A 57,671-nucleotide genomic window follows, 5' to 3' on the forward strand; every position below is an offset into this window, starting at 1 on the left:
TGTGGCGACTGAAGGCGCGGTCTTAAGACGCGACGTTCACGAAAGAAGGCGCGTTGCTGCTGAAACGTTGCGTTGCTGCGTGGGCGGCCAGCCGGCTGACAAGTCGCCGTTTCCGGTATTGAACCGCGCCGCGCTTCACGGCAACGCGGCGCGCGCTCCCACAAAAGCCGCTGCGCCTCGCCCGGCCACCAGACCACTGGCAAAGCAGGCGGTCAACAGATAGCCGCCTGTCGGCGCCTCCCAATCGAGCATCTCGCCCGCGCAAAAAACGCCGGGCAGATGTTCGATCATCAAATGCTGATTCAGCGCCTCGAACGGAATGCCCCCGGCGCTGCTGATCGCTTCCGCAATCGGGCGGGCGCGCGAGAGCCGCACCGGCAGCGCCTTGATAGCCGGGGCGAGACGGGCGGCATCGGCGAAAACCTCTTTCGGCAAGATTTCGTGCAGCAACGCGAGTTTTACGCCGCTAATTCCGATTCTTCCGTTCAGGTGACTCGACATCGAACGGGAGCCGCGCGGTCTGGTGACTTCCGCGATCACCCGCTCCAAAGTCAAACCTGGCGCCAGATCCAGCGTGACGGTGACGTCGCCGTCAGCCATAATCCGCTCGCGAATCACCGCCGACAACGCATAAATCAGACTGCCTTCAAGGCCCGTTTCGGTCAGAAGTATTTCACCTTGTCGATTGTGGACTTTTTCGTCTATATCCGTGAGTGAAATGGCGATGGATTTCACCGGCTGACCGGCGAACCGCTCGCGCAGATAAGGGCTCCAGTCCGCGTCGAAGCCGCAGTTCGCGGGTTGCAGCGCGCGGACCGGCACGTCGCGCGAAGCCATCAGCGGGACCCAGGCCGCGTCCGATCCTAAGCGCGGCCAGCTTGCGCCGCCGAGCGCGAACACGACGGCGTCATAGGTGAAGATCTGCTCGCCGGCTGGCGTGGCGAACAAAAGCGTGTGCGCGGCGTTGTCCGGCGTGGGCGCACCGGCGTCCGTCGCACCGGCAATCTGCCAACCGGTCCATTTGTGCCGCATGTGAAAGCGCACGCCAGCTTCCCTCAATCGATGCAGCCACGCACGCAGCATCGGCGCGGCTTTCATGTCGGTCGGAAAAACGCGCCCCGAGCTGCCGACAAAGGTCTCGACTCCGAGCCCCCGCAACCACGTGCGCAACGCGTCCGGTCCGAACGTCTCCAGCAGTGGCGAAATCCATTCGCGGCGCGCGCCGTAGCGATCGAGAAACGGCTCGAGCGGTTCGGAATGCGTGATGTTCATGCCGCCTTTGCCCGCCATCAGAAACTTGCGGCCGACGGAGGGCATCGCATCATGGACGTCGACCTGCACGCCTTGCAGGGAAAGCGCCTCCGCGGCCATCAAGCCGGCGGGTCCGCCGCCGATGACGGCGACGCGGGCGGAATCGAACGAAGTTGACATGCGGGCCTGCGGATAAGCGAAAGAGGCGGAGCGCCGTCAAGGCTGACGGCCGGACGTGGCGAAGGTCGCAAACAACGGCGAGGACGGCGCTTGGAAGGCACCGGAACGCACTGGAACTCGCCCTGAAGGCCGCTATTCTCACACCGCAGGCAATGCGGAGCAAACACGCCCGCCACTGGACGGGCGTCAGAACGCTACATTCCGGCGCGCTCGCTCCAACACAGGTCCGGTCCCCAGCTTTGTTATTCAGCATGGCGAACTATAATTTTTGGACACCTTCCATTGGGCGCAATTCGCGTCGTTCCCGCGTCAATACAACTGACCACATTGTTCACCGTACCGCATGTCGCGGCATCGGGAGCGGTGGGTTCGGGTTCGCGCCTTGTGCCTGCGTGGATGTCCAAACATATCGATCAAGGAGACTGCCATGACCCGTAAATACATCGACTGCCGCGAGTTCCCCAGCGAAATGAATTGCACCGTTGCGCTTTCGGCCGACAACGAAGACGAACTGCTCGACGCAGCCGTGCAGCATGCCGTCAGCGTGCACAAACATGATGATTCGCCGGAACTGCGCTCGCAATTGAGATCGCTCTTCCACGAAGGCACGCCGCCGGTGGAAGCGCCGCGCGTCTGATTGCGGCATGTCGCGAAAGAACCGCCGCGCTGACTCGCGGGGGAGGCGAGCGGCGCACGGCCGCTCGCGCGAGTCGGGGCGCGGATTCGATATTGGCTCTAACGCCTCGCCGAACGCTCAGCTCGGGTAAGCCTCGTCCACCTTGAGTCCCGCAAGCTTGAAAATAACCCGCAGCGTCTGCGGCTTGATATCGCGCCGCGAAGCCAGCGTTGTCATCACGAAGTCGAGCACTTTCGCGTACTTGAGCAGCGTCAGGCACGTTTCCATGTCGACGCTGCCATCGCGCATGACTTCCGCGAGACGAAGCATCTCGGTGGAGATGTCGCGAGCCATCTCCAGTTCGAGCTGCTGCTTTTCGGACCAGGCAGGCATCGCGGTGAGCTTCGCCATCATTTCCTGGAATTTCTGTTCGACGTTTCCGTTCGGTACCGTATCCATTGCTGCCTCTTCTATTTGCCGAGCGCGCGTCCAGTTGAGATCGCGGCGCGCTGCCGGTTACGTAACGTTCGGCTCGTGTTACCGAGCCGTCCTCCCCACATGCATCCGGTCCGCATTTTTTTTACCACGACCAACGGCCTGTTCTTATGGGCACCACGGCACACGCCCTTGGGACTGCGGCGGCGGAAACGGTTCTGCGCCGTGCGGGAACAGTCGCATGTCGCCGTCCATTGCAGGAAGTGTTCCAGGAAAGCGGCACTTCTTGCGGGTTTTTGCGCGGCTCTTCGGTGAGCGGGCCGCGGTTTGGGTAAACTGGCAGCAACTTTTCCCTTTTTCCGTCCCCTGACGCACGTTCGCGTTGCAATCGCGGACGGTTCCCCACGATGTCCAGCAAAACCCACGAAATCCGCCCGAATCAGTCCGTCGAATTGTTGAAGGAGCTTCATATCCTCACGCGCGACGGCAAGATGAACCAGGACAGCCGCCGCAAGCTGAAGCAGGTCTACCATCTGTTCCAGTTCATCGAGCCGCTGCTCAAGGACCTGAAGGACCAGCAGGGCGCCGTGACGCTCGTCGATCATGGCGCGGGCAAGTCATATCTAGGTTTTATCCTGTATGACCTGTTCTTCAAGGAATTTCAGGATGCCGCAGGTGGGGCGTCGCACATTTACGGCATTGAAACCCGCGAGGACCTCGTGACGAGGTCGGAAGAACTGGCGGCGCGGCTGGGTTTCACGGGAATGTCGTTTTTGAACCTGTCGGTAGCCGAGTCGATTACGTCCGACCGCTTGCCGGCCCGCATCGATATCGTCACCGCGCTGCACGCCTGCAATACCGCCACCGACGACGCAATCCGCTTTGCCCTCGAAAAGAAGGCGAAGTACATCGTGGTCGTGCCGTGTTGCCAGGCCGAAGTGGCGGGCGTTTTACGTCAAAACAAGAGTAAATCGCTCGGCAATGCGTTGACGGAAATTTGGCGTCATCCATTGCATACGCGCGAATTTGGCAGCCAGATTACCAATGTGCTGCGCTGCTTGCAGCTCGAAGCGCATGGTTATCAGGTCAGCGTGACCGAACTCGTGGGATGGGAGCACTCCATGAAGAACGAGCTGATCATCGCGCAGTTCAAGGATCTGCCGCGGCGGCGGCCGGCCGAGCGGCTCAATGAGGTGATGGAATCGCTCGGTATTGAGGAGCTGAAGGACAGGTTTTTCGTTTCAGCCTGAATTGCGTTTCATCAATTGATTCCAGCCGGCCAGTCCGATTCGCCGAAGCGTTTCCTGATTCCTTTCGTAGATTTCTTCGGCATCGGGAAACGCTTGAACCGCGCGTTCAATACTATCTTCCCTTAATAAATGCAGAATCGGATAGGGCGCCCGATTAGTGTAATTCTCAATGTCGTCCGGTTCGCTGCCTTCAAACTGATATAACGGGTGAAAGCTGGCAATCTGGATAATGCCTTCCAGGCGGAGTTGTTTCAGCATTCTTTCGGCGAAGAAGAGCGCGTCGTTGTAATCGAGAAAATCGCCTGGCGCGTGCGGCAAGATTAACAGCGTCGTATCCACCGCGGCCGGATCGGCCGCGACGAGCGCGTTGAGTTCAATCTCGAGATCCGCCAGGATGCCTTCGAGATCGGTCGCAGCGCTCACCGCATAGCGAATTTGCCCCTTCACGTGTACCGCCTTCGCGAACGGACATAAATTGAGTCCGATGACGGCTTCAGTCAGCCAGTGACGGGTGGCGGCAACGACAGCGTCGTGCGATTCGGCGGACAACGGCATGGCAGGCGGCAAAAGAAGAAAGCGTCATTTTAACGGCGCGTGCGGGCACCGATCCCGGACAGAGTCAAACGGCAGCGACAAAGACTAACCCGCCTTCCCGCCGCATGCCGCGGCGATCAGCTGCGCGGCAACTTTCGGCGCGGCGAGAATCGGTCCGCATTGCGCACCATACGTCTGGCTCGCGGCGTACACGCCCTCGATCATCAACGCGAGGCCGTTGGCGAGCGTCTCGGGATCGTCGGCGCCCGCCGCCGCGGCGAGCTCGGTCAGGCGCGCGAGCAGGCGTTGCTTATTGCGAAACACAAACTGCCGAGCGGGATGCGCACTGTCAGAAAACTCCACCGCGACGTTCACGAACGGACAACCGCGGTAGCCTTCGAGCGACGCGCGCGCAGCCAGGTCGTCGAAATATTGCTGCAACTGCTTTACCGGCTCGCCCGGATGCTTCGCGAAGCTCTTCTCGACATAGCCGAAGAATTGCGCGTCCTTTCGCTCCAGATAGGCCATCATCAGGTCGTCTTTCGACGAAAATTGGCGATACAAGCTCATCTTGTTGACACCTGCGCGCTCGACGACCGCATCCACGCCGACCGCCCGCACGCCCTCGCGGTAGAACAGTTCGTCCGCGGCGCGCAGCAAAAGCTGTTGCGCGTCAGGACCGGCCGTGTGGGCACCGCGCGTGCGCGGCGACGCCGACGGACGTGCGGTTTGCTTCGACTTTTCGCTTTCAGACATGGACTGCCTCTGACTTCAATTGACGCCTTGACATGTTACCGACCGGTAACTAACATCGCAACACTATTGTGACTGATCTGTCACAAGTCCCTTACCGAAACCGTAACAGTGCGAACGGCGCGGCCAGTCGAAGCCGCGCCGATAGGAGAGCCGATGAACTGGGCAGCGAGACTGATAGGCGGGCGCTTTCACTATGGCTGGTTGACCGTCGCCGTGGTGTTTCTGGTGTTGCTCGCGGCGGCCGGCACGCGCGCCACGCCGAGTGTGATGATGGTGCCGCTGGAGCATCAATTCGGGTGGAGCCGCGCGACGATATCGCTCGCCATCTCCGTGAACATCGCGCTGTACGGGCTGATGGGGCCGTTCGCGGCGGCGGCGATGCAGCGTTTCGGCGTGCGCCCCACGCTGCTGTTCGCGCTCGGCACCATGGCGGCGGGCGTGGCGCTGTCTTCGCTGATGACGCATCCGTGGCAGATGATTCTGATCTGGGGCGTGATGGTCGGCGGCTCGACGGGGGTCGCCGCGCTGTCGTTGTCCGCGACGGTGGTGACGCGCTGGTTCACCACGCATCGCGGGCTCGTCATGGGTATTCTCACTGCCAGTTCCGCAACCGGCCAACTCGTGTTTCTCCCGATGCTCGCGGCCATCGCGCAGCACTACGGCTGGCGCCAGGTGGTGTGGGTCGTCGCGGCGGCGGCGGCGATCGTGCTGCCGCTGGTTGCCTTCCTGCTGCCCGAGCGCCCGTCCGACATGAAGCTGCGTCCTTACGGCGAACCGCACGACGCGCCCGCGACGGCCACCGCCACCAGGCAGAATCCGCTCGCCATCGCATTTGGAACGCTCGCAATGGCGAGCAGGACGCGCGACTTCTGGCTGCTTTTCTTCAGCTTCTTTATCTGCGGTGCGAGCACCAACGGCTACGTCGGCACGCACCTGATCGCGATGTGCGGCGACTACGGCATGTCCGAAGTGCAGGGCGCGTCGCTGCTCGCCGCGATGGGCGTCTTCGATCTGTTCGGCACGACGCTCTCTGGCTGGCTGTCGGACCGCTTCAATAGCCGCGTGCTGTTGTTCTGGTATTACGGGCTGCGCGGCTTGTCGCTGATGTATCTGCCGCAGGCTTTCGGTATCGACTTCTTCGGCTTGCCGCTGTTCGCGGTGTTCTACGGACTCGACTGGATCGCCACTGTCCCGCCGACCGTGCGGCTCGCGACGGACGTCTACGGCAAGGAGTCGGCCCCCATCGTATTCGGCTGGGTGGTGGCCGGCCACCAGCTCGGCGCTGCATTCGCGGCGCTCGGCGCGGGCATGCTGCGCGCGAGCCTGGGCACTTACACGGTGGCGTCGATGATTTCGGGCGGACTGTGCCTCGTGGCCGCGGTCATCGTGCTGCGGATCAACCGGCCGGCGAAGGTGCCGCAGGCGCAGGCCGTTTAAAACGGTGGGCCGGCGCGACGTGGGGCACGAATCCGTGCCCCGGCGGACGCCGCCGGGCCATTCCGCGCTACGGGAAAACTAACCATGCGCTTCGTGGAGCGCGCGTGCCGATCCCCGGTTATGCTATGTGGCCTCGGGCAGCCGCCCGCGATCATGAATTTCTACCGAGAGAAGCGCATGACCAAGAAACCCGCCCCTACCGAAGTTGCCATTCACGAGCTGATTGCCGGCCGCTGGAGCCCACGCGCGTATTCGAGCGAGCCGGTAAGCCGCGAACACCTGCGTGCTGTGCTCGAGGCGGCACGCTGGGCGCCCTCGTCGTATAACGGACAACCCTGGCGCTTCCTCGTGTTCGACCGCAGCGTCGATGAAGTCGCATTCAAGCAGGCGTTCACGACGCTCGTGCCGTTCAACCAGGGCTGGAATGCGCCGGCGCCAGTGCTGATCGCCGTGACCACGCAAACGCGCACCGCGAAGGGCGAAGTGAACCGCTGCGCTCAGTACGATGCGGGCGCGGCCGCCATGGCGCTAGTGTTGCAGGCGCATGCGCTCGGTCTTGCCGCGCATCAGATGAGCGGCTTCGATCCCAACGCGTTTCGCACGGCTTTCGAATTGCCGAACGACGTCGAACCTATTGCGATCATTTCGCTCGGTCATTACGGCGAGATCGACAAGCTGGACCCAGTTCTACGCGAACGCGAGAAGTCGGTGCGTCAGCGTCTGCCGCTTGCGGACATCGCGTACGGCGGCGGCTGGAAGAAGGCGTTCTAGGCGAGTTTCGGCGTTCATACGTTGGCAAGGGTTGGCAGGGATGCGCGGCGCCGACCGCGCGGTTTTTATGGTCTGCCTACGGCGCGTCGTCGATCACGCTCGAAAGCGGCGCGGCGACATGCTCCAGCGATTTGCGCTCCGCGTCCACGCCCCAGATCGCCGCGATGACCGCAGCGGCGAGCATCAGCGCCGAACCGACCAGGTAGCCGGAAAATACTTCACTGCGCTGATGCGTGTCGATCAGCCGTCCAAAAAAAGCCGGACCGACGATGCCGCCGAGCGCCGTCCCAAACGCGTAGAACACGGCGATTGCGAGCGCGCGAATTTCCAGCGGAAACGATTCGCTGACCGTCAGATAAGCCGAACTCGCCGCAGCTGACGCGAAGAAGAAAATCACCATCCACGCAACGGTCTGCGTGACCACAGTCAGCATGTGCTGCTCGAACAGGTAGCCGCTCACCGTCAGCAAAATCGCGGAAAGACCGTAAGTCGACGCGATCATCTTGCGCCGCCCGATCACGTCGAAGAACCGGCCAAGGAGCAACGGCCCGAGAAAGTTGCCGAGTGCGAAAGGCAGCAGATACCAGCCGATGTGGTCGCCCGGCACGCCATAGAAATCCGTCAGCACCAGTGCGTAGGTGAAAAAGATCGCGTTATAGAAGAACGCCTGCGCGGTCATCAGCGAGAGGCCGACCAGCGCGCGCCGTCGATGCACGTTGAAAAGCGTGTGGAACACCTCGCGCAGCGGCGTATGTCCGCGCGAGCGCAGGCGCAGCCGCGCGTGGGCGTCCGTGGAAAGCGCATGGCCTTCGCTGCGAAAGCGCGTTTCGATTCCTTCGACGATCGCGCGCGCGTCGCGCTCGTCGCCGTGCGTGAGCAGCCAGCGCGGGCTTTCGGGCACCCAGATGCGCATCGGCAGAACCGTCAACGCGAGCGCCGCGCCGATGAAAAAGCACGCGCGCCAGCCCCAGTCGCCCGGCAGCAGATGCGGATCGAGCAGGATCAGCGAGCCTGCTGCGCCGAGTCCCGCGCCGATCCAGAAGGTGCCGTTGATTGCCAGATCGATCCAGCCTCGCAGGCGGGGCGGCGTGAACTCCTGGATCGTCGAATTGATTGCGGTGTATTCGCCGCCAATGCCCGCGCCCGTCAGAAAACGGAAGAGAAGGAAACTGGCCAGATTCCACGACATTGCCGTCGCGGCGGTCGCGACCAGATAAACCGCTAGCGTGATGAAAAACAGCTTGCGACGGCCCAGCCGGTCCGTGAGCCAGCCGAAGCCCAGCGCGCCCAACACAGCGCCGGCGATGTAAGCGCTGCCGGCGAGGCCCACCTCCGCGTTCGTAAAGTGCAACGACGGGCTCGATTTCAGCGCGCTCGCGACCGCGCCTGCGAGCGTCACCTCGAGGCCGTCGAGCAGCCATGTCACGCCGAGCGCGAGGACAATCAGCGTGTGAAAGCGCCCCCACGGCAGACGGTCGAGCCGCGACGGCAAATCGGTTTCGATGATACCGGCGGTTTTTCGCTCGACGGCGGCAGCAGGCGGCGCGCTCATTGCTCAAAGTCTCCTGAATCGCAAAAATTGACGGCTAATCAGCCAGCGCGAGCAATTTCCGTTCCGTTGCGGGCGCGCGGGCCCTTAGGCGGCGCGGCTCTATTGGCAAGTTGATGCTGATCCGGCTTTCATGATACAAAGCCGCTCCCCCTTCCTGTCCGCGCCAGCCGTGAGCGGCGATTCCTGCCATGAACTATTGCGCGATTGACTTCGGTACTTCCAACTCGGCCGTGGCCGTCCCCGACGGCGCCGCGCTCAAGCTCGCGCCGGTCGAAGGCGCCTATACGACGCTGCCCACGTCGGTTTTCTTCAATACCGACGAAGACACCCGAGAATTCGGGCGTGCGGCGCTGGGAGCGTACATCGACGGTTTCGACGGCCGGCTGATGCGCTCGATGAAAAGCATTCTCGGCTCGCCGCTGGCCGACAATTCGACGGATCTCGGCGACGGCTCCGCAATCAAGTACACGGACGTGATCGCGATTTTCCTCGATCACCTCAAGCGCTCGGCGGAGAAAAGCGCGAGTGCGCCTATCGATCGCGCGGTGCTGGGTCGCCCGGTGTTTTTCGTCGACGACGACCCGCGCGCCGATCAGATGGCGCAGAAGCAGCTCGAAACCGCCGCGCGATCCGTGGGTTTGCGAGAGATTCACTTCCAGTATGAGCCGATCGCCGCTGCATTCGATTACGAATCGCGTCGGACGAACGAGGGGCTCGTACTGGTGGCCGACATCGGCGGCGGTACCTCGGACTTTTCGCTGGTGCGTGTCGGACCGGAGCGTATGAAGCAGGTCGAGCGCAAGGACGATGTGCTGGCTCACCACGGGGTGCACGTCGCGGGAACGGACTTCGACCGCCGCGTGGAACTCGCGACGATTTTGCGCGAGCTTGGCTATCAGGCACTGGATCCGGAAGGCCGCGAGATCCCCAATCGCGTCTATTTCGACCTCGCCACCTGGCATTTGATCAACACGGTCTACGCGCCGAAGCGCGTGAGCGAACTAGGTCTGATGCGCCACCTGTTCACTGAAGTCAAGCATCACGACCGTCTGATGCGCGTGGTGGAACGGCGCCTTGGGCACGCGCTGGCGGCGCACGCCGAAGAAGCGAAGATCGGCGTGGCCGCAGGCGGCGAGACGGTGATCGACCTCGACGAAGTGGAAGACGACTTGCGTCTTGCATTCGACGAGGCCCAGCTTATCGAGGCGGGTCAGGATGAGACGCGGCGTATCGTCCAGGCGGCCCGCGACACCGTTCAGACCGCCGGCGTTTCCATGCGCGACGTGAGCGCCATTTACTTCACGGGCGGCTCGACAGGCTTGGCCTTTCTATCCGGCGCATTAGCGGCGGCATTCCCGGATGCGGAAGCGGTATTCGGCGACCGTCTCGCGAGTGTCGCGACCGGCCTTGGAATTCACGCGCGGCGTGTGTTCGCCTAACCGGGAATCACAGCTCGCATACTGCGAAGATAATCGCCGCGCGCAGTTGCGGCGGATATAAAAAAACCCCGCCGAGGCGGGGTTTTTTGCGTCCAGAAGGAAGCGTAGCGCTTACACCGGCTTGATGTTAGCTGCTTGCTTGCCCTTCGGGCCCGTCTTCACTTCAAACGTAACCTTTTGGTTTTCTTGCAGCGTCTTGAAGCCTTCCGTGCGGATTTCCGAGAAATGCGCGAACAGATCTTCGCCGCCGCCGTCCGGCGTGATGAAGCCAAAGCCCTTTGCGTCATTGAACCACTTGACGGTACCGGTTTCCATATTACTTGTTCCTAAAGATGGTAAATAAGGCCGAAGCCCGTTGGGTGCATGAAAATCAAGGAAGGGGGTAATGGGACCAACCGGAGTACCGTTGATGGGCGAACTACGAAAGACCAATTCACTCGCCGCTTGAAATCCTGCCCGAACGTTATACGGCGATTTCGAGAGAAGGTCAACACTCCTCCGGCAACTTTCCATAAATTCGCGGCAACGTGTAAAAACTTGCTTACAAAGCTTGCTGGTTGGGCGAATTTTTTTGCTAGGGACAACCCTTAGTTTCGCTGCGGGCGGCGGGTGCAACCGTTAAACTACGCGCCCGCGCCGGTTGCAACCCGTCGGATAACCGTCGCGCATACATGCGCGTCACCCGTTTTCAGCGCCACGAGCGCAGGTCACGAGGTGCCGACATGGTTCTGAAAACAGGAGAAGACGTGAAAAGTTCTATACAACGGAACATTGGGCCGTTTGCACTTATGCTGACCGGCCTGGGTTCGATCATCGGATCCGGTTGGCTGTTCGGCGCGTGGAAGGCCGCGAAAATCGCGGGTCCGGCGTCGATCTGCGCATGGATCATCGGCGCTGTCGTGATTCTCGCCATTGCGCTGACCTATGCCGAACTCGGTGCGATGTTCCCGGAGTCCGGCGGCATGGTGCGTTACGCGCGGTATTCGCACGGTGCGCTGGTCGGCTTCATTAGCGCATGGGCCAACTGGATCGCCATTGTGTCGGTGATTCCTATCGAGGCCGAAGCATCCATTCAATACATGAGCACGTGGCCGTACCCGTGGGCGCATGCGTTATTCGTCGACGAATCATTAACTACGACCGGGCTGCTGCTCTCAGCAGCCCTCGTGATCATTTACTTCCTGCTGAATTACTGGGGCGTGAAGCTGTTCGCGCGTGCCAACTCGGCCATTACGATCTTCAAGTTCCTGATTCCGGGCGCGACCATCGCCGGGCTCATGCTCAGCAGTTTTCACCACGAGAACTTCGGCGAAGTGAGCACCTTCGCGCCGTACGGCTGGTCGGCGGTGCTGACCGCGGTCGCGACGAGCGGCATTGTGTTCGCGTTCAACGGTTTCCAGAGCCCGATCAACCTGGCCGGTGAAGCGCGCAATCCCGCGAAGAGCGTGCCGTTCGCAGTGATCGGCTCGATCCTGCTTGCGCTGGTGATCTATGTGCTGCTGCAAGTTGCCTATATCGGCTCGGTGAACCCGGCCGACGTGATGAAAGGCTGGGGCCACTTCAACTTCGCCTCGCCGTTCGCAGAACTGGCGATCGCGCTGAACCTTAACTGGCTGGCTATTCTGCTGTATGTGGACGCATTCGTTAGCCCGAGCGGCACCGGCACGACCTACATGGCAACCACCACGCGCATGATCTACGCGATGGAGCGCAACAACACCATGCCGAAGATCTTCGGCAGCGTGCATCCGTTCTACGGCGTGCCGCGTCCGGCCATGTGGTTCAACCTGCTCGTGTCGTTCATCTTCCTGTTTTTCTTCCGCGGCTGGAGCTCGCTCGCGGCGGTGATTTCGGTCGCGACCGTGATTTCGTACCTGACGGGTCCGATCAGCCTGATGGCGCTGCGCCGCGCGGCGACGGACCTCGAGCGTCCGCTGCACATCCCGGGCATGCAGGTCATCGCGCCGTTCGCGTTCGTGTGCGCGTCGCTCATTCTGTACTGGGCGAAATGGCCGCTGACAGGCGAAATCATTCTACTGATGGTCGTCGCGCTGCCGGTCTACTTCTACTTCCAGGCGAAGTCGGGCTTCGGCGGCTGGGGCCGCGATCTGAAGGCGGCATGGTGGCTGGTCGCGTATCTGCCGATCATGGCGATTCTGTCGCTGATCGGCAGCAAGGAATTCGGCGGCCACGGCATCCTGCCCTACGGCTGGGACATGCTGGTGGTGATCGCATTCTCGCTTGTGTTCTATTACTGGGGTGTGAATAGCGGCTACCGCTCCGAATATCTCGAAGAGCGCGAGGTGCACGACGAAGTTCTCGAAGGGATCAGCGTGCATTAAGACGCTGCACCAAGCCAATCGGCCGGAATGTATTCCGGTGTGATGTGAAAAAAGCCCGCCTGAGATGCTGCTCAGGCGGGCTTTGTTTTGGTGTGGCCTTTTTTCTTGCCGTATGCGTGACCTGGCGTGTGGGACGTTCAAACGCTCAGGCGGTCCGGAAAACGTAATTCGTCATGGCAAGCGAGCGCTGATAAGTGCCGAGCGATTGGATCGTCAGCAAATAATCGTCGTCGGCGGCGCCGAGGGCCGCGAATACCGGCAGCAGATGCTCGTCGGTCGGATGCATCAACACCGCATGTGGCGCCTGGCGTCGGTAGTCGAGCAATGCGTCGATGTCACGCGCGGCGAGCCTGGCCTCGAACCAGTCGGTGAATTCGGCGACGCGCGGGTCCGCGTCCTCCGGCCTCGCGGAAAAATCGGCGGCGCGCAGATTGTGCGTGATCTGGCCGGAGCCGATCACCATCACGCCTTGCTCCCTCAGCGACCGCAACGCCCGGCCGACGCGAAAATGATGTCCCGCATCCAGGTGCGGTTGGATCGACAACTGCGCCACGGGCACATCGGCGTCGGGAAACATCAGCAGCATCGGCACCCATGCGCCGTGATCAAGCCCGTGGGGCTGTGCGTCAGTCCTGATTCCGCTATCGCCGAGCAATACGGCGGCACGTTGCGCGACATCGGGTGCACCCGGAGCGGGATACTGGATTTCATACAACTGGCGCGGAAACCCGTAGAAATCGTGGATGGTGTCCGGTGCAGTGGATGTGCTCACGACCGGCTGGGCGGTACCCCAGTGGGCGGAGAGCATTAGCACCGCCTCCGGGCGCGGCAACTGCGCGCTAAGCGCGCCGAATTCAGCGGACGGCAGCGACGGGTCGATCGGCAGCGTCGGCGCGCCGTGGGAAAGGAAAAGCGAAGGTAAGCGGTTCATGACAGGGACGCGGCCGTAAGGCGCGGTGAGAAGTTCGGTTACTGGCAATATAGAGCCGCACCGCTGTTTGATAAACAGGCCAAAGCGGAATTGATTGTCTTGCAGTTGTTGGCAATCACTGACAGCAAGCGCCATTGCCCGTGGTTTCTGGCAAGCGCGTCTTGCAACGCTGCCCACGACTGGCAAACAACCCTGTGATGTGGCCGCGTCCCTGCCGACGTAGCCGTAGGCGAATCTCTGCGGGGGGACTACTCGTCAGCGCCGCGCAACCCCGTCCATGCAGGCGACAACGCCGGCCCGAGCGCGAACAGATCGAGCACCCGAGCGACCGTGTGATCGACCATCTCGTCGATGGTGGCGGGCTGGTTATAAAACGCAGGCAAGGGCGGGAATATCACGCCGCCCATTTCCGTGACGGCCGTCATATTGCGCAAATGCGCGAGATTGAACGGCGTTTCGCGCACGAGCAGCACGAGCCGGCGGCGCTCCTTGAGCGTGACATCGGCGGCGCGGGTAATCAGGTTGTCGGAAAAACCATGAGCAATGCTCGCGAGCGTTTTCATCGAGCAAGGCGCGACGACCATGCCGTCCGTCGCGAAAGAGCCTGACGCGATGCTCGCGCCGACGTCGCGCACCGAATGGACCACATCCGCGAGCGGATGGACCTCTTCTTTACCGAGCTTGAGTTCGTGCTGAATATTGAGCCAGCCTGCGCTGGAAATCAGCAGATGGCTTTCGACGCCGCCGAGCTTGCGCAGCGTCTCGAGCAACCGGATGCCATAAATAGAGCCGGTCGCGCCGGTTATCGCGACAATCAGCCGGCGTGGCGCCACAGCGGATGTTTCCATGGCTTGCGGCGCCTCTTCAGAGCAGCTTCAGACGTGAGCGTTCAGGCAGCGGCGAACAGTTGCTGCAATTCACCCGATTCGTACATCTCCATCATGATGTCCGAGCCACCGACGAATTCGCCCTTCACGTAGAGCTGCGGAATGGTCGGCCAGTTCGAGAACTGCTTGATGCCCTGGCGGACTTCGTCGTCTTCGAGCACGTTGACCGTCTTGAACTCGCTGACGTTGCATGCCTTCAGGATCTGGATGGCGCGGCCGGAAAAGCCGCACATCGGGAACTGGGCGCTGCCCTTCATGAAGAGCACGACGTTGTTTTCGTCGACGATTTGCTTGATGCGTTGTTGCGTATCCATGACTGACCTTGCGGTTCCGTTATGTGTAGGGAATAGGCTGAAATGATAGCGGATTTCGGTAGTACCGGCCGACAGCTGCTTTGTCCATTCGTCGATTGCGGCTATTTCGACTATTTCGACTATTTCGGCTCCTAATGCCTGGCGCGCTCAGCCTGACAGCCGCCCGCCGCTGATTCGCTCGATGCCCGCCAGATCGCGCTCCGACCTGACGTCTGCGAAACCTTGGGCCGTCAAAAGCGCGCGCACGGCTTCTGCCTGATCGTAGCCGTGTTCCATCCACAGTACGCCATTCGCGGCAAGTCGTGCGGGCGCGCCCGCGACGATCGCGCGGATCGCGCTGAGACCGTCGGCTTCGTCGGTGAGCGCGCCGCGCGGCTCATGGCGCAGATCGCCTTGCGACAGATGCGAGTCGCCGCTCGCGATATACGGCGGATTGCTGACGATCACGTTAAAGCGCAGCGCTGCGTCGAGCGAGTCGTACCAGTCGCTTTGCGTGAACGTCACAGCGCCGCCGGGGCGCTTCGCATCCAGCAGACGGACGGCGTTGCGCCTGGCTACCGCGAGCGCTTCGGCGGAGCGATCGAGCGCGCTGACTTGCGCGTCGGGCCGCATCGACGCAATCGCCACGGCAATTGCGCCCGTACCTGTGCCGAGGTCGAGTACCCGCGGGCGCGAGACGTTTTCCATCGCCGTGAGCGCCGTTTCCACCAGCAATTCGGTCTCGGGACGCGGAATCAGCACGTGCGGCGTGACTTCGAATTCGAGCCCGAAAAACTCCCGGGCGCCGACGAGTTGCGCGACCGGCTCACCCGCCACGCGCCGCGCTTCCAACGTCCGATAGCGCTCGACGTGTGCGCTATCGAGCGCCTCGTCGGCGCGCGTGATCAATTGCGTCTGCCGCCAGCCGAGCACGTGCGTGAGTAGAATCCGCGCTTCGAGCGGCGGCAGCGGCGAGGCGCGCAACAGCATGGCAGGCGTCGCCGCATTGGCCGGATTAGCCGCACTGGCCGCGTTGGTGGGATCGGCTGGATTGCCTGGTGCAGCGGGCATCATCGGCGCTTACTCCGCGTCGCCGAGCGAGGCGAGCAACTCCGCCTGGTGCTCGCTGACGAGCGCCGCGATCAATTCGCCGAGATCGCCGTCCATGATCGCGTCCAGGCGATACAGCGTCAGATTGATCCGGTGATCTGTCAGACGTCCTTGCGGGAAGTTGTAGGTGCGAATCCGCTCCGAGCGATCGCCCGAGCCGATCAGGCTTTTACGCGTCGCGGCTTCCTTCGCCTGCTGTTCGTGCGACTGCTTGTCCTTGATGCGAGCCGCCAGGACTTTCAGCGCGCGGTCCTTGTTCTTGTGCTGCGAACGGTCGTCCTGACATTCGACGACGATCCCCGTCGGCAAGTGCGTGACGCGTACGGCCGAATCGGTTTTGTTGATGTGCTGCCCGCCCGCGCCGGACGCGCGGAACGTGTCGATCCGCAGATCGGCCGGATTGATTTCGACCTCGCCGATTTCGTCCGCTTCCGGCATGACGGCCACGGTGCACGCGGACGTGTGAATGCGGCCCTGCGTCTCGGTTGCCGGCACGCGCTGCACGCGGTGGCCGCCGGATTCGAACTTGAGCTTTGAATACGCGGCTTCGCCGGCGATCCGCACGATCACTTCCTTATAGCCGCCCAGGTCCGATTCACTTGCCGACATCATCTCGACTTGCCAGCGGTTACGCTCGGCAAAGCGCAGATACATGCGCAAGAGATCGCCCGCGAACAGCGCGGACTCGTCGCCGCCCGTCCCAGCGCGGATTTCGAGGAAGATGTTGCGGTCGTCGTTCGGATCCTTCGGCAGCAGCATTTTCTGCAATTCGCCGCCGAGCTGTTCCATCCGCTCGCGGGCCGCGCGAATTTCCTCTTCCGCGAAGTCGCGCATGGAGGCATCCGTCAGCAGCTCCTGTGCGGTGACGGCGTCGTGCATGGCCTGGCGCCATAGCGCGTACTGCTCGACGATGGGCCCAAGCTCCGCGTGTTCGCGCGTGAGTTTGCGATATTGGTCGAGATTCGACGTGATGTCCTCTCGGCTCAACAGGTCGTTCAGTTCGGCCAGCCGGGTAGTCAGCTGGTCGAGCTTGCGTTGCATGCTCGTTTTCATCGGGCGGGTATCGGAGCGAACTCCGGCAGGAACGGCAACTAGGGAAGTGGGCGGATGCCCTGGTCAGAAGCACGTCGCGGACCACTTGCGGGTGGCGCGGACGGGCGGCGTGCGCGCCGCTAACGCTCGGTGGAACCGGAGTGTTTATAGAAGCCGCTCATCAACTCGATGAGCGTGTCACGGTTTTCGCCGCTCGCGCGGTTGAGCGCGTGCGTGGGACCGTGGATCAGCTTGTTGGTGAGCGCTTGGGACAGCGCCTCGAGCACAAGCGCCGGATCGTCGCCACGTGCGAGCATTTTTTGGGCGCGTTCGACTTCGGCGCGACGCAGCACGTCGGCCTGCGTATGCATGTGTCGGATCACCGGCACGATGCTGCGCGCTTCGAGCCACTGCATGAAATTCTGCACACGCGTTTCGATGATCGCTTCGGCCTGCGCAACCGCGGCCTGCCGCGACGCATTGCCTTCGCGGACGATGGCACCGAGGTCGTCGACGGTATAGAGGAACACGTCTTCGAGCTTGCCGACTTCCGGTTCGATGTCGCGCGGAACGGCCAGATCGACCATGAAGATGGGCCGGTGGCGGCGCGCTTTCACCGCGCGCTCGACCGCGCCGAGCCCGATGATCGGCAACGTGGAAGCCGTGCACGACACGATGATGTCGAACTCATGCATGCGCGTGGGCAGTTCCGACAGTGGAATGGCGCGGCCATTGAAGCGCTCGGCCAGCCGAGTGCCGCGCTCGGCGGTGCGGTTCGCGACCACTAGCTCACGCGGCTGCTGCGCGGCGAAGTGCGTCGCGCACAACTCGATCATTTCGCCTGCGCCGATAAACAGCACGCGCTGGTTCGACACCTTGTCGAAGATGCGCTGCGCGAGCCGCACGGCGGCCGCCGCCATGGAAACGGACTGTGCGCCGATTTCGGTCGTGCTGCGCACTTCCTTCGCGACGGCGAACGTGCGCTGGAACAACTGGTTCAGATACGTGCCGAGCGCGCCGGCTTCGGAAGCCGTTCGAACGGCGTCCTTCATTTGTCCGACGATTTGCGTCTCGCCCAGCACCATCGAATCGAGCCCGGACGCGACGCGAAACGCGTGCCGCACGGCTTCGGACTGCGGCAGCGCGTAGACGTGCGGCGCGAGTTCCTCGACGGGCAGGTTGTGATACCTGGACAGCCACTGAATCGCGGCTTCCCGCACGGCCTGGTCGTCGGTCGCGCAATAGAGTTCGGTACGATTGCAGGTAGACAGAATCGCCGCTTCAGGCGCCGTGCGAGTCGTGGTTCCGAGCCAGACGTTTTTGAAAGTGTCCAGCGCAGGCTTGATCTGTTCGAGCGGAAACGCCACGCGTTCGCGCAAGGCGACAGGCGCAGTATGGTGATTGATTCCGATCGTTAGGAGCTGCATTCGGGGGAACTATGGTTTAGCGCAATATTATAGCGTTTTCACGATTCTTACACGGTGCCGCGCGTCGCCCCGACGCGGCAACGGTCTAGGCGGTAGGCTCGGCGTGGAACGCGTCCAGTTGATAGCCGTAGCCGTAGATCGGCGTCAGAGAATAGCCGTGTTCGGGACGCAGCTCCAGCTTGGTTCGCACGCGCGACGCGTGCGTATCGACGGTGCGCGACTTTACGTCGCGGCGGCGCGCCCACACGGTTTCGAGGATGTGCGCGCGCGACACCGGCCGCGACAGATTGCTGAACAGCAGCAGCGCGAAGCGGAATTCCTTCGGCGTGAGCGCGACTGCGCGGTTGCGGAACGTGACGGCGAAGTTGGCCGCATCGAACACATAGCCGCGAATCACGTCGTGCCGGCGGTTGGGCGGCCGGCGCAGGCCCGCGCGCCGCAGTAGCGCGTCGACGCGAGCGAGCATCTCGGGCCCGCGAACCGGCTTGGTCAGGCAGTCGTCGGCACCGGCATGCAGCGCGGCGACGATCTGGCTTTCGCGCGGCTCCGACATCAGCACGATGACCGGCAGGCTTGGCAAAACGGAGCGGGCGTGCGCGATCACGTCTTCGGCGGAATGGTCGCCGGCCCAGCTTTCGGTGATCAGCAAATCGAAGAATTGGTCCGCCGCCTGGCCGAGGAAGGGCGCGCTGGCGGTGAAGTGCTGGCAAACGTGGCCGCCGGCGAAAATCAGCCGTGTGACCAGTTTGGCATGTCCTGTGTCCGGCTCGATAAGGGCGATTCGCATGGGGCGCATTCAGTGTGGCGACGACCGGGAACCAGGCTTTTCCGTAAGGCCGACAGCTTGCCTAACGTCACCCCGGCCCCTAAACTCAACCGCTGTGCGGAAAGCGCCGTGCTGAATTTTTTGAGAAAGAGACAAAAATGCTAGCTGTCGTCGAGCCTCGCGCCTATGAGACAAATCCGAAACTGCGCGAGACCGGCCGCTGATGGGCTGGCCCGGAATCGTAGTACTGGGCGCGGCAATCGGCTTCGCGGGATGGTGGTTGCATCCTTTGCGCCGCATGAGCCGCTCAGGCCGCGCCCGCCTGTGGTTGGCGCTGCTGGCCGGTATGTTGGGTGCGAGCATCGCGCGTATGGCCGGCAATGTGGTTGGCCTTTTCCATGACGGTGAGACGCTCGAATGGCCGGTTTGCACGGCCGTCGCAATGGTCGCCGTTGCCGTGACGGTCGGCTTGCTTTCCCGTCGATGAATATTTGCAGGTGACTCCCATGAATGCCCGACTCCCCGAAACCTCCTCCATCCCCGAACGCCTCGCCAGCTTGCGCAGCGCAATGGCGCGCGAAGGCGTCGCCGCTTACCTCGTGCCGTCAGCGGATCCGCATCTGTCCGAATATCTGCCTGGGCGTTGGCAGGGGCGGGAATGGCTCTCAGGTTTCACTGGCTCGGCGGGCACGCTCGTCGTCACCGCGGATTTTGCGGGCGTATGGACGGACAGCCGCTATTGGGAGCAGGCGAACGCGCAGCTAGCAGGCACCGGCGTTCAGCTCATGAAGATGACGGGCGGCCAGCAGACCGCGCCGCATTTCGATTGGCTCGCAGAAAACGTCGCGCCCGGCGGCACAGTCGGTGTGGACGGCGCCGTGCTCGGCGTCGCGGCGGCGCGGGCTCTGACTCACGCGCTCACGGCGCGCGGCGTGAAGCTGCGCACCGACGTCGATCTGTTCGACGCGATCTGGCCGCAGCGGCCGTCGTTGCCGGTTGCCGCCGTATTCGAGCACGCGGCGCCGCATGCGAGCGTCGCGCGTTCGGAAAAGCTCGCTCAGATTCGCCGGGCGATGGCGGAGAAGGGCGCGCAATGGCACTTCATCTCCACGCTCGACGACCTCGCGTGGCTGCTGAATCTGCGTGGCGCCGACGTCAGCTATAACCCGGTCTTCGTGGCCCATGCGCTGATCGGCGAGCACCGCGCGTCGCTGTTCACCGCACACGGCAAAGTGCCCCAAGCGCTCGCCGACGCACTTGCACGCGACGGCGTCAGCGTCGAACCATATGCGAAAGCGGCCGACGCGCTCGCCGCGCTGCCCGCCGGCACCACGCTGCTCATCGACCCGCGCCGCATTACCTATGGCTCGCTGCAATCGGTACCGTCGACGGTGAAGGTGGTCGAGGCAGTGAATCCGTCCACGTTCTTCAAGTCGCGCAAGACCGAGGCCGAGGCGAAGCACGTGCGCGAGACGATGGAACAGGACGGCGCGGCGCTCGCGGAATTTTTCGCGTGGTTCGAAGGTGCGTTGGGCCGCGAGACGATCACCGAACTGACTATCGACGAACGTCTGACGGCAGCGCGCGCGCGTCGTCCGGGGTTCGTGTCGTTGAGCTTTGCGACCATTGCCGGCTTCAACGCGAACGGCGCCATGCCGCACTATCGCGCCACCGACGAGTCGCATTCCGTGATCGAGGGCAACGGCCTGTTGCTGATCGACTCTGGCGCGCAGTATCTGAGCGGCACGACCGACATCACGCGCGTCGTGCCGATCGGCACCATCAGCGACGAACAGCGGCGCGATTTCACGATCGTGCTCAAGGGCACCATGGCCTTGTCGCGCGCGAGGTTTCCGCGAGGCATCCGTTCGCCGATGCTTGATGCAATCGCCCGCGCGCCAATCTGGGAAGCGGGCGCCGACTACGGTCACGGCACCGGACATGGAGTCGGCTATTTCCTGAACGTGCACGAAGGGCCGCAGGTGATCTCCCACTACGCGCCGGCCGAACCGTGGACGGCGATGGAAGAAGGCATGATCACGTCGGTCGAACCGGGCATCTACCGGCCGGGCAAGTGGGGCGTGCGCATTGAGAACCTGGTGCTGAACGTGCCGGCCGGCAAGACGGAATTCGGCGACTTCCTGAAGTTCGAGACGCTGACGCTGTGCCCGATCGACACGCGTTGCCTCGACCTGTCGCTGCTGCGCGACGACGAACGCGCGTGGCTCAACGACTATCACCAGACGGTGCGCGCGCGTCTGTCGCCGCATGTTTCCGGCGACGCGAAGGCGTGGCTGGAACTGCGCACGCAGCCTGTCTGAGCGCCGCAACCCCAACCGCGTCCGCGAGCAACCGCATAGCTACGGAGAGCGCATGGCCATCAAGGCAGTCGTGTTCGATTTCGGCGGCGTGCTGATCGACTGGAGTCCCGAATACCTTTACCGGCAATTGATTTCGGATGAAAGCGAGCGCCGCTGGTTCTTGACTCACGTCTGCTCGATGGACTGGGTGGTTCGTCAGGACGGCGGCCAGCCGATCGTCGAGGCAACGGAAGAACTCGTCGCGCAGTTTCCCGATCACGAAGCACTGATCCGCGCATTCTATGAGCGCTGGCACGAGATGGTGGCGGGCGTGCTCGACGAGGGCGTGGCGATCATGGAAAAGCTGGAAGCCGCGGACGTGCCGCTCTTCGGGCTGACGAACTGGTCGGCGGAGACGTTTCCGTATGCGTGGGAGCATTACCCGGTGCTGCGGCGCTTCAGGGATATCGTCGTGTCGGGGCGCGTGGGTCTGGTGAAACCCGATCCGGCGATTTTCGCGGCAATGCGCGATCGGATCGACGCGCAAATGCCGGGCGTCGATCCGGGCGAACTCGTCTTTATCGACGACAACCCGAAGAACGCCGCAGCCGCAACAGCGCTCGGCTGGCACGGCGTGCATCACACGAGCGCCGCGCAAACAGAAGCGAAGCTGCGCGAACTGGGCTTGCCGGTTTGACGAAGCGGGCGCCGCGCACGCTGCAAGCAAAGGGCGATTTGCGTTAGCCGGTTCTCACCGCCGGTCTCGGCCTCAACCCGCTTCTCATCCCGCGAAGCCTACTGCCCGAGTAAATTCTTCAAAGCATTACCCAAGCCTTTAACGGTTTCCCCCGCGCCTTTCGCGACGCCTTCGACACTCACGCCCAGCGCTTTCGCAAAGCCCGCGGCGATACGCGTCGTCAAGCCTTCCTGCACCGAGAACTTCGGGTCGCGCAAGTTGCCGTCGAGTACAAAGTGCAGCGTGATGTCGCCGTCGTGCGTCTTGAGCGCGGCAACCGCTGCTTTCGTGGGAATGGACATGAACGTGTCGAGCGGATTGCCGGTGTCGGCGAGTTGCAGCTTGTGGACCGTGATCGTGCCGGGCGCGTGCAACTGATAGTTGCGCACCGACGACTCGATGCTCATATCGACTGTGCCGCTGGTCACTTGCGCCTGCGCGCCGGCTTTCTTTACGAGATACGGATCGAGCATCACCACGTCGACTCCGCGCAGCGTGCTCGTCGTCTGCGAATCCTTGCTGGCTATCTTGATCCATCCGCCGAAGGTCACCTTGCCGGTGTGCGACGGGCCTTTAATCGTGCCGCTGACGCTGACGTTGGTGGGTTCAGTCAGCGCGGGCAGATGGATGTTATCCACGCTCGCGTTGGCATTGCTCACCGTCACCTTGTAGGCGGGCGGCCCGACGGTCATGTCGTAGAAATGGAACCGGCCCTGCTCGAAGCTGATGTGGTCGACCTGCTTTTCACTCGGCGCAGAGTTCGCCGCGGCGCCGCTCGCTTCGTCGTTGGTGCGGTTCACCGACCGGCGCAGATTCGGCAGCAGACGGATCGTGCCGTTTTGAGTGCGCAGCACGGCCATGTCGAAACCGCGTACTACGACGTTGCGGACGTGGATGCGCCGCTCGAGCACATCGCGGATGTCCGGCGTGAGAATGATTTCGTCGGCTCTCAATGGATCGCCGGCCGGCCAGCCGGGCGGCGCTTTCAACAGCACATTGGTGAGATGGACCGAGGTCAGGCCGACGTCGATGGTTTGCGCGCTGCCCAATGGACCGAGCGCCGCGATCACGCGCTCTTTGACTTCGCGCTGCGCGTACTGAAGCGCGCCGAGCGCAATGACCGCCAGCACGATCAGCACGCCGCCCACGGCAACGATCCAGCGTTGGCCCTTCGACATTGCCATGCTTTGCCTCCTCGTCGTCGCGCATTGAGCGGCGCGGCGGTGACCGATGCGTGTCATCTCGAGGCGGCGTTCCGCATGGACGACACGTAGCACGCCGGGGCGAGCAATGCGTGTGCCCTGTCGCGAGGCTGCCGACGCCTCGCGAATCACCGAGCGCAACCTGCTCGTCTCCCGACGAGCAGGTTGTCGCTTCGGATATACCGCTTGAACTACCGCTTGATCTAGCGCGTGATCGGCTTATAACGCAGGCGCTTCGGACGCGCCGCTTCTTCGCCCAGACGTGCGCGCTTGTCCGCCTCGTACTCCTGGTAATTGCCGTCGAAGAACGTGATTTGCGAATCGCCTTCGAACGCAAGGATATGCGTCGCAATCCGGTCGAGGAACCAGCGGTCGTGTGAGATCACCATCACCGAACCGGCGAACTCGAGCAATGCGTCTTCGAGCGCGCGGAGCGTTTCCACGTCGAGGTCGTTCGACGGTTCGTCCAGCAGCAGCACGTTGCCGCCCGCGATCAGCGTCTTGGCCAGATGCAAGCGGCCGCGTTCGCCACCGGACAGATTGCCGACGATCTTCTGCTGATCGCCGCCCTTGAAGTTGAAGCGGCCGATGTACGCGCGCGACGGCGTCTCGTACTTGCCGACCGTCAGCACATCCGCACCGCCGGAGATCTCTTCGAACACGGTCTTCGAAGAATCCAGCGCGTCGCGGCTCTGATCGACGTAAGCGAGGTTCACGGTCGGGCCCTTCACGATCTCGCCCGAATCCGGTTCTTCGCGGCCGGTCAGCATGCGGAACAGCGTGGACTTACCCGCGCCATTCGGACCGATGATGCCGACAATCGCGCCCGCCGGAATCTTGAAGCTGACGTTATCGAGCAGCAAACGGTCGCCATACGACTTGCTGACGTTCTTGAACTCGATCACTTCATTGCCGAGGCGGTCGCCGACCGGAATGAAGATTTCCTGCGTTTCGTTGCGCTTCTGGTAGTCCTGGCTGTTGAGTTCCTCGAAGCGGGCGATACGCGCCTTCGACTTAGCCTGACGACCCTTCGGGTTCTGGCGCACCCACTCCAGTTCCTTCTTGATCGCCTTCTGACGCGCCGATTCCGACGACTCTTCCTGCTTCAGACGCTCTTCTTTCTGATCGAGCCAGCTGCTGTAGTTGCCCTTCCACGGAATGCCGTGGCCGCGGTCGAGTTCAAGAATCCACTCGGCGGCGTTATCCAGGAAGTAGCGATCGTGCGTGACCGCGACGACGGTGCCCGGGAAGCGCGTGAGGAACTGTTCGAGCCAGTCGACCGATTCGGCATCGAGGTGGTTGGTCGGCTCGTCGAGCAGCAGCATGTCGGGCTTTTCGAGCAGCAGCTTGCACAGCGCGACGCGGCGTTTTTCACCGCCCGACAGATGTTCGATCTTCGCTTCCCACGCCGGCAGGCGCAGTGCGTCGGCGGCGATCTCGATCTGCTGTTCTGCGCTGCCGCCGTCGGTTGTCGCGAGAATCGCTTCGTACTTTGCCTGTTCGGCGGCGAGCGCGTCGAAGTCCGCGTCCGGCTCTGCGTAGGCCGCATAGATTTCGTCGAGCTTCTTTTGCGCGTTGAACACGTCGCCGAGCCCTTCTTCAACGGTTTCGCGCACCGTCTTGTTCGGGTCGAGCTGCGGTTCCTGCGGCAGATAGCCGATGTTCAGGTTGGGCATCGGCGTGGCTTCGCCTTCGATGTCCTTGTCCACACCGGCCATGATGCGGATCAGCGTCGACTTGCCCGAGCCGTTCAGGCCGAGCAGGCCGATCTTCGCGCCGGGAAAAAACGACAGCGAGATATCTTTCAGGATTTGACGCTTGGGCGGCACGATCTTGCCGACCCGATTCATGGTGAAGACGTATTGGGCCATTTACTTGCGAGACGTTGGCGACGCCGGCCGCGAGGGGGCGGCAGTCGTGGGTGGATGGGTAACCGGTACAACCGCGGTGTTACCGCGGTGTCATGGCCGGGCGGAGTGCCCGGCGCCGGCCGGCGCGGCGTCGAGCGCGATGTCCAACTCGACGACGCCCGCGCGCGGGCGGGTTGTGCAGATGGCATTGTACTTCGGCATGAGGGCGCGGCGGCAGTGGCGGCGCTCGCTGGCGTCAGTTCGCCGCCGGTGCTGCGGAATTCACAGCCAGCTGGGCACGCCGCCGTGTCGCGAACACGTGCCGCTGTGATGCCGGCTGAAACTGTAGGTGCCGTCGCGGCAGCGCGCCGTCGCACCTTCAGGCGCCTTGCCCGACAGCGAGCGGGCCGGTGCATGGACCGTGTTGCCGTCGCGATTGGTGTACGTGTTGTGATTGCTGAGGTCGGCCTCGTTGGGCGTCGTGCCCGGCGCCACATACGCAAATGCCGAGGACATGCCGACGAACAGCGCTGCTACGACAGCGACGCTGCAGCGAGCGGTTTTCAAGCCAATGCCTTGCATGGTTTTTATAGATCGTTGTTATTAGTTGTGGCCGCGCGTGTCAGTTCGCCCGCCGCCCACTCGCCGGATCGAAGAAATGCAGATGCCGCGCGGGCAGCGCGACTTGCAGCGCTTCGCCGGCCGCAGGCCGATGCGCGTGCGGCAAACGCACCGTCACGTCATGCTTGCCCCAGCGCCCGTGCGCCAGATTGTCCGCGCCGAGCAGCTCGCACGAATCGACGGTCAGCGTTGCATGCGGCGCATCCGCTTGCCTAGGGCTCATGTGCTCCGGACGAATACCCAGCGTCCATTCGCGTCCTTTGGCGACTTCGCGGCCGATCGACGCCAGGCCCGGGAGCGACAGTTGCGGGCCGTTGCCCGCCACGTCGAAAGTGGAACCGTCATCGGATACGCGGCCTTCGAGCAGATTCATGCCCGGCGAACCGATGAACCCCGCGACGAACACGGTCGCCGGACGCTCGTACACTTCGGTCGGCGCGCCAATCTGCTCGACGTGTCCCTTGTTCATCACGATCACGCGTTGCGCCAATGTCATTGCTTCGATCTGATCGTGCGTCACGTACAGGCTCGTGGTCGCGAGCCGCGCGTGCAGACGTTGGATTTCGAGCCGCATCTGAACCCGCAGACGCGCGTCGAGATTCGACAGCGGTTCGTCGAATAAAAACACGGTCGGTTCGCGCACGATCGCGCGGCCCATCGCGACACGCTGACGTTGACCGCCCGACAGCTCGCGCGGCTTGCGTTGCAACAGCGCTTCGAGTTCGAGAATCTGTGCGGCGGCGTTCACGCGTTGTGCGATCTGCGCCCGTTCGACGCCCGCGATCTTCAGCGCGTAGCCCATGTTCTCGGCCACGCTCATATGCGGATAGAGCGCGTAATTCTGGAACACCATCGCGATGTTGCGGTCTTTCGGCTCCAGTTCGTTCACCACTTTGCCGGCGATCGAAATGCTGCCTTCGGAGATACGTTCGAGCCCCGCGACCATCCGCAGCAACGTGGATTTGCCACAACCCGATGGGCCGACCATCACGACGAACTCGCCGTCGTTCACGTCGACGTCGATGCCGTGCAACACGAACTGTTTGCCGTCGTAGGTCTTTTTAACGCCTTGCAGTGTCAGTGCAGCCATGCCGTTTTAGCCCTTCGTTTGCGTGTTGTTTGCGTGTCGTTGGTGTGTTGCATGTGCGCACAGCGCGGCAAGGATCATTTCTCCGCATCCACGAGACCGCGCACGAACCAGCGCTGCATGGTGAGCACCACGGCGAGCGGCGGCAGCATGGCGAGCAGCGTCGCCGTCATCACCAGATGCCATTCGGTTGCGGTGTCGCCCGAGGCGATCATGGTTTTGATGCCGACCACGGCCGTCGTCAGCGACTGTTGGCTCGTGATCAGAATCGGCCACAAATATTGATTCCAGCCGTAGATGAACGTGATCACAAAAAGCGCCGCCATGTTGGTCTTCGAGAGCGGCAGCACCACGTCCCAGAAGAAACGCATTGCACCGGCGCCGTCGATGCGCGCGGCCTCCATCAATTCGTCCGGCAGCGTCATGAAGAACTGGCGGAACAGAAACGTGGCGGTGGCCGACGCGATCAGCGGCAGCGTCAAACCGCTATACGTATTGCTTAGATGCATCGACGAGACGACTTGCACGGTCGGGAAGATGCGCACTTCGACCGGCAGCATCAACGTGATGAAGATCAGCCAGAACGACAGATTGCGGAACGGAAAGCGGAAGAACACGATCGCAAAAGCGGAGATCATCGAGACGGCGATCTTGCCGATGGCAATGGCCAGCGCCATCACCAGGCTGTTGAACAACATGCGGCCGAACGGCGCCGCCGCATTGCCGCTGCCGTGCGCCCAGACCGTCGCGATGTTCTCGAACAGATGCGAACTCGGCACGAGCGAGAGCGGCACGCTGAATACTTCCTGCTCGCTCATGGTTGCCGCGCAGAACGCGACGTACACCGGAAACACCACCAGCGCGACGCCGAGAATCAGCACCGCGTGGCAGAACAGGTCGAAACCACGGCGGTTTTCGATCATGAATATTGAACCCTGCGTTCGATGAAGCGGTATTGCACGACCGTCAACGCGACGACGATCACCATCAGGATCACGGACTGCGCGCCCGAGCTGCCGATGTCGAGTCCCTGGAAACCTTCGGCGAAAATCTTGTAGATCAGCGTGCGGGTCGATTGCGCGGGGCCGCCGCCGGTCGCGGCATCGATCACGGGGAAGGTATCGAAGAACGCGTAGGTGATGTTGATCACCAGCAGGAAGAAGCTCGTCGGCGACAGCAGCGGCAGCGCGATGCCGAAGAAGCGCCGCACGGGACCGGCGCCGTCGATGGCCGCGGCTTCGATCAGTGAGCGTGGAATCGCCTGCAAGCCTGCATAGAAGAACAGGAAGTTATAGCTCACCTGTTTCCACACCGACGCGAGCACGACGAGAAACATTGCCTGGCCCGCATTCAGCGCATGGTTCCACACGATGCCGTACTTTGCGAGCGCAAACGTGACGAGGCCGATGCTCGGATTGAACAGAAACGACCACAACACGGCGGCAATTGCGGGCGCAACCGCATACGGCCAGATCAGCAGCGTCTGATAAGCCTTCGCGCCGCGCGTCACGCGGTCGGCGCAGACGGCCAGCAGCAGCGAGATCACGAGGCCCGACACGGTGACGAGCGCGCAGAAAATCAGCGTCGTATTGAACGACGACAGATAGAGCGGATCGGCAAATAGCTGCCTGAAATTCGCGAGCCCGACAAATTTGCTCGACGTCCCGAACGCGTCCTGATTTTGCGTGGATTGCCAAAGCGCTTCACCGGCCGGCCACAGAAAGAACAGCGCCGTGATCGCCAGTTGCGGCGCGACGAGCAAATAGGGCAGCAAGCTGGTGCCGAAGCGGGAGCGCTTTTCCATCGAAGAATCCCAAGGTTTTTGCGGCAAGCGGGTTCCGACGCGAGTGCGCCGAAACTCCGCCGGCTTCGCGCTTGCCTGCGCGTATCTGGGTGTATTTAGGGCGTTTGAGTTTTAGCTGCCGGCCTTTTCGAAGCGCCGCAGTAACTCGTCGCCGCGCGAGACGGCCGAGTCGAGCGCCTGTTGCGGCGTCTTCTTTTCAGACCACACCTGTTCGAGTTCTTCGTCGATGATCGTGCGGATCTGCGGCATGTTGCCCAGACGCAAGCCCTTTGTGTACGGCAGAGGCGGCTTGTTGAGCATCTGCTTGATGGCGGTGTCGCTGCCCGGGTTCTTCTCGTAGAAGCCTTGCTGCTGCGTCAACTGATATGCGGCGGTCGTGACCGGGAGATAACCCGTGTCCTGATGCCACTTCGCGGCGACCGGCGGCGACGACAGATACGACAGGAACTTCGCCACGCCCTTGTAGACAGCCGGGTCCTTGCCCGACAGCACCCACAAGCTGGCACCGCCAATGATCGCGTTCTGCGGCGCGCCTTTCACATTTGCGTCGTAAGGCATCATGCCGGTGCCGAAGTTGAACTTGGCGAACTTCCTGATGGTGGCAAGCGAGCCCGACGAGTTCGTGATGATTCCGCAGTCGCCGCTATAGAACTTCGAGATCGGTTCGTCCTTGCGGCCGGCATAGGTGAACGTGCCTTCCTTCTGCATGTTCTGCAGGAACTGGATATGCGCGACCTGTTGCGGCTTGTTGAATTCGAGTTGGGCGTCGGCGCCGTCGAAACCATTGTTCTTCGACGCAAACGGCAAGCCGTGCCACGCGCTGTAGTTCTCCAACTGAATCCAGCTCTGCCAGCCCGACGAATAGCCGCACGCCATGCCCGACGCTTTGAGCTTCTGCGCGTCGACCTGCAATTCGGCCCACGTCCTCGGCGGCTGGTTGGGATCGAGGCCGGCTTTCTTGAAGGCGTCCTTGTTGTAATAGAGCACCGGCGTCGAGCTGTTGAATGGCATCGAGATCAACTGATTGGTTTTCGCGTCGCTGTAATAGCCGGCGATGGTCGGCACGAACGCTTTCTCATCGAGCGGCACACCAGCTTGCTTGAACACTTCCGATACGGGAACGACGGCCTTCTTCGCCTGCATCATCGTCGCGGTGCCGACTTCGTAGACCTGCAGAATGGCCGGCGCATTGCCGCTGCGGTAAGCGGCGATGCCGGCGGCAAGGGTCTGGTCGTACGTGCCCTTGAACACCGGCACGATCTTGTAATCGGATTGCGACGCGTTGAACGCGTTGGCAATGTCATTCAGGCGTTCGCCGAGCGCGGCTTCCATCGCGTGCCAGAACTGGATTTCAGTGGCGGCCTGGGCCGTCTGACTAACGCCGACAATGCCCGCACTCAGCACGGTAGCAACGGAAAGCGAACGGAACAGCGGCTTCAAACTCATCGATTTGTCTCCTGTGTCGATCGGAGTTAGCGCTTTAGCGCTTACTCCGATCCCATGCAAAGCGGTCGATCGGAGTTAGCGCTTTAGCGCTTACTCCGATCCCATGCAAAGCAGTCGATCGGAGTTAGCGCTTTAGCTGTCGATCAGAGTTGACGCTTTAGCGTCTTACTCTGATCCCATGCAAAGCACTTACTCCGATCCCATGCAAAGCACTGACTCCGGTCCCATGAAGATGGTACGGAAGGTGCGCCAATGCGAATCGCGCGATTCTAGTTGTGTTCGATGACAGTCCGGCGTCGGCCGCAGGGCCGCAAGCTTTCCACGGGGCGCCGAATGCCGCAATTTAACATCGCCTGTCACGAAACTGAAATAGGGGCTTGGGGCCGTCGCGGCGGACATTGCGGATACGCAATCCATTGGATCGACACGGTGGACACTCACCGGCTGGCGTCGGCATGATGGTGGCCTGGGTGAAGCGTTGGTGTTGATTAGGACCAGCCGTTGATCGGGAGGGATTTCAGATGTGGGGTAGGTTGCGTTCGGCAGTGTGCGTTTCGCTGCTTGGTGCCGCGCTCGCCGGTTGCGCGCTGCCGCCTGTGACGAGCGGTGAGGGTCCGTCGAGCGTCGCTTCATTGCCGCAGATCATCGCGCACCGCGGCGGTACCGGCGACGCGCCGGAAAATACGCTAGAAGCAATTCGCCAGTCGATCGATCATCATGCCGATTCCATATGGCTCACGGTGCAGATCAGCCAGGACGGCGTGCCGGTGCTGTATCGGCCGGCTGATCTATCGTCGTTGACCGATGCGAAAGGACCTGTGTCCGGCCGTACGGCTGCTGAACTCGCTGGACTGAACGCCGGCTGGAGCTTTCGGCGCGGCGACGCGTACCTGTACCGCGATCATCCGCTGGGCATTCCGACACTGCGCGAAGCTTTGCGCGCGATTCCTCCGGCTATGCCGGTCATCCTCGATATGAAGGCGCTGCCTGCTGCGCCGCAAGCGCGAGCAGTGGCGCGCGTGCTTGACGAAGAACACGCGTGGTCCCGCGTGTCGATCTATTCAACGGAAGCGGACTACCAACAGAGTTTCGCGGCGTATCCGCAAGCGAGGCTGTTCGAATCACGCGACGCAACCCGCGGACGGCTCGTGCGTGTATTGCTGAATCAAGGCTGTGTGGACGCGCCGCCCGAACACTCGATGACCGCGTTCGAGCTGCATCGCGCGCTGACCGTGGTCGAGAAGTTTACGTTGGGCGAAGGACGTTCCGATGTGCAGGCAACGATGTGGACGCCGGCGACGGTCGCGTGTTTCCGACAGAAGCCCGACGTGCGAATCGTCGCGATTGCCGTGAACGATGCCGATGATTATCGGAGGGCGGCGTGCCTCGGAATCGACGCGGTGCTTGTCGATTCGCCGCTAAAAATGGCGGGCGTGAAAAGCGCGATCACGATGCCGTTGCAATGCGGGCGCGTCGGCGGGGTAGGCCGCTAGCAGGGCGCTGCCAACAAGAAAGCCCGCACGAGGCGGGCCTTGAACTGGGCTTTGAAGCCGATTTTTTGAAGGCGGCCAAGCCAGGCACAGGCTAGGCAGAAGCCAAAAAACGAGCGAGGCGCAAGCCGTGCATGGAGCCAGACACAAGCCGCCCGCGGCGGCGCGGCGTATGCCCCCGGCCACGCCGACAGGCGCTCTCCACGAGCGCCCGACTTAGACGTTGAGCAACCACCCCCGAGTACCTAGGGTATGGACATGTGCGTAAGTTGTTGTTTTTATTTGGTAATTATCTGCTTTGCAAATGTCCATACCCTTCTCGACTTTTTGCCTGCTGTTCGAGTCCGATGTCCATAGCGGCTTTTTCATCATTTCAATCGGCTTGGTGGCGGTCTTAGTTCATCAATCTTGGCTTGAAGGATTGCATTCTTCTGGAGGAGTTCGAGCACCAGGCGATGTGCGCTGGTGAGTTGAGACTGCGCGTCGTCGCGCGCTTTCACAAGTCGAGAATTCTGCTCCGTCAAGTCCTCGCGGCTCTTTTTTTTACGCTCTCGACGCGCTCGCTCCAACGTCTGCTGCTGACTATGGATTTCTACCCAAGCTTGTATCTCGCGAACTAGCGCAGGGAAGCGAGTTTTGCGAAGGGCGGTCGGGTCAGTGCCAGCCTCTTTTGCAACGTTGTTCTGACTAACAGGAGTGCCGCGTGGAAGTATCCTGGGCCTGTCGTCCTTCAGCCGGTCGAAAGCGTCCCGGAAACGCTGCTCTGCAGTTTTTGGCTCGCCCGCCGCCGAGATAGCTCCGTTCATTGTGTTCACCTTGGGTTGTAGATGTATCAATGCCGCCGGTTTCCGCACCGAGGCAGCTAGTGCGTCCGGTCCGATGCGTTGTCCACGTCACTCTATGACGACTGCTGCCAAAGCCTACGTATCGCGAACTATCGGGCAATGGAACTCCTTCCCGACGGCCGTTCCGGGAATACTTTAGTTTTTTGTGACGTCGAGGTAGTTCTCGAATCCTTGTATCTCGGCCTTAAGTGCCCGAGCGCGGGGACTGTCCGGCGAAGCTTTTCCGACTTGGATTTCGGTGCTCTCAAGTTGGCGTTGAACCACTGGCCTTTTTCTCGTGTCGTACAACGCGTCGCGACAAGGCTTCTCGCCGTCGCCGCCCGAGCAACGAGCTACCGACTCAATCCCACCATAATCGCAATGGCCTCTTCTGGCGCACCCGCCCAACCTTGTTTCCCGGAAAGGGACCTCCCCATTCTTAGCGGCCTTAACAAGTGCTTGGAAATCTTTGGTTCCAATGAGGGAAACTACTATCTCATCCTTCCGGTCCTCACCGTACGGTGAGACGTAATTCTCGCCCACAAGGGCTTGCATCTGTCTGCCCATGACCTCGTATCGAGCTGACACAACTTGATTTCCGAATTCTTCATTAAAGCGGAGCCGGCTAAAGTTCCGACCGTAGTATCGAGTTTGTAGTAACGTGAGATGCTTCAAGATTACCTGGATTGAGCTTTCGCTCAACAGCCCACTGGCAAACATGTTGATTGCCCCCGTCCGTCGGAGTTCGTGGTAAGCCAAAGGCCAGGTCTTGCCCACGTCGAACCTTCCATCCTTGCTTAGATTAGGTGTGAATTTGCGAGCGATGGCCAAGTCCTCCTCGGTTATCTTTAAGACATCGAGGTCAAATAGACGAGGGTATCTCTGCAGCAGATACCAGTATGATTGGAGCTTCGGTCTCGTCGAATACGCCTTCCATTTTCTGGGAACTCCGGCCCATGGCTCGAAAGCATTGTGGAAGAGATAAGGGTTATCTTGGTCGTATTTGCTGCAGTTGACAGTGGGATTTTGGGCGGCGCAACGAATCCGTAATTTGGCGACCGCGGTCATAGCGTCCACTGCAACTTCGACGCTGGGGCTGGTAGGCCACCGCGCATCGCTGTCGGGGTCGGTCTTAATGGTCTCACCGCAGAGTATCGGAATGCGGCCTAGCACGGGGTCTTCTTCCCAGATTAGGCAATCAGCCCTAAACGCGGCGACCTCCTCTTTTCGCTGAAACGTGAAGTTTGCGATGTAGGTCGCTCCGGCGGTCTGGACAAGCGTCAGATAGGCCGTTAGCGAAGTCAGTTCAATGGTGCCTCGTTGAGGCGGTAGCACCCACTTTGCCAGAACCTCGTAGATGCCGAACCGTTGAGCGATAAGTTCGAAAGGACCGTAGAACTGCCGTCCGGTTAGCATGCCGCTATTTTCGGGTTGTTTGGCAAATGGAAGAAAGCGGCTACGGTCTCCCTCATGAAGAAATGCCAACTCAAGCGACCCGAAATTGTGTCTATAGGCCTCGACACAGAACTTAAAACAATCTTCAATTTGCTGCCTATGTTCAAGGAAGTCATCAAGGCACTCTCTCAATCGACGTACTTGATACACCCAAATTCGCGGTGGGATATAAGAAGTTTGCTCGCCAGCGTACTCGTCAAAATGTTTGTCTGCTTTGCGCGATTTGGGCTTCTTCGTCGCACTCGATAAAACAAAGATGCCTGCTTCGTCCAACAAGATGAACCCTATCTTGCTGGCAGAGCGGAGAAGTCGGTCCAAGACGCGGACAACGGTTTTGGCTTCTTCATCGTTTGGGTACAACGCGGCTAGCCGTCCAACCAAAATTGGATGGCGAATGAGGTTGCTGGCAACAACGCCTTCGACGTCGCAAAGGACAGCAATGCGGCGCAAAAGGTCAAAATGCTTTTTAAGGTTCGACCAACTCCTAGCACCCATAGGACCCCACAGAATCCACGTGGCCAACATTCTCATGACATGTTGGTTCTTGGGACCTAGCTTGGGGGCGCTCCGATTGTGCCATCCTCCAGCAAAATCAAATCTGAGCGTCCTGCCGACCCATGCAGAAAAATCCCAATATGGGTCTCCCCATCGCGACTTGGGATTGCCGTGTTCATCTACGCTGACGACCCAGTCTGCTGGGGGTGGCCAGCTCGGCGGTCGATAGCAAGCATGCTTCGGCTCAATTGGACTCTCCGCCAAGTTCAACCCCATTTCTGAGATAACGGTCATAGTGAACCTTCCTGTTCTGCAAGTTCGACTTCGAAGTCAGGGTGATACCAACCTTCAGCGATACGTGCCCGCGCTTCTGCAACCCATTCCCGATGAACCTCGGTAGATTGTTCAAACCATTCCAACTTCTCCTGGATACGGTCGACGACCAACTGAGCTGGAGGAACGTCTTCGCCAAGTGCGCGCAAATCCACTTTGGTGAGCTCGTAGAGCTTCAACTGAGCAAAACTAGCAAGCGCCCAAACATACTCGAATGAGTCGATGTCGCGATGGTCGTCGCACCACAAGCATCCAGATTTTCTTGCGCAGTCGGGCTTTGGGGCCTTCTTTGCAATTTCCGGTTCCTCTTTGGGAGTGCCGGCACATTCTCCAGGTGCGACTGACTCTGTCTTTGTCAAATGTGGGTCTACCACGGCCCAGAATCGAGCGGACTGAACCATCGCACGCTGAAGGCTCGGTCGGTGATAGATATGGAGAAGAGTCCGCTTAGCATGTTGATTCGTCTCGGCGGTTGTCTCGGGGTCACCCGTCCTGCGCAGTAGCCAATTCACTCTCGTATTTCGCAATTGGCGTGGCCCTACAAAACGACGATTCAATTTGCAGCAAATCACTCGAAGCCTAGCTGCGTCGAACCGAACGTCCTGCCTGCTGTCAAATCGGATGAAAGGAAATAACAAGACGTTTGACTCGGGGAACAGAGTCCTCCGCCACTCGAGGTAACGCTCGAAATGGGACTTGTATTCCTTGAATATTTCGAACAGCACCTTGCGATTAGCTCGACGCTTGTACTCACTGACTTCGTAGCCGTCGTTATGACTTGTATAGGAAAAGCGTCGTAGCGTGAGGCAACTAGCCTGTGCCGCATTCATGCCTGTTTGCCCTATGAACATCATGAGCTCGGCTTCAATCCGTAGATTCACCAGAAAATGCCGACCTCCAACGTTCGCATCGACGTCTGTTCCTGGCGGTAGTGGTCGCGTACTGCTAGGAGTGAAGCTCTCTCCGTTTCTTAGTTTAATCTCAAAAGGAAGCTGTGCACTGAGGACGACGCTCCTTGGAAGCCTATCGCATATATCCTGCAGCATATGCCCGAAGGCAAATGTGTCTTCCAAGTTCTGCTTTTCCGCTTGGACACCGACTGCCGATTTCCGCCTGCTTTTCCACCGGAGGCGGGTCAACTCGATAATTCGGGTGTGTCGTTGTAGTACGCGGTCCAACAGTGTTCCAACTACTGCTGCGTAGTTGTACGCTGACCGCATCGTGAGAGGACGATTACTGAGAGAAGCCTTCTTTGACGGCTTCCTCTTCAACCGCGTGCGATGCAGGAGGAAATCGCTCCATGCGCAATAAGTCTCAGTGACAGCCGCGAGAGTCAGTGGAAGAGATGCATCGTCTGCAAAGCTGAAGAGCATTCTCAGTATTTTTATCTGGTCAGCTGCAGTGTCTCGCGAATTGCCGCCTGCGAGCGCGGTGTTGATTTCCGCATGCAACTCTGAGACCAATTCCAATCGCTCGAAATCGGGGGCGCCCAATGCGCTGCTAGTTATTAGCGTTTCGACGCTGTCCGCTCGCGCAGCAGCCCCTCCGCGATACAGCAGGATGGCCAAGTCCCATGGTGTCTCGTTCGTCCCGAATTCGACATCTGGAAACGTCAAGTCGGGAACTCGGAGTCTGTCAAGCATCTTCGCTGTCCCAGTCACGGCTTCGGAAGCCAGTGAAGGCTTCATTGAACGCTATCGCGGCCTTTTGCTTGGCACGGGTGGTTGTCCGGAACTTGACGTAGCCCATGGTCGTGGTTTCGTCCTTGTGAAGCATGGCTTCTCGCACGATTCCGAGCGCGTCGGTTGGGCTGGCTCCGCTTGTGAGCAAGACGTCCAGGAGCCACGTGCCGAATGTCGCGCGCGACTGATGGAACTTGAAGTTCGCCATAAAACGCATCCCAGCCTTCACTGCTCGCCGTCTCAGGTCTTGAACGAGCCGGTCGACAGTCCCGACGGCATAAGGTCGACCTGTTCGCGTTAGAAACAGCAAATCTTTGTGTTCGGGACGGGCCTTCGCTTCTCTGAGCAGACGCTCCGTCGACAACGAATATTTTTTTAGGTCGTCTAGTACCGCCTTTGGCACCATCAAATCGCCTTTGACCGAAAACTTTGTGCATATACCCGTCCCGGGCCCGACCGGGAGCAGAAACAAGCCAGGCGTACGAGGGTCTTCTCTTGCGGTCTGAAGACTGGTAACAGTCAAAGTCGTTACCGTGCCCACACGTGCGCCGGTGAAGAAGCCGGTGCAGAGCATGAGATGTAGTTCCTCGGTAGCATGCTTAGCCGTGTATGCGACCAGTTGGTTCATGTGGTCAGCATGAAGAGGCAGGAGACCGTCCTCGAGCCTGACTCCGATTGTTTTTCGATTCGGGATGGAGAGGTCGCTACTGAGCCGGACTGCGGTCCGCTTGAAGCCCGCAGTATCATGAAAGGGAATAACTGCAAGACGGTCCTTCCACATCGGAGCGCTATTGCCGATTAGGTTATGCAAATCTGCAAAGCGATAGAACTGGATGACCGTGCTCATGCAATTTGACACAGTGCTACTGGCTAGAGTCCCTTCATCGCGCTGTTTGATGAGGTGCTTTCGAAACCTCCGAAGCACCTGCTGTTCGCGGCGTATAGGAAAGTGTCGCCAGTCTATCTGCTCGCCTTCGATGAAATCGGCGTACTGGTACAAGTATTTCATCGAGCGCTTTACTGTCTCATCATCAACTGTGTCAGACGCAGCCCTATCCAAGGCCCAAGCGTTCACCTCATCCCATCCGCTGTGGTTCGCCCAATAGATTTGCGGCAAGCGTTCGATAGGGGCCTTGTCCGTCTGTTTTGTCCAAACCAGTTCGCCGTTCTCGCCGAGAGAAGCGTCATGGAAGTCGTAATGGATGTAGTCGAGCCGCGCCATGGTCAACTCCGTGCCCGATAGATTGTGAGAAATCGCCCGAAGATGTGCTGCGCCCGTGCGCGCCGGAAGTGCGCGGGCGAGGTGATTACGTTGGAGGAGGTCGAGGCCGGACGGTTCGCGCGTGCCCCTAGACGGAGGTCTGTCAAATCGACAAGGGGTTCTGGTCCGGACGGAAAGCGTCGAGCGACGTTTCGAGCCTAGTGGGCTTGGTCTGGGATAGACATAGATGCAAGCCGCAACGCGGCGACGTCGGCGCGCTCGAGTGGCGGCCCAACGGAAATCAGGGTTCAATGTGCCCCTATTTTTAAGGCCGCATTGCACCAGCAATCGGGTCGAGCCACATCCCGACCGGCAAATCTGTTCACATCTGTACGGCATCGCAACCTCGCTAACGTACCCTCTCATAAAAAGCGAGGTGTCCGGCGCTCTTCGGCCAGTTACGTAGGTTGCGATTTCAGTCTATGGGCGTTGCGCCCGGAGGTCAATGTAGCTCAAGTATGGACATCAATCAAGTTAACGCGACAGCTAGGATTTGATGTTTAGAGCGCTAAGCCGCGAAGAACCCGCACGCTCGATTCGCCATCTCCCAAACCGAGTCGTGAATAGTGAAATTGCGAGATATACGGTTGTGTGAGCAACGTTATTGGTCAAGTGACTGGCTCATATAGCACAAAAAAAAGCGATGTCCTTCTTGATGGATTGTGTATTGGCTTTCCGAGGTATCGAAGTTTCATAACGCATACTATGAAATAGTCAGCACCGCAAAGTGTGCAGTAGGCAAATCGCTCTCCAAGAAGAGCTAGTAGCAGCGGCGAGAATCTACCGCGCGCCGCTCCATGAGTCGGCATACGGTCCCAGAGCTATCAAGAGCGCGCTGAGGAACTGGCTTGCGGCCCTTGCGTTCTCTGTGAGGGACCGCGTGGTTGGAGGGGGATGCTCCTTCGGTCGCAGATTGGCGGCGGACACCAAGCGACCGATGACGCCCAGCACGTTTTCTCACAGAACGCCGACTGCTGGATGAGGCGTATGTCAAACGCATAAATGTAGGCGTCTACGATGCGGCGAACGGTTGCCAGTCAGCCTGAGCCGTTTCGGCTGCGCTTGGCGCGACTAATATGGTCTAATACGTACGTTCCGGGGACAAAAATGCCAAACTTTAAACAATATAAACAAGAAGTTGAGGCTGACATAGCGAAGACCTTGAAAGACCTGCAATGTCAGCCAATCATTTTCGTAGGTTCAGGCTTCTCGCGACGGTACGCATTGACGCCGTCGTGGGAGGAATTGCTTGGCGAGCTAGCCGCTAGGTGTCCGAGCATCGAAAATGAGCTTGCCTACTACAAACAGAAGTACGAAAACGACCTTCCGGCGGTCGGTTCAGTTTTCGCGCAGCATTACTTCGAGTGGGCATGGTCGAAAGACGGCAAGTCTCATTTTCCACCCGAGCTCTATAAAGGAAATGTTCCTAAAGACGCGTACATAAAGCACATGGTCGTCAAGGTGCTTGAGCAGTACAGTACAGCAGGAGCAACACAAGAACTCCAAGACGAGCTCGTCGCACTAAAGCATCTCGCTCCACACGCGGTAATCACCACCAACTACGATAACCTGCTTGAGCCGATTTTCCCCAACTACGAAGTTGTGGTGGGCCAGCAGGTGTTCCGTCAATCGGCGCTCGTAGTTGGCGAAGTGTTCAAGATTCATGGCTCGTTGTCAGAGCCAGAGTCGATGGTACTCACGAAAGAGGACTACGAGGACTTCAACCGAAACAAGAAGTATCTGAGCGCCAAACTTCTCACGTACTTCGCTGAACACCCATTGCTTTTCATTGGCTACAGGGCGGGCGACCCGAACATAAAAAGCGTGCTCTACGACATGAGTCGCATGTTTTCCCCGACAACCGTGCTCATACCGAACATCTATATCCTGCAGTGGGACGAAGGCGTCAATGAAGACAGCTATCCCGCGCACGAGCATGTGCTCGACGTCGGAGAGGGAATTACAGTAAGAATCAAAAGCATATCCTCTTGTTCGTTCCGGTGGGTGTACGACGCGTTTAGCGTTGGCGGAACAATGGAGAAGGTCAACCTCAAAGCGTTGAGAGCATTGGCTCATCGTATGATGAACCTCATCCGAACCGACATTCCTACAAAAAACGTTCAGGTCAATTACGAGGCGCTCGAACGTGCCATCTCGAATGAGGCGGCTTTCGCGAATTTGTTCGGAGTAACGAACCTCGATGACCCTGCCGCTGCGAACGCCAATCACCCATATACATCGGAGATGTTGGCCGCCGAGCTGGGCCTGGAGCACTGGACTGCGACGAACAGGCTTATCGCGCAGATAAAAGCTGATACCGGCTTCGACATGAAAGCGTCTGACAACGTCTATCACATCCACGTCAAAATCGGGAAGGCGGAACGTAGTCGAACGCGAAAATACTCCGCGGCTGCGGTTGCACTGCTAGCTAAGGTTCGGGACGGAGAGCCACATGACATTCCCGCGCACCTCATGCCGGCAAAGCCGGCAGCTTGAATGAGTTGCTCGCTACAAAGACGAAATTTGTCGCGCGCGATTTTTTGGAAGGAGGCCGATTCGGCGCTTTGTGTAGCCAGCGAAACGAGCGTCACTGGGATAAGTCGGACGGGCAGCCGGTAGATTTCGGCGGCCGGATTAGCGAATCGCACAAGTAGGTGCTGTCTTTGATGAACTGCGGGAGCAACTTTATTTATGCTTAAGCGTTATGTCGCGCAGGAAATGGTTCTTGCGACCACGGGGAGTGGCGTCACCGCAATTCGGGATGGGTATCGAACGGTCCTGGCTGACGACTTCAAAAGCTACTCCTTGGGTAGGTACCTGACAGGGCAACTTACTCAGCACTATCGAACCCTCGATGGTATCGCCTCTGATTTCAAGTCTGGCAATTCCCACTTAGAAGCGTTGCTAGGAATGATTGCCCCGATTCCGACGGTGGCTTCGTTCCAAAATAGCCATTGTGGAGAAATTGCGGCGGCACAGTTTGTCGAAGATGTGCTTGGCTACCGGCGACTTTATTCGAAGCTCACGCTGATATCGTCCGAAAACACGAATGCGCACAAAATGGATGGTCTTTTCGTTAAGACCGACTGCGCGCCGTATGAATATTTGTTCGTTGAAGCAAAGAGTAGCATTCTGCCGACAGAAGCCACGAAGTCGAAGACGCATCGGTCAGGCATACTGACGCAGATGGTCAATTCGCTGCACAAATACCATGACGAGGACCCGCGATTCGAATTTTCGAGAATTAGGGACAATTTGCAGTCATCGTTTGACGGAAACGAAGCCAAGGTTATCAACACCGATTTGACGCCTCCGGGCCCGGACAATCTGAAGTTTATCGGCGTTTCCGTAACGAACGCATCCACGGTTAACACCGGAGACGACGACTTCATACTATCAAAGCACTGCAATACAAACTTTAACTACTATGCGCTCGTAGTCACTGATTTGGCTGAGCTGGCGAAAGACGCATATGGCCGATGGTTCAAGATTAAAGCTGCGGCGGCATAATGTTCACAATCGAGCAACTTTCGGGGTGTCTGTCGCAGCCTTGGTTCGCTGAGGGCTATCACTCTCTTGAGCGGAACTTGTTCCTTACACGCTTGGGTCAGCCCCATGAGTCGCTAGACCGGGCCGTTCGAAAGCAGTTGAAGCGGTTTTCACAGGCCGTGATTTCAAGCGCTGCAGATTGGGAGAATCCCCGGGCGGGTGACGCGCGGCTGCTTTGCCAATATGCTGCGGACATCGAAGCGAGCCTGTCAATGGACGGTGACGGAGATGCGCAGGAGATTCATCTCTCTCACCTGAAGGCAATTTTTCTTTACGAACTCGCGGGCCTGCCAGGCGCAAGCTCGTCCCATGCCGCCCGGAACGGTTTTGACCCCGGTCTTCGAACCTTCTTCACTCGCGAAACCAACTCCATTTGGCGCAACGCGACCGGCGATTGGAAGACATTTCCGACTCAGAGTGTTGCTTCGTCCGACGATACGGACGAAGCAGCTCCTGATTTGCTCGAACATAGTCTCAGTGAAATCCTGACGGCTGCTGGTCGCGGGATTCAGGAGACTGGGGTGAGCGGGATGGAAGAGGGCGACTTGAAGTTGCTGGGCAATCTCGCTGGTGACTTTGCGTTAGGCTTGACTGGGGACGATGTTCTGGCGTTGAGGAAATTGCTCGCGTTGCGCGCGGCGAACAGCTCACTTTCAGTTGTTCCCAAGCAGAGCTCGCTTTCAATTGAAGACCTCCGTGCGATTTCCGCACCGGTGGAGCTTTGGCCTGCTCAGGCTGTCGCGTTGAAAGCGGGACTGCTCGACTCGGACATGCGAAGTTTCGGGTTCGCCGCTCCAACCGGAACGGGTAAGACCGCGCTGACACGAATTCTCATAGCCAACGCGCTACGAGCTAACCCGGGAAGCAAGATTTTTTATATATGTCCTAGCAGGGCGCTAGTGCATGAAGTTTGGTCCGACCTCTCCGTCTCATTGAGTGGAATCGGGGCAAATGTTTTCGAAGCAGGTGGGCATCTAACTGCTCACGAAAGTCTTGGCGCCACGGCGGGGTCGCCAGACGTCATCGTTTTCACTCCGGAGCGCGCGGACTTGCTGCTGCGGGTCGACCCAGAATTCCTGGAGTCGACTTCTCTTGTGATTGTGGATGAAGCCCACCACATTGAACAAGGAAGTCGTGGCGTCTTGCTCGAGTTCTATCTATGGCGCTTGCGAAGGTTAATTCCCGCGTCAGCAAGAATCGTCCAGCTGTCCGCTGTTGCGCCGAACATTTCGGAGTTGACGTCTTGGCTTTCGGCAAAGGAGGCCACGCGCGCGATTATGGTCGACTCACGAACCGGCAGGCTTCGTGTCGGACTTTTGAATCGAACAGCATCCGGAGCAGCTCATCTTCGGTTCCAGCAGGGTGAGCCCTACACGGTGCTCCCCGATGGGGCATTGCCTGGGGACGAAATCGAAGGCCTAGCAATGCTTGCCAACAGTATGGCTAAGAACAGCATTGTTCTGGTTCTCTGCATGAGTCCGGGCTCGGCAGAACGAGTTGCGAAAGCCGTAGCTGACCTCCGTGATGAAGTGCAAGTCGTCAATGACGACATCTCGGAGCGGCTTGATGCTTGGGTCGAACGTGAGCTGCATCCTGAATCTGAACTCCGGACTCACTACAAGAAGCGTGTCTTGTTTCACCATGCCCAAATGCCGCCGCGAGTCCGGCTCGGAATCGAAGAGGCTGTGCGGGCAAAAAAGGTCGACGTCATCTGTGCGACTACGACATTGGCCGAAGGGGTGAACTTCCCGTTCTCTACCGTCATCGTTGAGTCTTTGGTTGGCCACGGCTATCAATTATCGCCGCGCGCTCTATGGAACATCGCCGGCCGCGCAGGACGCTTCGGAGTTGATACCGAAGGGCTTTGCATCCTTTATCGTCCGGAGCTTTGGGCGAGGCGGTTGCGAGACAACAAAATCGAGGACTATCTCCAGACAGCGCTGCCAGACATTCCTCCAGTCAAGTCAGCGCTCGCGCAAGGAATAGCAAAACTCAACGAGTTAGTTGAGAGCGGGAAATTGTCGATGAATGCCCTGAATAGTGTCTCGCTATCCGAAATCAAGGTCGACGGTAAAGCGACAGCGGACGCGAAGAGCGTGCGCGCGCTCCTCAACATTATGCGAGTAGGATATGCGCATGCTAGTTCCACCGGCATTGTTGACATCAACGCTGATGATGCGCCGGAATACGAAAGCCAACTCCTAGCGTCGCTCCAACTAAGCAAATCCGAACGAGCCTTCGCTGAAGATGTCGGAAAGCGACAGCGGAGGGTCGTTAAAAAGGCGACAGACGAAAATCCGGCTCTGATTGAAATTGCAGCGAGAGTAGGCTGGTCTCTGGAAGCCCAATCGAACATCTACACGTGGTTGAAGACTAGGGAAGACTGGCAACTGGAACAGTTCGGCAATCTTGTCTTAGGCGGGTACGTCTTAAATGTGTCGAGCGTTAGCTACCTGATTGGGCCAGTCGCAAAACATTTGCTTGCCTTTGATGGCGAAGCGCTCGGTGGCGCGTACTCATATCTCGCAGAGAAGTGGTTAACGGGAACGCCGCTTTCAAGGTTTGAAGTGAAGCACGGCACGTTCGGCCAGATGATTGCGAAAATCTACGGTCGGATGCAGTACCTGTTGCCCTGGGGGCTTTTTGGAATGCACGAACTGCTGGAATATGAGGCGAAACGTCGGGGTATGGTTGTCGGAGACGGGGTCAGTGCGCTGTCGGTGCTTTCTGCTGAGGGCGTACCGAACTTTGACGCGCTGACGCTGACTCTATCGCTCGCCATTGAGCGTGCCGATGCAACTCGGCTGTCGCAGGCGTACAAACCATTCCGCTCTAAAGCGACGCCTATCGTGGGCTGGCTTGCTGCGTTGCCGTGGAATCGCGCAGAAGAAATCGTTCGAGGCATCGACCAACGTCGTGTCGACCCGACGTTTCGGGCCTTGCATCGCCGTTTGGTGAGAGAGCGTACGCAGCAGGAAACGAAAGGGTAGGCTGCCTGAGGCATACGGCGGGCGCGCAGTAGCGTCCGCAATGACAACCTTGTCTTTCTCAAGCACGGCGCTGCCGTGAGCAGGCTCAGGTGACCACTTCGGTCTGAAGACCTCGAGCGGCAACTTCGGCAGATGAACGGCGAGAAAGACGCGCATGTCGGGAAAGCAGAACAGGGGTGGGTTGAAGGGGAATCGACAGGGGCTCTGCGCGGGAGGGCCCTCGTCGTTTCACGATGTCGACGGTCAGCCCGTCGGCGGATGGTCTGAGCGCGAGCCTCAATAACGCCGGTGATGCGTCCTGTGCGGCGGCGAGCGGCCGCACCATGATGAAAAGCGTCTCCGATGACTGGGCAGCCAGGTGCAGACGTCGAAGCGATGAAGCCTGCGCGTACTGGGTCCAGAAAATTAGCGCGCCGCAACTGCCGGCACGAAGAATCTGCTCGGCCGACCATAGCGCATCCGCGGTTTTCGGCGTCTTCACTCGAAGCACCTGGTCCAGAGACAGCCCGATGTAACTCAACCCCGGTCCGTCAGGGGTATGAGGCGGCTGCACGAACGCGACCGGTCGATGTCCCGCGGCGCTGAGCGCCGGACGCAGCAGCCGGAGTTCACCTACGCCGGCCTGCTGGACGAGCAGGTCGACTAGCGCGCCAACTGGCCATCCACCACCCGGCAGTTCCGCTGACAGCGCCGGATACCCAGTCTCGACGACCCTGCCGCGACTACGGGCGAGCTGCGACGCCCGCCAAAGCGACGGGTGTATCTCCTCAGCAAGGCCGGTAGCGGTAGACATTGGCAGTCCAAAAACCTGTATATTTATACAGTATCGTACACGCAAATCCGCAAGAGTGAACTGACACTTTTTAACGAGGGCTGAATCATGGATGCACGCGTTCGGCAGGTCGACCATCCGATGCCGGAGATGGCTACGTTCGTCGCAAAACTGCGTTCGGCCTTCGGAGACGAGGCGATTGACGAGGCGGTTAGGCGCGGAAAAGCTGGTGAGCCTGTCTTTTACGCATGCGAAAATGGCCGCGCCGTTGGGACCGCAAGTCCGGTGAGCGAAAACGTCTGGCGTGCTAACTCTGACATATGGGACCGGCAATATTGTCCCGGCTGTGACGGCGAATGCGTCGGACAGGGTGTTGGTTGCAAGGAGTGGCTGAAACGAGCAGCCGGCAAGGAGAAACTGTGAAAAGAATTGGACTGGCGTTATTGATGGCCACGCTCGCACCCGCTACGTTCGCAGCTGGCACATACTCTGAGGTGTGGAATCCGCCAGAAGCACGTGGGACCATGCCGAAACACGTGAGGGCTACGCGAAAGGTTTCGTCTCATCGGCGTGTGATTACGCATACGGTGAAGGTGCACGCGCGGCGCGCGCCGACACCTGCGCCAAAACTCATGGCAAAGCAACGCAACATGCAGGAACCCGTTCCGGCGACCGAACCAGACATCTCGGATATTCCGCGCCAGATAACCCCCGAGGGCAACGTGCTTCGCGTGACTGCTCACGGAGCGGAAGCTAAGGTGGCCCGCTGATGGAGTCGCAGTCCTATCATTGCTACAGTATCTGGGGGCACGCAATTCTGCAGCAGGAGGAAATCCTTCAGCCAGACCGTTTTGCGGCAAGTGGAACGATAACCGTGAACGGCAAACTGGTCGAAGCCTCAGGCATCCTCGCTTACTTCGACACAGAAGAGGAAGCGCAACACGCCGGCCTGGCTTGGGCACGTGCCTGGATTGATTACCACGGGTAGTCGAAACAGAATCGCGCAGTGCATCAACATCTTTTGCTGAGTGAGTAAGGTTTACAGTCACTAACACCGGCCCCCGCCGCGATGCGGACATAGGGTCATGCGCAGTCCAGTCGTCACCGCCTGTGTGTTCGATTATCTGATTGCCAAGCCAGTCAGTCCGGCGCCAGTAGACAGGGAAGTCAATGTGGTAGCCCTCCGCGTACCAGACCGTCACGGCGTTCTTCCGTGCCTCAGGCTCTTTCGTGAAGTTGCTGCACTTTTCGAGGAGCGCGTCGCAAACTCGAGCGCGCGCATCGGCCGCCTTCTCCGGGAGGTCACTCGCTTCGAAGATGACGGCGACGTCGATGGCCGCCGAAACGCTTGCCCGTCATGTGGCTGCTCACATCCAATGACAGGGCCGGCAGGTCACTGTTCCCAGCGGCGTCGCAGTGTTGCAATCCTCGCGTCCGTCCGAAGCGCCTTGCCATCTGGACCACATAGCGCAACAGACCCCTCTGGTAGACCGAAGACACGTTCGATTCGCCTCTTGATGCTTCCCACACGGGCATCTGCACGCGCGGCGCGGAATCGTCCTGGAACTTGCGCCCTAACCTGCGGCAGTCGCGGCTCACTGCTTCCGTGGACCAGCTCGCGCTCTACGGGCTTCTTGCCAAACAGGCACGTTACGTCCTGCAGAATTGACTTTTCGACATCGGAGCTGGTCAGCTTATTCCAGTGGTACTGGGCGCGAATCAAGAAATGATACGTTTCATATCCGACTTCTCGCACCGCTCCGACGACGGACTCGACCTCGTGGTCGAGTCGCTCCTCATCTTCGTCGCTTGCGTCGAATACAATAGACGCTGCCGGAGAATCATCGAGTGCCGTTTCGAGGCTCTCAGCTACAACCTGCATTAGGTCCGCCAAGTCCGACAACTGTACTTCGTCAATCTCGCGAGCATCGTCCTCCCCTTCCTGCTCAGGAGAGTCATCGCTCGATTCCGAGGAGGCGGAATATCGCGCGAGATACTCGAAACCTTCGCTTACGCGCTGCGATAGCTCGTCCAACCAGTCGACAAATTCCCCGTAGCCCAGACGCTCGCCGAACACATCATTCGCGCTCTCGATACACAGTTGCAGCATGCGCAATCCGTATGCAAAATCGATGGCATAGGTGTCGTATTCAGCCGACAACAGTGCAAATTCATCCGCCCCTAGGCAGTATTTGGTCATCTTGAAGTTACCTCTTAGAAAGAGCTATCTGCAGCGGTACCACGTAACAGGCGACACACATTTTTGCGCGATGGATGACGAATCCGGCGCATGTCGTTTTCGTTTCTGAGCAGTCGCCGCCAACAAGTGGAGTAGTGATGTGCCATGTTTTCTAATACGTCTCTGCTTCTACGGCCACAAGCTTAGATTCTTTAGTGATGACCACCGACACGTCTTAAGTCAGAACAGCCCGAAAGCAGCTCACGGATAGCCGCCCGGCAAGTCATCGGAATCAGGTTGTTGAGTCATCTGTCAACCGCGCAAGTCACCACCGCGGGTCGCAAGCAATACTTTTAATCTGAATGATGAACCATGTTGCATAGCGAGTTTCGAAATCGAGTGCAGCCGCTACACTCCTCACAAAGCACGCACCGGACTCGGAATACACGTCGCCAGAGACCAGCAGGTTCAGTGAAAGTTGCTCCAATCCTGTATCGCTTGCCCGACTGTCAACCTGCTCAAAAGCTGACTGTGCAAGTAGAGCAATCTTTCTCGCAAGGTCTTGGCCGAGCGCGATGCACCTGTAACGCGCCTCAAGCCAGACCTCCTGAACGCCAATCTCGACGCTGCCGTCGCAACGGATGCACAGCGAAAACGTGCAATAGCCAATGGGCTCCAACCTGTTGGTGACGATTAGGCGATAGCCAAGGTAGGATGCCACGTCCTGCGTATCGGAGTTGTGAGTACTCTCGCTCTCAAGCCAGGCGGAAGTTCCTCCCTTGCGGGACAGGCCGTGCCCGGCAAGCGCAGAATATCGAGAAGAAGCACGACTCGGCTTCATGTCAGCGTGAACCTTCTTTCTCAGAGCGGGCAATATCTCGTTCAACCCTCGCGCTGATGGAGGTTCGACATAAATTGCAAACGACGCTGCCTTGATGCTAGACGGCAGCCTTGCACGTTGCGTTGGGAATGCGGGCGAGAGGTCTAGCGCCAGTGGTCGGTGCAAAATGTTCTGCAAGCGCGCCTTTCGTTTCATTTCGATGTTCCTGTAGCCGCAGCGTCGCGGTGATGCGCTCGTTCAGGCATTGATGCCCCGGAAGCTTTAGCATTTAACAAAGTGGCCGCTCCGTCGGAATGACTTTCCGCGATACTCTCGGCAGGACGCTGCGACAGTGCGAAAATCATGGGTTGATTGAGGCTCCAACCGTTATACGCGAGAAGGTAGCTTATCCATTGCTTTCGGGACCACAGTCGGGTGCGGCGCCATTTTCTGCACGTCGGAAAGGTATCCGAAGAGTTTTTGGGGACGCTGACGTCCCCAACTGTCAAAAATGCAAGTCCTCAAAGTCCGCCGGCCGAACGCAGCTCGAATTCGCGTGTTATGACGACGCGGTTGCCGAGCGGGCATTGCGTACGCTACCGAACCACCTTTCAGTCCGTTCGGCTCTATAATCCATCCCGCGAATTGCCTTTGAAAGACCGCATACTTCGCCGATTTGAATTCCGTTCGCTAATGCAAGAATAAGAAAACCCACCTTTGACGTGTGGGAAAACGAGAGACCAGACACCGGACGCCCGTGCATAAAGCGTAATCAAACGCTCTGCACCCGCCAATGCCGCCGCGCGGCATCCGGGTCAAACCTACGGGTATCAAATGACCGACCGGCTTGTAAATTTCCTGGCCACCATCAATCCGGCTCTGCGCGAGCTGTCCGGCTTCCCTCTAGCCGTTTTCGGCCTCGTTCTGCTGCTTACCTTTTTATTCGTTGCCGGGTACGCATGGAAAGGCTCGCAGGTATGGTTGCAACTCCGCGCGGTAATCCGCGGTGTCAAGCAGGCCGGCGTGCGCCCAGACCCGGACGAAATCGGCAAACACTTCAACCGTGCACCGCTGAAGCACCTTTGGCTTGAATATAGGGACACCCTTCATGCGCTGCGTCGCACCGCCAACGGAACTCCTGAGACCCGGGCGACGCTTCCCGCAGAGACCTATTTCACCCGAGATGTGCTGGTGGATGCGCGACTGTTTGATGATTTCACACGGCACCTGCCGGGCATCCTGACAGGGCTCGGCATCATCGGAACATTCGCGGGTCTCCTTCAGGGCTTGAGTGGGTTTGACCCGTCCAACCCGACCAAAGCGGTCTCCGGTCTCACACCGCTTCTCGCCGGGGTTTCCCACGCGTTCATTGCCTCGGCAGTCGCGATTTGCTGCGCGATGGGCGTCACCTTTCTAAGTCGCCTGACACTCGCCTACCTGTATGGCCTGGTCGAGAAACTGAATCACGCGATTGACGCGCTCTATAACACTGGAGCGGGCGAGGAATATCTCGCACGACTCGTTCACGCTTCCGAGAAGAGTGAGGCGCACGCGGCCCAACTCAAGGACGCAATGGTGGAAGACCTGAGCCGCATGATGACGAATCTGGTCGAACGTCAGATTGAAGCACAGGCGAAAGCCTCCGTGATGCTCGGCGAACACATCGGGCAGACCATCAACAGTTCACTCGCTGCGCCGCTCCAACGGATGACCGATGCGATGGAGCAAACGAGCCGCGGAAACGGTGAGGCTGTCAATGGGATGCTTGAATCGATGCTGACGAGCTTTATGGCCAAGCTCGAAGACACCTTTGGCGGCCAGATGCGCGGGGCGAACGAACAGATTGAGCGCTCGCTGGGTGCCATGCAAGCGGTTCAGGATTCCATGCAACAGCTGCTGGGTGACATTTCCAGAACCAATGAGCACGCGTCGACCCAGGTCACCGGGAAGCTCGAAGAGGCCCTCGCGCACGCATCTGCGAATCAGGAGCTGATGACCACGCAGATGCGGGACTTCGTAAATGAGTTCCGGCAACTGGTCGCCGACGAGCATAGCAAGTCCAGGCAGGTGATGGACGACACCGTTGGTCAGGTGATGGCGCGTGTCAACGACACGCTTCAGAGTCTCGCGGACAGCAGGAGCCAGTCGGCGCAGCAGGAACAGCAGCGCAATGAATCGCTGGGCCGCCGAACCGAAGAAATCATCAGCGGCCTTTCGGGCCACCAGGAAATGATGGCTACGCAGATGCGCCAGTTTGCAGCGGAACTGGGCACCGGTGCCGCAAAACAGCAGGACTTAAATAGCCAGGCAATGAGCGATGTGGTCGGCCGGGTTCTGCAAGAAGTATCCGCGTCCGTCGCCCAGTTGCAGGCAACACGAGACGCGGCGGCAACACAGGACCAGGCACGGAACGAGGCACTCACGCGTCGCACCGAAGAAGTTGTCAGCAACCTTTCCGCACAACTGAAAGCCATGGTCGAAGCGGTCACTGGCCAGATTGCGCGCACACAGGCCAATATTGATGCGCTTCAGGCCGTCAGCATCCGGGCAATCGACGGGATGAATAACGGTGCGGCGACCATGAATACGGCGGCGAACCGGTTTGAAACCGCAGGCGCTTCCGTCACTACCGTGTTCGAGAAATCAGTGGCCGTCGCGGCCGACTTGCAGCGCGCCACTTCGGCGCTTCAGTCGGCGTCGACTACCGTCACACAGGCATTCCAGCAGTATGACCGCACCCGTGAGACCGTCCAGGAATATGTTGGCATCCTGAAGGGTCTCGTCGAGTCCGCGGGAAAAGAAGTCGGACTGACACAATCCATGCTCACCGACCTTGAAGGGATTGTGCAAACGCTACGCGAGGCAGAACGACAGGCTGCCGAGTATCTGAACGGTGTCAATCAGACGCTCGCCGAGTCTTTCGAGCAGTTTGGCAACGCCATGACCAACCAACTGCGTCAGACCATCGGAGAGACGGACCGCCATCTCGGTCATGGCGTCCAGCAACTGACCGGCGTCGTCCAGGAGCTCGGCATCGCCCTTCAGCGCATGAAGCGCGCGGCGTAACGCCATGTTTCCGCGAATCGTAGTCAAACGTCCCGGCAAGTCCGAAGGTGAAAGTCCCTTCTGGATTTCCTTTTCGGACCTGATGTCCGCATTGATGACCCTGTTCCTGGTCGTGATGGCCGCGACGCTTATCACTGTCACCAAGAGCGTCTCGACCGTTGAGGAAAGGAAGATACAGCGCGAAACGGACATCCGGGAACTGATGGCGCAAATCAAGGAAGTGTCGCGGCAGTTTCCAGAGGTAAAGGTCAACGAAACCACTTATCGCATCGACCTCGGTGACATTGTCCGGTTCGATAGCGGACGGTCAGACATCTCGACCAGCGGGGCAACATTCCTTCGCAACTACGTACCGGTTCTTCTCAAGGCGCAACAGACAGATATTGGCCGGAAATGGATTCGCCGCATCGTCGTGGAAGGGTTTACCGACCAGGACGGCAGCTATCTATACAACCTGGGGCTGAGCCTCGACCGCAGCCGGCGTGTGGTTTGTTCACTTTTCGCACTACAAAGCCGAGACGAGACGCCTTTGAGCGTTGGTCAAAAAACGCAGATTCGTGACCTGTTCCTTGTCGGCGGATACTCGTTCAACTCTACGAAGGAGTCCAAGGAAGCGAGTCGCCGGGTCGAACTGAAGGTCGAGTTCTGGGCGCTTGACGAGCAATCCTCCGCACCGCCAGCACCCGTCTCGAAGGAGTTTGGGCAATGCAGCTAGGTACCGACGCACTCTCCCTTCTGAAGTCGGCGCTCGACCGAAAGCTTTTCGCTTTCAGTTCGGACTGGAAGGAACTGGGACAGCCGGCACTGGTAGAAAAAGCGAGTGAGCAGGCGAAGCGGGCTTTTCAGGAATACGCGAGTGCGCGCCCCTCGGCGCGCGATGCCTACGCATCTGCGCTCGCCTTCCTACGCGGACACGAACTCGACGAATCACAGAAGGATACAGTTGCCAGCGCGCTAAACCAGGCGGTTTCAGAGCGTCAGGGAGCGAGGCCGATAGGCAGCGACAGGCTGACGGCACTTTTCAGATACTACGAGGACGAAGCAGTTGCCGGAACATTGTGGCGTCTGACCTGGTTCGGCCTGCTGGTGTCGTATTTCTCGTACGACCCGCTCTCTGCTCGGGGGATTGAACACGATGGCTGGCTGTTGCTGAGGAAGCTTCTTGCTACGACCTGGCCTCATATCGACAGCGCCAGTGGCAACGCGACGGTCCCCGATTGGCTGGCCGCATTACGACGACACCCCGCACTTATCAGCGAAAGAGCTGCCGACGAATTTGCGGACCATTATCTTGCCGGTGACCGGACTACCCTTGATTTGATTGTTGAGAACGTCGGTATTCCGGAGAGCAGCTGGTTCTGGCACTCACTGGTCCTCAGTGCGGCGAAGACTTGCGCCGGCTATGGGGACGAACGGTTCGTGGCCCAAATACCGCGCCTGATTGCCCTTATCAAATCTCGTACTGTGTTTCGTGATGAGGCACTCGAAATCCTTCTCGCGCGATACCACCGCATTCCTGGGCATCCCGTTCACCACGAACTGCGAGATTACGTTGTCGGCAAGGACGTGTGGCGCAATCCAAAACTGAAAGCGGCAGGCATTGCGACGGCTTGGAATCGCGTGTCCGTCGCCGTTTGGCGAATGGTCTTGCAATGGGTGAACGAAGGCAACCTGCGGGACTTTTTCGACGTACTGGCTGCCCGGAATAGTGCCGACGAGGGTCGGCTTGCGTTTTGGAGCCGCTACATGCGGCAGATTTCGTGGACCCGGTTGATTTTTAGTAACGAAACGGTGTTACTCGCGCGAGGCAACCGGGAAATCCGGGAGCTTATCGCCCGGGAGGCTGGAGCGTACGCGACCCTGTACGGGAACAAGAACATCGATGCGTTCATCATGCAGATTGGCGAGTACATCATTGTCGAGTTCAGCACCACGGGCAACGCGGCGTACGTCTATGACTCGGCAACACTCCAGTTCGACAGGTACTCGTCGACCTATCACGGCGGAACCGAGGATTTGCGCTACGGATTTCGCGCTGGAGCCCGCTGCAGAATCATCCATAACACGGGCTGGCAGTCCAGCGCAGCGTACGAACTTGGTCGGCTTGGCATACGACCCGACGACGATACCCAGCAGGAACGACTGCCCCGTCGCGCCCCGATTGAAACACGACAAATCAATACGCCGCCCCAATCGGGGCTGGCAGGACCGGCATGGGTTCCGCCCACCACCCCTTCCCGAGTCGCCACTCAAACGCAGTTTTCCATGGCGGCGCTGGAAAACTACGTCGAGCAATACATTGATGCCTACGTCGATGACAGGCGCCAAGCCGCCGGCGGGCGACTGTGGGTTGAAGACCCGCGACAGGACATGGCGCTTGGCAGACAGCTGAAGGTGTGGGGCTTCAAGTGGGCTAACTCACGTTCGGCGTGGTATTACGCGGAGTAAGGATGGCTTTCTTCAACCTGTTCAAACGCGGCGCTTCGACAAATACGGCGCGCCCGAGCTTCCAGCCGGAGTGGACCGAGCGCGGCATCGCGTTCAGGCTGGCCGTTCCATTGCCGGCACCGACAATCGATGAGCTCCAGGCAAGGGCGTATGCCGTTGAGCGGCACGAATTCGTCCTTGCTCACTACCTCCTTCAACTGGTGCAGGAAGGTGCCGCGTCGGTTGACGCCGACAGCCTTCTCCTGCCCTGGTCGGAGTTTTTCCGACTGAGGGAGATGCCCGAACATCAGTCGTCGCTCGCGAGCTTCGTCGTTCCACCCGAGCGACCGTTCCAGCCGGTACTGGACCATCAGGCCACGCTATCAGATTCATCCTTCGACATATTCGTCGAAAGCTGGGAGCTGAACGGGTTGAGCATTCGCACGGCTCGACGGATAGGTGCCGTGCTGATTGTCGATGATGAGGAAGCGCTCCTCCCCGCGGCGACATGGGAAACGGTCGAGACCATCAACCAGTTCCAGCATCGCCCCGTCGAGCAGCGCACTCAACATTTCAATGAACTAGGTTGGGGAAAGATTCGCTCCCAAGCGGATATTGCCAGCGCTCTTTATAAATCCCAGTACCTGGCAACGACACACGTTCTGACACCGGACAAGCTCCGTCTTCCTCAGACGAGGGAAGAGACTCCTTTCGGCCGTGTTCACACTGTTATGCCCACGTTCGACGGCGCGCCTGACGGATGGTTACGTGCCTTTGACCAGTTTGGGACTGTCCAGCCTCACTATGACCTCGCGAGCAGCGACGGCGGCCGGGTCCGCATTGTGTTGTCCGAGCCCGTGCTCAAGGTCCTCCAGGTCATCAAACGCGACATGCCGGGACGCCGTGTCGCGGGCGCACGTGCCGAAAAGTTCATCCACAACCCGTGGGCTTTTCTTGGTGACAGTGCTGCTGAAGTGCTCAATGAGGAAGACTTCCTGCTGGACAAAGCTTCTGCTGGTCCGCTCACGACCATCTTCTCGGTCGCGACCCGGATGAGCGACGGTCGCATCGACACCGTTGGACTCGTCGTGACCGAACACTACGCCGATGGCACGGCGCGAACGTCTGATTGCAGGTTTGATGGTACGGCATCGCTCGCGGAATTTGTGATTACGCTAGAGGGCGCCCTGTGCGAGGAGCGAGAGCTTTTTCCGTGGAACGAGTTCGACCTTACCGTCGATGCCGAATCTGCCTCCCAGCTTGAGACCGCCCGACAGGTTTTGTTTTTGTGGCGTAGTCAGCCCGCAGGGCGGATTGATTTCACGGACGTATACACGCTGGACGGGTACAGCGACCGGATTCACGGAATCGGCGTAGCCAAGCCTATGTATGTACCAGTCATGCAGAACGCTTCCTCCGACGCGGATGATGAAGGCGGCTGGCTGCCCGACGAACTCACTCCGATGGTCTCAGTCACATTGTCCGGACACGACGGTCACGTGCTCATTCCGCTCACCGCAGAATGGGTTGGAAACTTCGAGCAGACAGTTCAGCAGGCGGAAAAGGAAGGAGTTGGCGAGGTGTGCGACCCCGAACTGCCAACGGCCATCGATACCGCCCAGGCGCGGCAGCTCGCCGACGCATTCGGTTCGATGATTGCCGCCAGTGAAAAGGTCAAGGCGGAAAAGGCCGGCGGAGAGACGAAGTCGCGCAGAACGAAGGAAAGCCTGCTCGTCAAGACTAACTTCAACGAGGTTGACTATCAGGAGGCGAGGCGAGCCGTCCTGACACCGCCTGAGGAGGCGAAGGCAATCCTACCAGCGTCCCTGCGGCCATCCGTTTCGCTGAAAATGCATCAGCGACAGGGCATTGCTTGGTTTCAGCATCTCGTCGCATTGAGCCCTTCGGAGTGCCGGGGAGCGCTCCTCGCGGACGACATGGGCCTGGGGAAGACGCTTCAATTGCTTACCCTGCTTGGCTGGTTTTACGAACAGCGGCCCGAAGGAAAACCCTCATTGGTCGTCGCACCGAAAAGCCTGCTTGAAAACTGGGCCCAGGAAATTGAGCGATTTTTCACTCCTGCTTATCCCGACCATCTTGTGTTGCATGGCGACGAATTGCGAGCGAGAAAACAGCCCATAGACCTCATCGACGAACAACTGCAGACGCGCGGTATCACCGACCTGCTCAAACCAGACTGGCTCGGGAACCGCAAGGTCATCATCACGACCTACGAGGTACTGACGAATTATGAATTCTCGTTCGCCCGCAAGGAATTCGCGTTTGTCATCTGCGATGAAGCGCAACGCATCAAGACCCCTGGAACGCGGGTCACGCTTGCCGCAAAAAAGCTGAAAGCGGACTTTCGTATCTCCTGCACGGGTACGCCAGTAGAAAACTCCCTAGCCGACCTATGGTGCCTTTTTGACTTTGTGCAGCCGGGTCTGCTGGGTGCGCTGGAGACCTTCGGCCGAACTTACCGCCGGCCGATTGAGTGCAACACCGAGGAGCACCACGACAGTCTGAACCGGCTCCAGTTGCTCATCGCACCGCAAACCTTGCGTCGAACCAAGGAAGACATTGCCGGCGAACTGAAGAAAAAATACTTCGTCCTGCAAGGGCTAACGCAAGCAGCAACCTCGCTCAGCGTCAATCCATTAGACGGTGAGCGGCTAGAGGTTGCCATTTCAGGCCACCAGTTGGTGCTCTACAAAGGCGGTCTCAAAAAGCTGCAGGATGCCGCCGCGGAGCGGGATGCCCGGCAGCGCGCGAGACTTTCGTTCGGCGCTTTGCATCTCATGAAGGCTGTTTGTGCCGAGCCATACTGTTTGCCGGGAAGCCGGTTCGCGCCCGACAAGCGCGGTCTTGATGCGCATCTCGAAAATTCGCCGAAGATGCGGTGGCTGCTCGAACAACTTGGGGCGGTTGCAGGCCGCGCGGAGAAAGCGATTGTCTTCACAGAGTTGCGTGAGGTGCAGGCGGCGCTCGCCTACTTCATCCATCAGCGCTTCGGCCTGAAACCGTCGGTGGTGAATGGCGACACGCAGGGCCGGCAGGGTTTCATCGACCGTTTCTCTGGTGCCGGTGGCTTCAACGTCATCATTCTTTCCACCCTGGCTGCAGGCGCCGGACTCAACGTGACGGCGGCAAACCACGTTTTCCACTACACCCGCGCGTGGAACGCCGCGAAGGAAAATCAAGCCACGGACCGGGCGTATCGCATTGGCCAAGAAAGGGATGTGTTCGTCTACTGTCCAACCGTTGTCGCCGACTTTCCTACGTTCGAGGTACGTCTTGACGAAATGCTGAAACGCAAAGGAAAACTTGCGGGTGCAACCATGAGCAATTCGTCAATGGAGGCCATGCTGAACGGCAACATCGAAGACGTGCGGATGTCTGAACTATTGGGGGACGTGCCTGGTTCCGCGCAGATTGAACTCAGGTACCTCGCGATGGATGATGTCGACCGTCTTGATGGCGCCAGCTTCGAATACCTTTGCAGGCTGTTGTGGGAAAAGCGCGGATACGTGGCGTCTGTGACGACAAAGATGCGCGGCGACGGTGGCATTGATGTGATTGCACTGCAGGGCAAGGAAGGTGTGTTACTCCAGTGCAAGTCGTCTGCGAATGCCGAACTCGGATGGGATGCGGTAAAGGAAGTAGCCGCTGGTGCCGCGAGGTACCAAGGCACGTATTCGGGGACTCGATTCAGGCGTATATGCGTGACGAACCGGCGTTTCAATACTGGCGCGCACGCCCAAGCTGACGCGAACCGTGTTCAATTGATTGAAAGAGACGGGTTGGAGCAACTGCTCAAACAATATCCTCTAACGGTTGTAGAGTTAGACGATGAATTGATGAGAAAATTGTCGCTCTCGAGTGCAGCGTAGCAATTTGTTTTCCAGCTTGTTCAAGCAGAATACCCGATGTGAGACCGGCGGCTGGGGATGCAAACTCGCTCGATAATTGGCGAGATAAATAGTCGACAAACCTCCACTCGCCTGTAACGGGAGCACCGCCAGCGTTGTACCGTAATCCAACCGACACGCGCTTTACTTCCTAACCACAGCTATCCTTAAACACTACCTCTATTACTATGGCCAGGTCCGCGTTTCAAACGAATCCAATCGCCCTGCGAGAGCTGCTTGACGATTGCGACAGAGGTGCTCTTCAACTGCCCGACTTCCAGCGCAGTTGGGTATGGGACGAAGACCGCATTAAAAGCCTAATCGCGTCCATTTCTCGAGCGTTTCCTGTTGGCGCATTGATGACG

General features: G+C 59.5%; 48 protein-coding genes and 1 pseudogene (2 of these 49 only partly in view). 21 read left to right on the plus strand and 28 right to left on the minus strand.

The window, feature by feature from the left end; genetic code table 11:
* Positions 1-26, plus strand: partial view of a methyltransferase gene (locus C0Z16_RS15055; protein ID WP_102632922.1) — the 3' portion only. It extends 1,102 nt beyond the left edge of the window; 26 of the gene's 1,128 nt are visible here — the last part of the coding sequence; its start codon lies beyond the left edge, outside the window; the stop codon is at positions 24-26.
* A 109-nt stretch (positions 27-135) separates the two neighbouring features.
* On the opposite strand, the gene C0Z16_RS15060 is transcribed toward C0Z16_RS15055, so the two are convergent.
* Positions 136-1,431 (minus strand): TIGR03862 family flavoprotein, encoded by a 1,296-nt coding sequence (locus C0Z16_RS15060; RefSeq protein WP_102632923.1) that lies wholly within the window; start codon positions 1,429-1,431, stop codon positions 136-138.
* 427 nt (positions 1,432-1,858) lie between these two features.
* On the opposite strand from C0Z16_RS15060, the gene C0Z16_RS15065 reads away from it, so the two are divergent.
* Positions 1,859-2,068, plus strand: coding sequence for a DUF1059 domain-containing protein (locus C0Z16_RS15065; RefSeq protein ID WP_102632924.1), 210 nt, complete (start codon positions 1,859-1,861; stop codon positions 2,066-2,068).
* Positions 2,069-2,185: 117 nt separating this feature from the next.
* On the opposite strand, the gene C0Z16_RS15070 is transcribed toward C0Z16_RS15065, so the two are convergent.
* Positions 2,186-2,506 carry a type II toxin-antitoxin system HicA family toxin gene (locus C0Z16_RS15070; protein WP_013589753.1) on the minus strand — a complete coding sequence of 107 codons (321 nt, stop codon included), beginning with the start codon at positions 2,504-2,506 and terminating at the stop codon, positions 2,186-2,188.
* A 383-nt stretch (positions 2,507-2,889) separates the two neighbouring features.
* Between C0Z16_RS15070 and C0Z16_RS15075 the strand changes: the two genes are divergently transcribed.
* Positions 2,890-3,732 (plus strand): class I SAM-dependent methyltransferase, encoded by an 843-nt coding sequence (locus C0Z16_RS15075; RefSeq protein ID WP_102632925.1) that lies wholly within the window; start codon positions 2,890-2,892, stop codon positions 3,730-3,732.
* Here the strand turns inward: C0Z16_RS15075 and C0Z16_RS15080 are convergent.
* Together C0Z16_RS15080 and C0Z16_RS15085 are read right to left on the minus strand one after the other, a co-directional pair.
* The gene (locus tag C0Z16_RS15080) at positions 3,724-4,287 is read right to left on the minus strand and encodes a DUF1415 domain-containing protein (protein ID WP_102632926.1); all 564 of its coding nucleotides are present in this window, start codon (positions 4,285-4,287) and stop codon (positions 3,724-3,726) included. The genes C0Z16_RS15075 and C0Z16_RS15080 overlap by 9 nt on opposite strands.
* An 84-nt stretch (positions 4,288-4,371) precedes the next feature.
* Entirely contained in the window at positions 4,372-5,022 is a 651-nt protein-coding gene (locus tag C0Z16_RS15085) for a TetR/AcrR family transcriptional regulator (RefSeq protein ID WP_102632927.1), read from the minus strand.
* A gap of 153 nt (positions 5,023-5,175) precedes the next feature.
* Here C0Z16_RS15085 and C0Z16_RS15090 point away from each other — a divergent pair, with 153 nt between their 5' ends.
* Both C0Z16_RS15090 and C0Z16_RS15095 read left to right on the plus strand, forming a co-directional pair.
* Complete coding sequence (locus tag C0Z16_RS15090; RefSeq protein ID WP_102632928.1) at positions 5,176-6,459, plus strand: MFS transporter; 1,284 nt, start codon at positions 5,176-5,178, stop codon at positions 6,457-6,459.
* Positions 6,460-6,636: 177 nt separating this feature from the next.
* The gene (locus C0Z16_RS15095; protein WP_175130678.1) at positions 6,637-7,230 is read left to right on the plus strand and encodes a nitroreductase family protein; all 594 of its coding nucleotides are present in this window, start codon (positions 6,637-6,639) and stop codon (positions 7,228-7,230) included.
* A 76-nt stretch (positions 7,231-7,306) separates the two neighbouring features.
* On the opposite strand, the gene C0Z16_RS15100 is transcribed toward C0Z16_RS15095, so the two are convergent.
* On the minus strand, positions 7,307-8,782 hold the full coding sequence (locus tag C0Z16_RS15100) for an MFS transporter (protein WP_102632929.1): 1,476 nt from the start codon (positions 8,780-8,782) through the stop codon (positions 7,307-7,309).
* 188 nt (positions 8,783-8,970) lie between these two features.
* Between C0Z16_RS15100 and C0Z16_RS15105 the strand changes: the two genes are divergently transcribed.
* Positions 8,971-10,221 carry an Hsp70 family protein gene (locus tag C0Z16_RS15105; RefSeq protein ID WP_102632930.1) on the plus strand — a complete coding sequence of 417 codons (1,251 nt, stop codon included), beginning with the start codon at positions 8,971-8,973 and terminating at the stop codon, positions 10,219-10,221.
* Between the two features lie 111 nt (positions 10,222-10,332).
* On the opposite strand, the gene C0Z16_RS15110 is transcribed toward C0Z16_RS15105, so the two are convergent.
* Positions 10,333-10,536 carry a cold-shock protein gene (locus tag C0Z16_RS15110; protein ID WP_007180251.1) on the minus strand — a complete coding sequence of 68 codons (204 nt, stop codon included), beginning with the start codon at positions 10,534-10,536 and terminating at the stop codon, positions 10,333-10,335.
* 431 nt (positions 10,537-10,967) lie between these two features.
* On the opposite strand from C0Z16_RS15110, the gene C0Z16_RS15115 reads away from it, so the two are divergent.
* Positions 10,968-12,563 carry an APC family permease gene (locus tag C0Z16_RS15115; RefSeq protein ID WP_102633034.1) on the plus strand — a complete coding sequence of 532 codons (1,596 nt, stop codon included), beginning with the start codon at positions 10,968-10,970 and terminating at the stop codon, positions 12,561-12,563.
* A gap of 145 nt (positions 12,564-12,708) precedes the next feature.
* Here C0Z16_RS15115 and C0Z16_RS15120 read toward each other — a convergent pair whose 3' ends face one another.
* From C0Z16_RS15120 to C0Z16_RS15150, 7 genes are all read right to left on the minus strand, one after another.
* Complete coding sequence (locus tag C0Z16_RS15120) at positions 12,709-13,494, minus strand: DODA-type extradiol aromatic ring-opening family dioxygenase (RefSeq protein WP_102632931.1); 786 nt, start codon at positions 13,492-13,494, stop codon at positions 12,709-12,711.
* 248 nt (positions 13,495-13,742) lie between these two features.
* Positions 13,743-14,342: a UbiX family flavin prenyltransferase gene (locus C0Z16_RS15125; protein ID WP_102632932.1), complete on the minus strand. Its 600-nt coding sequence runs from the start codon at positions 14,340-14,342 to the stop codon at positions 13,743-13,745.
* A gap of 41 nt (positions 14,343-14,383) precedes the next feature.
* On the minus strand, positions 14,384-14,695 hold the full coding sequence (grxD, locus tag C0Z16_RS15130) for a Grx4 family monothiol glutaredoxin (RefSeq protein ID WP_102632933.1): 312 nt from the start codon (positions 14,693-14,695) through the stop codon (positions 14,384-14,386).
* 147 nt (positions 14,696-14,842) lie between these two features.
* Positions 14,843-15,745 carry a peptide chain release factor N(5)-glutamine methyltransferase gene (prmC, locus tag C0Z16_RS15135; protein WP_167403524.1) on the minus strand — a complete coding sequence of 301 codons (903 nt, stop codon included), beginning with the start codon at positions 15,743-15,745 and terminating at the stop codon, positions 14,843-14,845.
* Positions 15,746-15,754: 9 nt separating this feature from the next.
* Positions 15,755-16,837, minus strand: coding sequence for a peptide chain release factor 1 (prfA, locus tag C0Z16_RS15140; protein ID WP_102632934.1), 1,083 nt, complete (start codon positions 16,835-16,837; stop codon positions 15,755-15,757).
* Positions 16,838-16,956: 119 nt separating this feature from the next.
* On the minus strand, positions 16,957-18,243 hold the full coding sequence (gene hemA / locus C0Z16_RS15145) for a glutamyl-tRNA reductase (protein ID WP_102632935.1): 1,287 nt from the start codon (positions 18,241-18,243) through the stop codon (positions 16,957-16,959).
* Between the two features lie 85 nt (positions 18,244-18,328).
* Positions 18,329-19,030 carry a response regulator transcription factor gene (locus tag C0Z16_RS15150; protein WP_102632936.1) on the minus strand — a complete coding sequence of 234 codons (702 nt, stop codon included), beginning with the start codon at positions 19,028-19,030 and terminating at the stop codon, positions 18,329-18,331.
* Between the two features lie 202 nt (positions 19,031-19,232).
* Between C0Z16_RS15150 and C0Z16_RS15155 the strand changes: the two genes are divergently transcribed.
* From C0Z16_RS15155 to C0Z16_RS15165, 3 genes are read left to right on the plus strand one after another with little or no spacing between them, the layout of a single operon-like run.
* A complete protein-coding gene (locus C0Z16_RS15155) occupies positions 19,233-19,496 on the plus strand; it encodes a hypothetical protein (protein WP_102632937.1) in 264 nt (87 codons plus the stop codon).
* A 19-nt stretch (positions 19,497-19,515) separates the two neighbouring features.
* A complete protein-coding gene (locus C0Z16_RS15160; protein WP_102632938.1) occupies positions 19,516-21,330 on the plus strand; it encodes an aminopeptidase P family protein in 1,815 nt (604 codons plus the stop codon).
* Positions 21,331-21,382: 52 nt separating this feature from the next.
* Complete coding sequence (locus C0Z16_RS15165; RefSeq protein WP_102632939.1) at positions 21,383-22,006, plus strand: HAD family hydrolase; 624 nt, start codon at positions 21,383-21,385, stop codon at positions 22,004-22,006.
* 98 nt (positions 22,007-22,104) lie between these two features.
* Here the strand turns inward: C0Z16_RS15165 and C0Z16_RS15170 are convergent, their stop codons facing one another.
* The 7 genes from C0Z16_RS15170 to ugpB form a co-directional block, all read right to left on the minus strand.
* Positions 22,105-23,229, minus strand: a complete 1,125-nt coding sequence (locus C0Z16_RS15170) for a DUF748 domain-containing protein (protein ID WP_102632940.1) — start codon at positions 23,227-23,229, stop codon at positions 22,105-22,107.
* A gap of 221 nt (positions 23,230-23,450) precedes the next feature.
* A complete protein-coding gene (ettA, locus tag C0Z16_RS15175) occupies positions 23,451-25,118 on the minus strand; it encodes an energy-dependent translational throttle protein EttA (RefSeq protein ID WP_102632941.1) in 1,668 nt (555 codons plus the stop codon).
* A gap of 261 nt (positions 25,119-25,379) precedes the next feature.
* Complete coding sequence (locus C0Z16_RS15180) at positions 25,380-25,679, minus strand: DUF3761 domain-containing protein (RefSeq protein WP_102632942.1); 300 nt, start codon at positions 25,677-25,679, stop codon at positions 25,380-25,382.
* 40 nt (positions 25,680-25,719) lie between these two features.
* A complete protein-coding gene (locus tag C0Z16_RS15185; RefSeq protein WP_102632943.1) occupies positions 25,720-26,808 on the minus strand; it encodes a sn-glycerol-3-phosphate import ATP-binding protein UgpC in 1,089 nt (362 codons plus the stop codon).
* Positions 26,809-26,882: 74 nt separating this feature from the next.
* Entirely contained in the window at positions 26,883-27,728 is an 846-nt protein-coding gene (gene ugpE, locus C0Z16_RS15190; RefSeq protein WP_102632944.1) for a sn-glycerol-3-phosphate ABC transporter permease UgpE, read from the minus strand.
* Entirely contained in the window at positions 27,725-28,609 is an 885-nt protein-coding gene (ugpA, locus tag C0Z16_RS15195; protein WP_102632945.1) for a sn-glycerol-3-phosphate ABC transporter permease UgpA, read from the minus strand. The genes ugpE and ugpA overlap by 4 nt, the downstream gene beginning before the upstream one ends.
* Positions 28,610-28,720: 111 nt before the next feature.
* Positions 28,721-30,055 carry a sn-glycerol-3-phosphate ABC transporter substrate-binding protein UgpB gene (ugpB, locus tag C0Z16_RS15200; protein ID WP_102632946.1) on the minus strand — a complete coding sequence of 445 codons (1,335 nt, stop codon included), beginning with the start codon at positions 30,053-30,055 and terminating at the stop codon, positions 28,721-28,723.
* Positions 30,056-30,576: 521 nt separating this feature from the next.
* On the opposite strand from ugpB, the gene C0Z16_RS15205 reads away from it, so the two are divergent.
* Positions 30,577-31,548 (plus strand): glycerophosphodiester phosphodiesterase family protein, encoded by a 972-nt coding sequence (locus C0Z16_RS15205; RefSeq protein ID WP_102632947.1) that lies wholly within the window; start codon positions 30,577-30,579, stop codon positions 31,546-31,548.
* Positions 31,549-31,913: 365 nt separating this feature from the next.
* Here C0Z16_RS15205 and C0Z16_RS37420 read toward each other — a convergent pair whose 3' ends face one another.
* The 4 genes from C0Z16_RS37420 to C0Z16_RS15220 form a co-directional block, all read right to left on the minus strand.
* Positions 31,914-32,351 (minus strand): BAR domain-containing protein, encoded by a 438-nt coding sequence (locus C0Z16_RS37420; protein WP_146014311.1) that lies wholly within the window; start codon positions 32,349-32,351, stop codon positions 31,914-31,916.
* Between the two features lie 174 nt (positions 32,352-32,525).
* On the minus strand, positions 32,526-34,613 hold the full coding sequence (locus tag C0Z16_RS15210; RefSeq protein ID WP_146014312.1) for a hypothetical protein: 2,088 nt from the start codon (positions 34,611-34,613) through the stop codon (positions 32,526-32,528).
* Positions 34,610-36,220, minus strand: coding sequence for a site-specific integrase (locus C0Z16_RS15215; RefSeq protein WP_146014313.1), 1,611 nt, complete (start codon positions 36,218-36,220; stop codon positions 34,610-34,612). Before C0Z16_RS15215 ends, C0Z16_RS15210 begins: the two co-directional genes overlap by 4 nt.
* Before the next feature lie 67 nt (positions 36,221-36,287).
* Positions 36,288-37,556 (minus strand): site-specific integrase, encoded by a 1,269-nt coding sequence (locus C0Z16_RS15220; RefSeq protein ID WP_102632950.1) that lies wholly within the window; start codon positions 37,554-37,556, stop codon positions 36,288-36,290.
* Positions 37,557-38,702: 1,146 nt separating this feature from the next.
* Between C0Z16_RS15220 and C0Z16_RS15225 the strand changes: the two genes are divergently transcribed.
* The 3 genes from C0Z16_RS15225 to C0Z16_RS15235 all read left to right on the plus strand — a co-directional run bounded on the left by C0Z16_RS15225 (position 38,703) and on the right by C0Z16_RS15235 (position 44,134).
* Positions 38,703-40,091 (plus strand): SIR2 family protein, encoded by a 1,389-nt coding sequence (locus C0Z16_RS15225; RefSeq protein WP_244201241.1) that lies wholly within the window; start codon positions 38,703-38,705, stop codon positions 40,089-40,091.
* Between the two features lie 195 nt (positions 40,092-40,286).
* Positions 40,287-41,105, plus strand: a complete 819-nt coding sequence (locus tag C0Z16_RS15230) for a Hachiman antiphage defense system protein HamA (protein WP_102632952.1) — start codon at positions 40,287-40,289, stop codon at positions 41,103-41,105.
* Between the two features lie 137 nt (positions 41,106-41,242).
* The gene (locus C0Z16_RS15235; protein WP_158244488.1) at positions 41,243-44,134 is read left to right on the plus strand and encodes a DEAD/DEAH box helicase; all 2,892 of its coding nucleotides are present in this window, start codon (positions 41,243-41,245) and stop codon (positions 44,132-44,134) included.
* A gap of 85 nt (positions 44,135-44,219) precedes the next feature.
* Here C0Z16_RS15235 and imuA read toward each other — a convergent pair whose 3' ends face one another.
* The gene (gene imuA, locus C0Z16_RS15240; protein WP_102632954.1) at positions 44,220-44,927 is read right to left on the minus strand and encodes a translesion DNA synthesis-associated protein ImuA; all 708 of its coding nucleotides are present in this window, start codon (positions 44,925-44,927) and stop codon (positions 44,220-44,222) included.
* Between the two features lie 87 nt (positions 44,928-45,014).
* Here imuA and C0Z16_RS15245 point away from each other — a divergent pair, with 87 nt between their 5' ends.
* Both C0Z16_RS15245 and C0Z16_RS15255 read left to right on the plus strand, forming a co-directional pair.
* Entirely contained in the window at positions 45,015-45,329 is a 315-nt protein-coding gene (locus C0Z16_RS15245; protein WP_102632955.1) for a hypothetical protein, read from the plus strand.
* Positions 45,330-45,675: 346 nt separating this feature from the next.
* Complete coding sequence (locus C0Z16_RS15255) at positions 45,676-45,894, plus strand: hypothetical protein (protein ID WP_102632956.1); 219 nt, start codon at positions 45,676-45,678, stop codon at positions 45,892-45,894.
* A gap of 178 nt (positions 45,895-46,072) precedes the next feature.
* Here C0Z16_RS15255 and C0Z16_RS39465 read toward each other — a convergent pair.
* The 3 genes and pseudogenes from C0Z16_RS39465 to C0Z16_RS15270 form a co-directional block, all read right to left on the minus strand.
* Positions 46,073-46,240: pseudogene (locus tag C0Z16_RS39465) on the minus strand (hypothetical protein); the annotation flags it as partial.
* A 59-nt stretch (positions 46,241-46,299) separates the two neighbouring features.
* A complete protein-coding gene (locus tag C0Z16_RS15265; protein ID WP_102632957.1) occupies positions 46,300-47,106 on the minus strand; it encodes a hypothetical protein in 807 nt (268 codons plus the stop codon).
* Positions 47,107-47,410: 304 nt separating this feature from the next.
* Positions 47,411-48,121 carry a hypothetical protein gene (locus C0Z16_RS15270; protein ID WP_102632958.1) on the minus strand — a complete coding sequence of 237 codons (711 nt, stop codon included), beginning with the start codon at positions 48,119-48,121 and terminating at the stop codon, positions 47,411-47,413.
* 618 nt (positions 48,122-48,739) lie between these two features.
* Between C0Z16_RS15270 and zorA the strand changes: the two genes are divergently transcribed.
* From zorA to C0Z16_RS15295, 5 genes are all read left to right on the plus strand, one after another.
* On the plus strand, positions 48,740-50,971 hold the full coding sequence (gene zorA / locus C0Z16_RS15275) for an anti-phage ZorAB system protein ZorA (protein ID WP_102632959.1): 2,232 nt from the start codon (positions 48,740-48,742) through the stop codon (positions 50,969-50,971).
* A 4-nt stretch (positions 50,972-50,975) separates the two neighbouring features.
* Entirely contained in the window at positions 50,976-51,686 is a 711-nt protein-coding gene (locus tag C0Z16_RS15280; protein ID WP_102632960.1) for an OmpA family protein, read from the plus strand.
* Positions 51,677-53,419: an EH signature domain-containing protein gene (locus tag C0Z16_RS15285; protein ID WP_102632961.1), complete on the plus strand. Its 1,743-nt coding sequence runs from the start codon at positions 51,677-51,679 to the stop codon at positions 53,417-53,419. Before C0Z16_RS15280 ends, C0Z16_RS15285 begins: the two co-directional genes overlap by 10 nt.
* Positions 53,420-53,421: 2 nt before the next feature.
* On the plus strand, positions 53,422-57,288 hold the full coding sequence (locus tag C0Z16_RS15290; RefSeq protein ID WP_102632962.1) for an SNF2-related protein: 3,867 nt from the start codon (positions 53,422-53,424) through the stop codon (positions 57,286-57,288).
* A gap of 206 nt (positions 57,289-57,494) precedes the next feature.
* Positions 57,495-57,671, plus strand: the start of a protein-coding gene (locus C0Z16_RS15295) for a DUF262 domain-containing protein (protein WP_102632963.1). The gene runs 1,731 nt beyond the window's last position; 177 of the gene's 1,908 nt are visible here — the first part of the coding sequence; its start codon is at positions 57,495-57,497; its stop codon lies beyond the right edge, outside the window.

Source organism: Paraburkholderia rhynchosiae, from assembly GCF_002879865.1.
GTDB classification, from domain to species: domain Bacteria; phylum Pseudomonadota; class Gammaproteobacteria; order Burkholderiales; family Burkholderiaceae; genus Paraburkholderia; species Paraburkholderia rhynchosiae.

Excerpts from the sequence above, each read along its gene's own strand:
- C0Z16_RS15060 (WP_102632923.1), bottom strand. The coding sequence starts at position 1,431 with ATGTCAACTTCGTTCGATTCCGCCCGCGTCGCCGTCATCGGCGGCGGA.
- C0Z16_RS15065 (WP_102632924.1), top strand. The coding sequence starts at position 1,859 with ATGACCCGTAAATACATCGACTGCCGCGAGTTCCCCAGCGAAATGAAT.
- C0Z16_RS15070 (WP_013589753.1), bottom strand. The coding sequence starts at position 2,506 with ATGGATACGGTACCGAACGGAAACGTCGAACAGAAATTCCAGGAAATG.
- C0Z16_RS15075 (WP_102632925.1), top strand. The coding sequence starts at position 2,890 with ATGTCCAGCAAAACCCACGAAATCCGCCCGAATCAGTCCGTCGAATTG.
- C0Z16_RS15080 (WP_102632926.1), bottom strand. The coding sequence starts at position 4,287 with ATGCCGTTGTCCGCCGAATCGCACGACGCTGTCGTTGCCGCCACCCGT.
- C0Z16_RS15085 (WP_102632927.1), bottom strand. The coding sequence starts at position 5,022 with ATGTCTGAAAGCGAAAAGTCGAAGCAAACCGCACGTCCGTCGGCGTCG.
- C0Z16_RS15090 (WP_102632928.1), top strand. The coding sequence starts at position 5,176 with ATGAACTGGGCAGCGAGACTGATAGGCGGGCGCTTTCACTATGGCTGG.
- C0Z16_RS15095 (WP_175130678.1), top strand. The coding sequence starts at position 6,637 with ATGACCAAGAAACCCGCCCCTACCGAAGTTGCCATTCACGAGCTGATT.
- C0Z16_RS15100 (WP_102632929.1), bottom strand. The coding sequence starts at position 8,782 with ATGAGCGCGCCGCCTGCTGCCGCCGTCGAGCGAAAAACCGCCGGTATC.
- C0Z16_RS15105 (WP_102632930.1), top strand. The coding sequence starts at position 8,971 with ATGAACTATTGCGCGATTGACTTCGGTACTTCCAACTCGGCCGTGGCC.
- C0Z16_RS15110 (WP_007180251.1), bottom strand. The coding sequence starts at position 10,536 with ATGGAAACCGGTACCGTCAAGTGGTTCAATGACGCAAAGGGCTTTGGC.
- C0Z16_RS15120 (WP_102632931.1), bottom strand. The coding sequence starts at position 13,494 with ATGAACCGCTTACCTTCGCTTTTCCTTTCCCACGGCGCGCCGACGCTG.
- C0Z16_RS15125 (WP_102632932.1), bottom strand. The coding sequence starts at position 14,342 with ATGGAAACATCCGCTGTGGCGCCACGCCGGCTGATTGTCGCGATAACC.
- grxD (WP_102632933.1), bottom strand. The coding sequence starts at position 14,695 with ATGGATACGCAACAACGCATCAAGCAAATCGTCGACGAAAACAACGTC.
- prmC (WP_167403524.1), bottom strand. The coding sequence starts at position 15,745 with ATGCCCGCTGCACCAGGCAATCCAGCCGATCCCACCAACGCGGCCAGT.
- prfA (WP_102632934.1), bottom strand. The coding sequence starts at position 16,837 with ATGAAAACGAGCATGCAACGCAAGCTCGACCAGCTGACTACCCGGCTG.
- hemA (WP_102632935.1), bottom strand. The coding sequence starts at position 18,243 with ATGCAGCTCCTAACGATCGGAATCAATCACCATACTGCGCCTGTCGCC.
- C0Z16_RS15150 (WP_102632936.1), bottom strand. The coding sequence starts at position 19,030 with ATGCGAATCGCCCTTATCGAGCCGGACACAGGACATGCCAAACTGGTC.
- C0Z16_RS15155 (WP_102632937.1), top strand. The coding sequence starts at position 19,233 with ATGGGCTGGCCCGGAATCGTAGTACTGGGCGCGGCAATCGGCTTCGCG.
- C0Z16_RS15160 (WP_102632938.1), top strand. The coding sequence starts at position 19,516 with ATGAATGCCCGACTCCCCGAAACCTCCTCCATCCCCGAACGCCTCGCC.
- C0Z16_RS15165 (WP_102632939.1), top strand. The coding sequence starts at position 21,383 with ATGGCCATCAAGGCAGTCGTGTTCGATTTCGGCGGCGTGCTGATCGAC.
- C0Z16_RS15170 (WP_102632940.1), bottom strand. The coding sequence starts at position 23,229 with ATGGCAATGTCGAAGGGCCAACGCTGGATCGTTGCCGTGGGCGGCGTG.
- ettA (WP_102632941.1), bottom strand. The coding sequence starts at position 25,118 with ATGGCCCAATACGTCTTCACCATGAATCGGGTCGGCAAGATCGTGCCG.
- C0Z16_RS15180 (WP_102632942.1), bottom strand. The coding sequence starts at position 25,679 with ATGCAAGGCATTGGCTTGAAAACCGCTCGCTGCAGCGTCGCTGTCGTA.
- C0Z16_RS15185 (WP_102632943.1), bottom strand. The coding sequence starts at position 26,808 with ATGGCTGCACTGACACTGCAAGGCGTTAAAAAGACCTACGACGGCAAA.
- ugpE (WP_102632944.1), bottom strand. The coding sequence starts at position 27,728 with ATGATCGAAAACCGCCGTGGTTTCGACCTGTTCTGCCACGCGGTGCTG.
- ugpA (WP_102632945.1), bottom strand. The coding sequence starts at position 28,609 with ATGGAAAAGCGCTCCCGCTTCGGCACCAGCTTGCTGCCCTATTTGCTC.
- ugpB (WP_102632946.1), bottom strand. The coding sequence starts at position 30,055 with ATGAGTTTGAAGCCGCTGTTCCGTTCGCTTTCCGTTGCTACCGTGCTG.
- C0Z16_RS15205 (WP_102632947.1), top strand. The coding sequence starts at position 30,577 with ATGTGGGGTAGGTTGCGTTCGGCAGTGTGCGTTTCGCTGCTTGGTGCC.
- C0Z16_RS37420 (WP_146014311.1), bottom strand. The coding sequence starts at position 32,351 with ATGAACGGAGCTATCTCGGCGGCGGGCGAGCCAAAAACTGCAGAGCAG.
- C0Z16_RS15210 (WP_146014312.1), bottom strand. The coding sequence starts at position 34,613 with ATGACCGTTATCTCAGAAATGGGGTTGAACTTGGCGGAGAGTCCAATT.
- C0Z16_RS15220 (WP_102632950.1), bottom strand. The coding sequence starts at position 37,556 with ATGGCGCGGCTCGACTACATCCATTACGACTTCCATGACGCTTCTCTC.
- C0Z16_RS15225 (WP_244201241.1), top strand. The coding sequence starts at position 38,703 with ATGCCAAACTTTAAACAATATAAACAAGAAGTTGAGGCTGACATAGCG.
- C0Z16_RS15230 (WP_102632952.1), top strand. The coding sequence starts at position 40,287 with ATGCTTAAGCGTTATGTCGCGCAGGAAATGGTTCTTGCGACCACGGGG.
- imuA (WP_102632954.1), bottom strand. The coding sequence starts at position 44,927 with ATGTCTACCGCTACCGGCCTTGCTGAGGAGATACACCCGTCGCTTTGG.
- C0Z16_RS15245 (WP_102632955.1), top strand. The coding sequence starts at position 45,015 with ATGGATGCACGCGTTCGGCAGGTCGACCATCCGATGCCGGAGATGGCT.
- C0Z16_RS15255 (WP_102632956.1), top strand. The coding sequence starts at position 45,676 with ATGGAGTCGCAGTCCTATCATTGCTACAGTATCTGGGGGCACGCAATT.
- C0Z16_RS15265 (WP_102632957.1), bottom strand. The coding sequence starts at position 47,106 with ATGACCAAATACTGCCTAGGGGCGGATGAATTTGCACTGTTGTCGGCT.
- C0Z16_RS15270 (WP_102632958.1), bottom strand. The coding sequence starts at position 48,121 with ATGAAACGAAAGGCGCGCTTGCAGAACATTTTGCACCGACCACTGGCG.
- zorA (WP_102632959.1), top strand. The coding sequence starts at position 48,740 with ATGACCGACCGGCTTGTAAATTTCCTGGCCACCATCAATCCGGCTCTG.
- C0Z16_RS15280 (WP_102632960.1), top strand. The coding sequence starts at position 50,976 with ATGTTTCCGCGAATCGTAGTCAAACGTCCCGGCAAGTCCGAAGGTGAA.
- C0Z16_RS15285 (WP_102632961.1), top strand. The coding sequence starts at position 51,677 with ATGCAGCTAGGTACCGACGCACTCTCCCTTCTGAAGTCGGCGCTCGAC.
- C0Z16_RS15290 (WP_102632962.1), top strand. The coding sequence starts at position 53,422 with ATGGCTTTCTTCAACCTGTTCAAACGCGGCGCTTCGACAAATACGGCG.